The sequence below is a fragment of the Streptosporangium heterodermiicola genome (assembly GCF_051390675.1).
In the GTDB taxonomy this organism is placed as follows: domain Bacteria; phylum Actinomycetota; class Actinomycetes; order Streptosporangiales; family Streptosporangiaceae; genus Streptosporangium.
Genome location: NZ_JBPJSR010000025.1, coordinates 57,672 through 113,397, shown reverse-complemented (window position 1 = coordinate 113,397; position 55,726 = coordinate 57,672). Strand labels below are relative to the sequence as shown.

General features: G+C 71.5%; 54 protein-coding genes. 20 read left to right on the top strand and 34 right to left on the bottom strand.

What is annotated here, in order from left to right:
* Positions 1-908 precede the first annotated feature (908 nt).
* From ACSC1Q_RS36595 to ACSC1Q_RS36575, 5 genes are all read right to left on the bottom strand, one after another.
* Positions 909-1,967 carry a tyrosine-type recombinase/integrase gene (locus tag ACSC1Q_RS36595; RefSeq protein ID WP_436763304.1) on the bottom strand — a complete coding sequence of 353 codons (1,059 nt, stop codon included), beginning with the start codon at positions 1,965-1,967 and terminating at the stop codon, positions 909-911.
* A gap of 100 nt (positions 1,968-2,067) precedes the next feature.
* Entirely contained in the window at positions 2,068-2,241 is a 174-nt protein-coding gene (locus ACSC1Q_RS36590; protein ID WP_436763303.1) for a DUF4158 domain-containing protein, read from the bottom strand.
* A gap of 123 nt (positions 2,242-2,364) precedes the next feature.
* Entirely contained in the window at positions 2,365-2,718 is a 354-nt protein-coding gene (locus ACSC1Q_RS36585; RefSeq protein WP_436763302.1) for a hypothetical protein, read from the bottom strand.
* Between the two features lie 631 nt (positions 2,719-3,349).
* Positions 3,350-3,520 (bottom strand): hypothetical protein, encoded by a 171-nt coding sequence (locus tag ACSC1Q_RS36580; protein WP_436763301.1) that lies wholly within the window; start codon positions 3,518-3,520, stop codon positions 3,350-3,352.
* A 30-nt stretch (positions 3,521-3,550) separates the two neighbouring features.
* Positions 3,551-3,952, bottom strand: coding sequence for a plasmid mobilization protein (locus ACSC1Q_RS36575; RefSeq protein ID WP_436763300.1), 402 nt, complete (start codon positions 3,950-3,952; stop codon positions 3,551-3,553).
* Between the two features lie 361 nt (positions 3,953-4,313).
* Here ACSC1Q_RS36575 and ACSC1Q_RS36570 point away from each other — a divergent pair, with 361 nt between their 5' ends.
* Positions 4,314-4,568, top strand: a complete 255-nt coding sequence (locus ACSC1Q_RS36570; protein WP_436763299.1) for a hypothetical protein — start codon at positions 4,314-4,316, stop codon at positions 4,566-4,568.
* Positions 4,569-4,661: 93 nt separating this feature from the next.
* Here the strand turns inward: ACSC1Q_RS36570 and ACSC1Q_RS36565 are convergent, their stop codons facing one another.
* Entirely contained in the window at positions 4,662-5,450 is a 789-nt protein-coding gene (locus tag ACSC1Q_RS36565) for an SDR family NAD(P)-dependent oxidoreductase (protein WP_436763298.1), read from the bottom strand.
* Between the two features lie 52 nt (positions 5,451-5,502).
* Positions 5,503-6,168, bottom strand: a complete 666-nt coding sequence (locus tag ACSC1Q_RS36560; RefSeq protein WP_436763297.1) for an FMN-dependent NADH-azoreductase — start codon at positions 6,166-6,168, stop codon at positions 5,503-5,505.
* 96 nt (positions 6,169-6,264) lie between these two features.
* Here ACSC1Q_RS36560 and ACSC1Q_RS36555 point away from each other — a divergent pair, with 96 nt between their 5' ends.
* Positions 6,265-6,783 (top strand): MarR family winged helix-turn-helix transcriptional regulator, encoded by a 519-nt coding sequence (locus ACSC1Q_RS36555; protein ID WP_436763296.1) that lies wholly within the window; start codon positions 6,265-6,267, stop codon positions 6,781-6,783.
* A gap of 141 nt (positions 6,784-6,924) precedes the next feature.
* Here ACSC1Q_RS36555 and ACSC1Q_RS36550 read toward each other — a convergent pair whose 3' ends face one another.
* From ACSC1Q_RS36550 to ACSC1Q_RS36530, 5 genes are all read right to left on the bottom strand, one after another.
* The gene (locus ACSC1Q_RS36550) at positions 6,925-7,125 is read right to left on the bottom strand and encodes a hypothetical protein (RefSeq protein WP_436763295.1); all 201 of its coding nucleotides are present in this window, start codon (positions 7,123-7,125) and stop codon (positions 6,925-6,927) included.
* 617 nt (positions 7,126-7,742) lie between these two features.
* A complete protein-coding gene (locus tag ACSC1Q_RS36545; RefSeq protein ID WP_436763294.1) occupies positions 7,743-8,639 on the bottom strand; it encodes a hypothetical protein in 897 nt (298 codons plus the stop codon).
* Positions 8,640-8,941: 302 nt separating this feature from the next.
* Positions 8,942-9,340, bottom strand: coding sequence for a DUF4145 domain-containing protein (locus tag ACSC1Q_RS36540; RefSeq protein ID WP_436763293.1), 399 nt, complete (start codon positions 9,338-9,340; stop codon positions 8,942-8,944).
* A 1,196-nt stretch (positions 9,341-10,536) separates the two neighbouring features.
* Positions 10,537-11,100, bottom strand: coding sequence for a GNAT family N-acetyltransferase (locus tag ACSC1Q_RS36535; RefSeq protein WP_436763292.1), 564 nt, complete (start codon positions 11,098-11,100; stop codon positions 10,537-10,539).
* Positions 11,101-11,173: 73 nt separating this feature from the next.
* Positions 11,174-12,133, bottom strand: coding sequence for a helix-turn-helix transcriptional regulator (locus tag ACSC1Q_RS36530; protein WP_436763291.1), 960 nt, complete (start codon positions 12,131-12,133; stop codon positions 11,174-11,176).
* A gap of 80 nt (positions 12,134-12,213) precedes the next feature.
* Here ACSC1Q_RS36530 and ACSC1Q_RS36525 point away from each other — a divergent pair, with 80 nt between their 5' ends.
* From ACSC1Q_RS36525 to ACSC1Q_RS36505, 5 genes are all read left to right on the top strand, one after another.
* Positions 12,214-12,957: an alpha/beta fold hydrolase gene (locus ACSC1Q_RS36525; RefSeq protein WP_436763290.1), complete on the top strand. Its 744-nt coding sequence runs from the start codon at positions 12,214-12,216 to the stop codon at positions 12,955-12,957.
* A gap of 99 nt (positions 12,958-13,056) precedes the next feature.
* Positions 13,057-14,013: an ABC transporter ATP-binding protein gene (locus tag ACSC1Q_RS36520; RefSeq protein ID WP_436763289.1), complete on the top strand. Its 957-nt coding sequence runs from the start codon at positions 13,057-13,059 to the stop codon at positions 14,011-14,013.
* The gene (locus tag ACSC1Q_RS36515) at positions 14,013-14,738 is read left to right on the top strand and encodes an ABC transporter permease (protein WP_436763288.1); all 726 of its coding nucleotides are present in this window, start codon (positions 14,013-14,015) and stop codon (positions 14,736-14,738) included. Before ACSC1Q_RS36520 ends, ACSC1Q_RS36515 begins: the two co-directional genes overlap by 1 nt.
* 61 nt (positions 14,739-14,799) lie before the next feature.
* Entirely contained in the window at positions 14,800-15,933 is a 1,134-nt protein-coding gene (locus ACSC1Q_RS36510; protein WP_436763287.1) for a sensor histidine kinase, read from the top strand.
* 8 nt (positions 15,934-15,941) lie between these two features.
* Positions 15,942-16,547 carry a response regulator gene (locus tag ACSC1Q_RS36505; protein WP_436763317.1) on the top strand — a complete coding sequence of 202 codons (606 nt, stop codon included), beginning with the start codon at positions 15,942-15,944 and terminating at the stop codon, positions 16,545-16,547.
* Positions 16,548-16,756: 209 nt separating this feature from the next.
* Here ACSC1Q_RS36505 and ACSC1Q_RS36500 read toward each other — a convergent pair whose 3' ends face one another.
* A complete protein-coding gene (locus ACSC1Q_RS36500; protein WP_436763286.1) occupies positions 16,757-17,623 on the bottom strand; it encodes a GDSL-type esterase/lipase family protein in 867 nt (288 codons plus the stop codon).
* Positions 17,624-17,802: 179 nt separating this feature from the next.
* On the opposite strand from ACSC1Q_RS36500, the gene ACSC1Q_RS36495 reads away from it, so the two are divergent.
* Both ACSC1Q_RS36495 and ACSC1Q_RS36490 read left to right on the top strand, forming a co-directional pair.
* Positions 17,803-19,032, top strand: coding sequence for an isochorismate synthase (locus ACSC1Q_RS36495; RefSeq protein WP_436763285.1), 1,230 nt, complete (start codon positions 17,803-17,805; stop codon positions 19,030-19,032).
* Positions 19,033-19,214: 182 nt separating this feature from the next.
* Entirely contained in the window at positions 19,215-19,769 is a 555-nt protein-coding gene (locus ACSC1Q_RS36490; RefSeq protein WP_436763284.1) for a GNAT family N-acetyltransferase, read from the top strand.
* A gap of 36 nt (positions 19,770-19,805) precedes the next feature.
* On the opposite strand, the gene ACSC1Q_RS36485 is transcribed toward ACSC1Q_RS36490, so the two are convergent.
* Together ACSC1Q_RS36485 and ACSC1Q_RS36480 are read right to left on the bottom strand one after the other, a co-directional pair.
* Positions 19,806-20,306, bottom strand: coding sequence for an NUDIX domain-containing protein (locus ACSC1Q_RS36485; RefSeq protein ID WP_436763283.1), 501 nt, complete (start codon positions 20,304-20,306; stop codon positions 19,806-19,808).
* 133 nt (positions 20,307-20,439) lie between these two features.
* Entirely contained in the window at positions 20,440-21,099 is a 660-nt protein-coding gene (locus ACSC1Q_RS36480; RefSeq protein ID WP_436763282.1) for a class I SAM-dependent methyltransferase, read from the bottom strand.
* 253 nt (positions 21,100-21,352) lie between these two features.
* Here ACSC1Q_RS36480 and ACSC1Q_RS36475 point away from each other — a divergent pair, with 253 nt between their 5' ends.
* Together ACSC1Q_RS36475 and ACSC1Q_RS36470 are read left to right on the top strand one after the other, a co-directional pair.
* Positions 21,353-22,123, top strand: coding sequence for a M15 family metallopeptidase (locus tag ACSC1Q_RS36475; RefSeq protein ID WP_436763281.1), 771 nt, complete (start codon positions 21,353-21,355; stop codon positions 22,121-22,123).
* A 317-nt stretch (positions 22,124-22,440) separates the two neighbouring features.
* The gene (locus tag ACSC1Q_RS36470; RefSeq protein ID WP_436763280.1) at positions 22,441-23,100 is read left to right on the top strand and encodes a L,D-transpeptidase family protein; all 660 of its coding nucleotides are present in this window, start codon (positions 22,441-22,443) and stop codon (positions 23,098-23,100) included.
* 48 nt (positions 23,101-23,148) lie between these two features.
* On the opposite strand, the gene ACSC1Q_RS36465 is transcribed toward ACSC1Q_RS36470, so the two are convergent.
* From ACSC1Q_RS36465 to ACSC1Q_RS36455, 3 genes are all read right to left on the bottom strand, one after another.
* The gene (locus ACSC1Q_RS36465; RefSeq protein ID WP_436763279.1) at positions 23,149-23,793 is read right to left on the bottom strand and encodes a response regulator transcription factor; all 645 of its coding nucleotides are present in this window, start codon (positions 23,791-23,793) and stop codon (positions 23,149-23,151) included.
* Positions 23,784-24,887: a sensor histidine kinase gene (locus ACSC1Q_RS36460; protein WP_436763278.1), complete on the bottom strand. Its 1,104-nt coding sequence runs from the start codon at positions 24,885-24,887 to the stop codon at positions 23,784-23,786. Before ACSC1Q_RS36460 ends, ACSC1Q_RS36465 begins: the two co-directional genes overlap by 10 nt.
* A gap of 178 nt (positions 24,888-25,065) precedes the next feature.
* Complete coding sequence (locus ACSC1Q_RS36455; protein ID WP_436763277.1) at positions 25,066-25,782, bottom strand: MerR family transcriptional regulator; 717 nt, start codon at positions 25,780-25,782, stop codon at positions 25,066-25,068.
* 63 nt (positions 25,783-25,845) lie between these two features.
* Here ACSC1Q_RS36455 and ACSC1Q_RS36450 point away from each other — a divergent pair, with 63 nt between their 5' ends.
* Positions 25,846-26,322 (top strand): DUF6194 family protein, encoded by a 477-nt coding sequence (locus tag ACSC1Q_RS36450; RefSeq protein ID WP_436763276.1) that lies wholly within the window; start codon positions 25,846-25,848, stop codon positions 26,320-26,322.
* A gap of 141 nt (positions 26,323-26,463) precedes the next feature.
* Here ACSC1Q_RS36450 and ACSC1Q_RS36445 read toward each other — a convergent pair whose 3' ends face one another.
* Positions 26,464-26,916 carry a MarR family winged helix-turn-helix transcriptional regulator gene (locus ACSC1Q_RS36445; RefSeq protein ID WP_436763275.1) on the bottom strand — a complete coding sequence of 151 codons (453 nt, stop codon included), beginning with the start codon at positions 26,914-26,916 and terminating at the stop codon, positions 26,464-26,466.
* A 62-nt stretch (positions 26,917-26,978) separates the two neighbouring features.
* Between ACSC1Q_RS36445 and ACSC1Q_RS36440 the strand changes: the two genes are divergently transcribed.
* Positions 26,979-27,266, top strand: a complete 288-nt coding sequence (locus ACSC1Q_RS36440) for an antibiotic biosynthesis monooxygenase family protein (protein ID WP_436763274.1) — start codon at positions 26,979-26,981, stop codon at positions 27,264-27,266.
* Positions 27,267-27,490: 224 nt separating this feature from the next.
* Here the strand turns inward: ACSC1Q_RS36440 and ACSC1Q_RS36435 are convergent, their stop codons facing one another.
* The 3 genes from ACSC1Q_RS36435 to ACSC1Q_RS36425 all read right to left on the bottom strand — a co-directional run bounded on the left by ACSC1Q_RS36435 (position 27,491) and on the right by ACSC1Q_RS36425 (position 31,223).
* Entirely contained in the window at positions 27,491-28,126 is a 636-nt protein-coding gene (locus ACSC1Q_RS36435) for a DedA family protein (RefSeq protein ID WP_350975059.1), read from the bottom strand.
* A 516-nt stretch (positions 28,127-28,642) separates the two neighbouring features.
* A complete protein-coding gene (locus tag ACSC1Q_RS36430; protein ID WP_436763273.1) occupies positions 28,643-29,272 on the bottom strand; it encodes a YigZ family protein in 630 nt (209 codons plus the stop codon).
* A 43-nt stretch (positions 29,273-29,315) separates the two neighbouring features.
* Entirely contained in the window at positions 29,316-31,223 is a 1,908-nt protein-coding gene (locus tag ACSC1Q_RS36425; RefSeq protein WP_436763272.1) for a sigma-70 family RNA polymerase sigma factor, read from the bottom strand.
* Positions 31,224-31,795: 572 nt separating this feature from the next.
* Between ACSC1Q_RS36425 and ACSC1Q_RS36420 the strand changes: the two genes are divergently transcribed.
* From ACSC1Q_RS36420 to ACSC1Q_RS36410, 3 genes are all read left to right on the top strand, one after another.
* Entirely contained in the window at positions 31,796-33,253 is a 1,458-nt protein-coding gene (locus tag ACSC1Q_RS36420) for a DUF1996 domain-containing protein (RefSeq protein ID WP_436763271.1), read from the top strand.
* A gap of 109 nt (positions 33,254-33,362) precedes the next feature.
* Positions 33,363-33,962, top strand: coding sequence for a DUF305 domain-containing protein (locus ACSC1Q_RS36415; protein ID WP_436763270.1), 600 nt, complete (start codon positions 33,363-33,365; stop codon positions 33,960-33,962).
* Positions 33,959-35,551: a ferredoxin reductase family protein gene (locus ACSC1Q_RS36410; RefSeq protein WP_436763269.1), complete on the top strand. Its 1,593-nt coding sequence runs from the start codon at positions 33,959-33,961 to the stop codon at positions 35,549-35,551. The genes ACSC1Q_RS36415 and ACSC1Q_RS36410 overlap by 4 nt, the downstream gene beginning before the upstream one ends.
* A gap of 56 nt (positions 35,552-35,607) precedes the next feature.
* On the opposite strand, the gene ACSC1Q_RS36405 is transcribed toward ACSC1Q_RS36410, so the two are convergent.
* The 3 genes from ACSC1Q_RS36405 to ACSC1Q_RS36395 form a co-directional block, all read right to left on the bottom strand.
* Positions 35,608-36,438: an ATP-binding cassette domain-containing protein gene (locus tag ACSC1Q_RS36405; RefSeq protein WP_436763316.1), complete on the bottom strand. Its 831-nt coding sequence runs from the start codon at positions 36,436-36,438 to the stop codon at positions 35,608-35,610.
* 86 nt (positions 36,439-36,524) lie between these two features.
* Positions 36,525-37,553, bottom strand: a complete 1,029-nt coding sequence (locus tag ACSC1Q_RS36400; RefSeq protein WP_436763268.1) for an ABC transporter permease — start codon at positions 37,551-37,553, stop codon at positions 36,525-36,527.
* Positions 37,550-38,545, bottom strand: coding sequence for a sugar ABC transporter substrate-binding protein (locus ACSC1Q_RS36395; protein WP_436763267.1), 996 nt, complete (start codon positions 38,543-38,545; stop codon positions 37,550-37,552). The genes ACSC1Q_RS36400 and ACSC1Q_RS36395 overlap by 4 nt, the downstream gene beginning before the upstream one ends.
* A 400-nt stretch (positions 38,546-38,945) precedes the next feature.
* Between ACSC1Q_RS36395 and ACSC1Q_RS36390 the strand changes: the two genes are divergently transcribed.
* Positions 38,946-39,128, top strand: coding sequence for a hypothetical protein (locus ACSC1Q_RS36390; RefSeq protein WP_436763266.1), 183 nt, complete (start codon positions 38,946-38,948; stop codon positions 39,126-39,128).
* Positions 39,129-39,217: 89 nt separating this feature from the next.
* Positions 39,218-40,204: a sulfotransferase family protein gene (locus ACSC1Q_RS36385; protein ID WP_436763265.1), complete on the top strand. Its 987-nt coding sequence runs from the start codon at positions 39,218-39,220 to the stop codon at positions 40,202-40,204.
* A 129-nt stretch (positions 40,205-40,333) separates the two neighbouring features.
* Here ACSC1Q_RS36385 and ACSC1Q_RS36380 read toward each other — a convergent pair whose 3' ends face one another.
* The 3 genes from ACSC1Q_RS36380 to ACSC1Q_RS36370 form a co-directional block, all read right to left on the bottom strand.
* A complete protein-coding gene (locus ACSC1Q_RS36380) occupies positions 40,334-41,224 on the bottom strand; it encodes a glycoside hydrolase family protein (RefSeq protein WP_436763264.1) in 891 nt (296 codons plus the stop codon).
* A gap of 418 nt (positions 41,225-41,642) precedes the next feature.
* On the bottom strand, positions 41,643-42,965 hold the full coding sequence (locus ACSC1Q_RS36375; RefSeq protein ID WP_436763263.1) for a lanthionine synthetase LanC family protein: 1,323 nt from the start codon (positions 42,963-42,965) through the stop codon (positions 41,643-41,645).
* Between the two features lie 225 nt (positions 42,966-43,190).
* Positions 43,191-43,994, bottom strand: coding sequence for an inositol monophosphatase family protein (locus ACSC1Q_RS36370; RefSeq protein WP_436763262.1), 804 nt, complete (start codon positions 43,992-43,994; stop codon positions 43,191-43,193).
* A gap of 268 nt (positions 43,995-44,262) precedes the next feature.
* Between ACSC1Q_RS36370 and ACSC1Q_RS36365 the strand changes: the two genes are divergently transcribed.
* Both ACSC1Q_RS36365 and ACSC1Q_RS36360 read left to right on the top strand, forming a co-directional pair.
* The gene (locus ACSC1Q_RS36365) at positions 44,263-45,003 is read left to right on the top strand and encodes a GntR family transcriptional regulator (RefSeq protein ID WP_436763261.1); all 741 of its coding nucleotides are present in this window, start codon (positions 44,263-44,265) and stop codon (positions 45,001-45,003) included.
* Between the two features lie 361 nt (positions 45,004-45,364).
* Positions 45,365-47,674 (top strand): helix-turn-helix transcriptional regulator, encoded by a 2,310-nt coding sequence (locus ACSC1Q_RS36360; RefSeq protein ID WP_436763260.1) that lies wholly within the window; start codon positions 45,365-45,367, stop codon positions 47,672-47,674.
* A gap of 30 nt (positions 47,675-47,704) precedes the next feature.
* On the opposite strand, the gene clpB is transcribed toward ACSC1Q_RS36360, so the two are convergent.
* From clpB to ACSC1Q_RS36330, 6 genes are all read right to left on the bottom strand, one after another.
* Positions 47,705-50,305: an ATP-dependent chaperone ClpB gene (clpB, locus tag ACSC1Q_RS36355; protein WP_436763259.1), complete on the bottom strand. Its 2,601-nt coding sequence runs from the start codon at positions 50,303-50,305 to the stop codon at positions 47,705-47,707.
* On the bottom strand, positions 50,302-50,721 hold the full coding sequence (locus ACSC1Q_RS36350) for a chaperone modulator CbpM (protein WP_436763258.1): 420 nt from the start codon (positions 50,719-50,721) through the stop codon (positions 50,302-50,304). Before ACSC1Q_RS36350 ends, clpB begins: the two co-directional genes overlap by 4 nt.
* Positions 50,718-51,674, bottom strand: coding sequence for a DnaJ C-terminal domain-containing protein (locus tag ACSC1Q_RS36345; RefSeq protein WP_436763257.1), 957 nt, complete (start codon positions 51,672-51,674; stop codon positions 50,718-50,720). Before ACSC1Q_RS36345 ends, ACSC1Q_RS36350 begins: the two co-directional genes overlap by 4 nt.
* Complete coding sequence (locus tag ACSC1Q_RS36340) at positions 51,674-52,570, bottom strand: nucleotide exchange factor GrpE (protein WP_436763256.1); 897 nt, start codon at positions 52,568-52,570, stop codon at positions 51,674-51,676. Before ACSC1Q_RS36340 ends, ACSC1Q_RS36345 begins: the two co-directional genes overlap by 1 nt.
* Positions 52,563-54,479 (bottom strand): molecular chaperone DnaK, encoded by a 1,917-nt coding sequence (gene dnaK / locus ACSC1Q_RS36335; protein ID WP_436763255.1) that lies wholly within the window; start codon positions 54,477-54,479, stop codon positions 52,563-52,565. The genes ACSC1Q_RS36340 and dnaK overlap by 8 nt, the downstream gene beginning before the upstream one ends.
* A gap of 567 nt (positions 54,480-55,046) precedes the next feature.
* Complete coding sequence (locus ACSC1Q_RS36330; protein ID WP_436763254.1) at positions 55,047-55,529, bottom strand: YflT domain-containing protein; 483 nt, start codon at positions 55,527-55,529, stop codon at positions 55,047-55,049.
* Positions 55,530-55,726: the final 197 nt, after the last annotated feature.

The window sequence follows — 55,726 nt, the reverse complement described above, 5'->3', positions numbered from 1 at the left end:
TGATGCGGCCGAACCGGAGGCTGCTGCGGGGCCGAGGCCGGCTGGAGCTGTGCTTGAGTCCCGAAAGCCTGCTCAACCGCCACTCGTCGCAGGGGTACTCCGCTTCCCAGCCGGAGCCGTCCCTCAGCGCCTCGACGACCTCGCGGGCGTAGAAGAGGAAGGAGTCGGCTCGCCCGCGCAGGCCGCCGCGCGGTCGTCGTCCGGGCGTCGTGACGGCACTGGATCGCGTGCTGGATCTCGAGTTTCAGCTGCGGCGGGAGGACACGGAGGTCGGTGAACATCTTGCCGTAGCGTTCGCATCCGGCGATGAACTCTTCCAGGTCGGGGAACCCGACGTTCCTCCACCTGGTCATGTGGCCCTTGCAGAACGGGTTCTCGGTCCTCTCGGTCCATAGGGTGCAGAACGACAGGCGGCACTCCTGGCGGCTTCCCGTCTCCAGCGGCAGCGCCGTCGCTGCCCAGACGACAGGGTCCGGATGGCGCGCTCGGCGCCACTTGTCCCGGTGTCGGCAGCACAGTCCGTGGCCTGCGGTGCCGTGGCGGCAGCCCGGAACAGTGCAGGAGTCGAGTTCTCTCCGTCCGACCTGCGGAGGCCCGGCCTCGGCCTCAGCCTTGAACTGCGCCAGGTCGGGCCGGTCGGCCTTCTTCCAGCGCAGGTAGTGGCCGTTGCAGAGACCGTGGTGACGGGTCGGCCGGTCGCAGCCGCTGATCTCGCAGGGCTTCACTCCGAGCACAGGATCGTCGGGGGCTGGGATCAGCACGTCCGCCCGGAACTCAGGCCGGACCGAGGCCGGCAGTTTCTCCAGTAGCCCGGACCGCCCCGAGGTCACCGGCTTCTCGGCGGCGGTCATAGCCGGACCTCCCGTCCGGTGAACCAGCCTGCGGCCTCCAGAGTCTCGCGGGCGTCCTCAACCGTGAGGTGGTCGTATGTGTCTCGTCGTGGTGATCGAGGCGTGGCCGAGGCATTCCTTCACCGTCTCCATCCCCGCGCCCCGGCGCAGCAGCCAGGTCGCGTAGGTGTGGCGCCACTGGTGGGGCTCGAAGTCGATCCCGGTCTTCTCCCGCAGCCGCAGCACCAGGTCGTAGACGGCCGGGTAGGTCCAAGGCCGCCCGAGCGGCCCGGCCCAGAGGTTGACGAAGACGTAGTCGGAGTCCAGCGCGCCGTACTCGCGGTTCAGGTAGTCCGCGTAGAGCCTCATCAACTCGGCACTGGCCGGGATGGTCCGCGAGACGCCTGCCTTGGCCCGGGCCCGGTTGTCGTTGGGCCGCGGGCAGACGGTGACGCTCCGCTCGGCGATCCCCACGTCCTCGTGCCGCGGGCCGAGCGCTTCGCCGATCCTGACCCCGCAGGCGAGCAGGAGCGCGAAAAGCAGCCGGTCACGCAGGTGGATGCAGGCGTCCAGGATCGTCTGGACCTCGACCGCGGAGAGCACCTTCGGCCGTGGTTTGGACGACTTCAGCTTGATCGTGCGGCGTCGCTGCAGGCCGCTCTTGGTGACGTGGTGCAGGAACGGCTTGTAGGACGCCGACGACCCGCCGCCGCGACGTCCGGCCGGCCGCATCGTGATCAGCAGGCCTGCCAGCTTCACCCCGTGCCGGGCACGGAACTCGCAGAATGACGTGAGCGCGGCGAGTTTGCGGTTCACGCTCGCCGCTGAACAGTGGTGCTCGACAGTGGGCAGCACGGCGACCTTCCCGTCTCGTGCCTCCGGCGGAAGCCGCAACCGGGCGTCAGAACCGGCCACGTCCTCGATCGTGACATCCCGCCAGTCGAGCCCGCGGCCGCCGAGGAAGGTGAGCCAGTCCTTCAGATCATGGGCGTAGGCCTTGAGCGTGTTCGGCGACTTCTCGATAGACGCCAGATAGGCCAGGAACCGCTCCACCGGCTCCACCGGGACGAAGTCGTCCCCCAGCAAAGTCCACGACTCCGCCTCCGTGCCCGGCATGAGCACCCGCTGTACCCGCATCGCACTCCCCGCTCTCCGTGATGGACGGCAGGAGATAACCGCATCCACCACGATGATCGGGCAGCACTTCACCCAGGTCGTCTACGTCACGGACACCAGCTCAACGGCTCCAGATAACGAAGCCCAGGCGATGTGCGTCCGTACGACGCAGGGCGATCAGGTCACGGTCGTCATCGTCGAGAAAGAAGAACCGCTCCAGTTCCGGGCGGGTGGGCACCTCGGTGAACGTCCCGTACGCCTCGGCCTGCTCATCAGTTAAAAATTCCACCGGCATGCGGCGGACGGTAGCCATGCCCCGACAGCGATCGAGGATCTTCCTCCGAACCCCGCACCAGGCCGATCACGTGTGCTAGACGACCGTGATCGTTCTCACCGGGATTTCCTGTACCTCAACTACTCACACCCGGAGCACGCCGCCCGGATGCACCCGCCCACCGAAGAGGACCGGCGACGCGAGCGCGCCCGCGTCGTCGAGGTCGCCCGGAGGTTCTGCCCGGCTCTTCCGAGAGGTGAGTTTCGGGCTCACCATGAATCCGGTTCTTGCCTGTTCGCTCGGATAGCTGACCTTGACCAGGTGAAGCCGAGGGTGTCCAGTAGATAGCAGACGCGTGCCGGAAGGGATGGCGTGATGGAAAATTCCAAGCCCAGTGCGCAGGAAGTCGTCGAACGCTTTCAGCAGGCCAACCCGGTTCCGAATCTTGGCCAGGTTAGGTATGTGGCCTGGCTCGACTGGCGAGTAGGGGATCTCCACTTCGAGCCATTATCCCTAGAGGGCGTCCCTGAGGCGGAGGCCCGAAAAATCGATATCGATCTCGCGTTTCGGATCGGGCGCGCTCTGGGCAGTGCCGGATTCGTCCCCTCGTCGGGTGCCGACAGCGACCCTCCAGACGTAATGAAGGTACTCACCTCGGGAGGTCGGCTTCCTCTTCAACGAAATCCGGCTCCGGTCTCCCCACCTTCCGAAGGCTCGTCTCCACTCTTCGCCGCCGATGGCGGGACCGATGGCGGGATAGGCTGGTTGGTCTGCGTCTGTGATCAATATGGTTGCGGGTGTTACTGCTCTGCGACACCTGGCTGATGGTCAGACCGCGTCTTGGTTTCGACGAGCGCTCGGCCTTCCGGGACGAGCTCGGTGTAGCGCTGCTGGGCAACCCGACCAATAGGGTGTTTGTCCGGAATTGGGAGTCGTACGCGATTCCGTCACGTGACGCTTTCTCGTACGGCCAGCGCGCTTCCGCCACGCACTCGTCCGGCAGCGCCTTGAGCAGAACACGGCCCCGCGTTTCCGATCTACGCCGGGGAGCCACTCCGCCCCGCACTTGGGACGTGTCACCCGCCGGCCCGGAGAGTCGTCCCCTGACGCCGCCGCTCGATCGCGCGTCTCACGTACCCAGCGCCAAAGCGTGCCCCAGCTCCAGGACCTGCTCCCAGTGGTACGGGCCGTCCAGGCGGGCGCCGTCGACGAACTCCAAGACGTGATCGGCGGCGATCACCCGCTGGTCGCGGTGCTCGTTGGCCCGGCCCGAACAGGTAGCGCACCAGGCCGCCGGCATCGCGGCCGTGCTGAACGGCGATCTTGTCGATCACCGCTCGCTCCCGCCCCGCTCCTCGTCCTGGGCTTCGTCGGATCGCTCGGTGGTCAGCTGGGCCAGGGCGGTGATCCGCTGGCTGGCCCGGCGCACCACGCGCATCGTCGCCACCGCGTCCGCGGCCGCCGGGGCCAAGCCGCTGTTGGCCTTGGCCGCCGGCTGGTTGACGTTGCCGCCGATCGCGCTCAGCATCCGCCGCGCGGCCGCCACTTCCCGGGCCAGCGCCCGGCGCTCGGCCACCGCCGTCAACCGCTCCCCGCCGGACAAGGAGGGCAGCATCGTCTCGGCGAGCAGGTTCGGCACGCTCATCCCGGCGGCCGCGGCCGCCTGCTCCACCAGGAGCCGCTCGGCGTCGGTGAAGCGCACCGCGTTGCGGTTCGGCCGCCCACCGACCACCCGCCGACGACGGCCACCCGCTCCGCCTCAGGGACGAGGCGCGGAAGGCGAGGCTTCCTCGACGTCGACCACTGACCTTCCCTTCCCAGCGAAGCGACCCCGCCCCTGGGCGGGGACAGATCACCTACGACGGTAGGCGGGGGATCAACGCGGGCGAAAGCCCTAAACGGACCAGCGGCGAACAGCCACCTGATCTCTATCTTGCTAGACCAGTAAACGTCCCGCACTCAATACGCCAGGCTTCAGCCCGGCTGTCCCGTCCGGGCGATCTCTTCCAGTTCCGGACCTAGGTTTCCGGGACTGTGTCACGTTCGGATTAATCCTTCCATTTGGTGAGTCGTGCTCCAGAAGGATGATCAGCGTGGAGACGCTGAGAGCGGTAGAGGGTGGAGCGGCCCGGCTGGTCGATGGCTTCGAGTTCGCGTACGTGACAGCGAACGGAGTGGAAGTCCGGCAGGAGCTCACGGAGGCGTGGGCGACGCCGTTGGAGACGGGGCAGCCGGTCCACCGGCTCCGTCCCCACAAAGGGCAGAAGCATCTGCCCGGTGCTTGGTGGTCGGCGACGGACGGGCGACTGGTGGGGTTCGAGTACGGCCGCTGGCTCCGCGAGGGTTGAGGTGTGCCCAGATAGTCGGTCCGTGGTGAATTAGCACCGCTCCCCGCCCGCCAGGGGTGGGGAGCGCATCGATGTGGTTGCGGGGTGGGTCCGCTATCCGCCGATGTGCGGTGTTCGGGCGGCGGCGGAGCCGTCCCGGATCACCTCGCCGGTGAGGTTGCCGTTGGCTCCCGAGCCCAGGAAGACGATGAGGTTGGCCACGTCGTCGGAGGTGGACAGTCTGTGCGTTGGGGTGGCGGCGGCGAGGGCGTCGGTGACGAACGCGGGGATGTCGGGGCGGCTGTCGGTGAGGGTGAAGCCGGGTGCCACGACGTTGACGAGGATCCCATCGCGGCCGCCGTTCCAGGCCAGGCTGCGGGCGAGGCCGTACAGGCCCGATTTGGCGGTACCGTACGGGCCCGGACCGGGCAGGCCCTCCTCCGCGACGCTTGAGGAGATCAGCACGATGCGGCCCCAGCTCCTGGCGCGCATGCTGGGCAGGACGGCGCGGACCGTGGCCGCTGTTCCGATCAGGTTGGCGCTGATCATGGCGTCCCATTCCTGCAGGGGCACGTCCTCGAATCGGACGCTGGGGTCGGGCGGGCCGTCGCCGCCCCAGCGCACGGCATTGGCGATGAGGACGTCGATGCCGCCCCAGCGCTCGACGACGGTCGCGACGGCATGGTCGATGGTGGTCAGGTCCTCGAGGTCGAGCCGGACGGTGTGCGCCTGCCCGCCGGCGGCCTCGACGTCGGCGGCCACTTTCTCGGCGCTGTCGGGGTGGTCGCGGTAGGTGATCGCCACGCGGGCGCCTTCGCGGCCGTAGGCGCGGGCGGTCGCGGCGCCGATGCCGGTCGACGCGCCGGTGATCAGGACTACGCGGCCGCTGAGATCGGTGTTCATGGTGTGGGTTGTCCTTCGGTCTTCGCTTCGCCGATGGTTCGGGGAGCCGTGGTCAGGACGGCGTCTCGGCGCGCACCCGGGTTGCCAGGGCGTGCACCGCGTCGAGCGCCGCGGTATGGGAGATCTCGTGCTGGTCGCGGAACTGCGCGAGGAAGGGCATGACCGTGGCGTGGGTGAGTTCGGCATGGACGAAGGTGACGTCGTCGAGTCCGAGCACGGAGAAGTAGGCGCGCAGGTAGGGCTCGTGGAAGTCGAAGTGCTCACGGGGGGTGCCGGGTCCGTAGGCGCCGCCGCGCGCGCTCAGCACCACGGCTGACTTCCCCTTGAGCGGCAGCCAGGGCAGGGTGACGCGGTCGATCCACGCCTTGAACGCGGCGGGCACCGTGAAGTTGTACATCGGCACGCCCAGAAGCAGGACGTCGGCCGCGAGGAGCTGCTTCACCAGCGGGCGGGTGGCCGCCCAGCTCCTGGCCAGCTCGGGAGCGCCGGCGGCTACCTGGTCCATGGTTTCGATGTCGCGCACCCCGCTCACCGATGACTGGGTGGCGAGGCGGACCCGGTTTTCGTCGACGGGCGGCACCGGATCGGCCACTAGGTCGCGGTAGGTGTAGACGCCGTCCGGGTGGGTGGCCCGCCAGTCGGCCACGAAGGTCTCGCCGAGCCTGCGGGAGAACGACTCGCTGCGGCCGCTGGCGTCCAGATGCAGAAGATGCGTCACAAGATTTCCTCACATTCGAAATGGTCTGGAATCGAAATCAATATAGACCAAGATAGTTATAAATCAAGAACATATTGGCTTGATATCATGCTGTCCATGGCTCACGTCCCCACATCCGAAGGCCCGCCCGGGAGCGGGCTGCACCAGGACCTGCACTGGCTGTTCGCGCGACTGAAGCAAGGCCTGGCCACCGCCGAGACCGCCGCGGTGCGCGAGCACGGCATGACCCTGTGGGGCTACACGGTGCTGGTGGCCGTCGTCGAGGCCCCCGCCCGCACCCAGCTCGCCCTCGCCCAGGCCGTATCGGTCGACAAGAGCAAGCTGGTCCTCATCCTCGACGAGCTGGAAGACGCCGGCCTGGTGCGCCGCCGCCCCGACCCCGCCGACCGCAGAGCCCGCATCATCGAGGCCACCCCCGAAGGCGACCACGCCCTCAAAGCCGCCCGCGCCGACATCGAGACGATCGAGAACCAGCTCTTGGCCGACCTCGCCCCCTCGGCCCGGACCACACTGCAGAGCGCGCTACAACATCTCGCCGGCGGGCCCATCACGAAAGTCGAGGAGGACGGTCACCCGAAACCACCTGTGCACCCGAGCCGGTCTGACCGCTCCTGAGGTCACGGCACCTTGTTAACCGTGTTGAGAGTCGATCGACCGATTCTCAACACCCTGGCCGGAGTCCTCTTCACCGGGGGCGGCACCGGCAGGGGCCAATGATCGAGTGATCTGTGTTCCTGCCTGATCGCCCGAGAGAAGTCACTGTTCGTGGTCGCCGGGGGCGTAGCGGCTCCATGGGCTTCCGGCCGCGGTGGCGAGTCGGGTGGCGGTGTCTCCGTCGTAGCCGAACATGCGGGCGACCACCGGGGCGGGGGCCTGCAGGACGAGCCGGCGGATCGCGGCCGAGCGTCCCGGTCCGGCGAGGATGCCGAGCTTGCTCAGGCGTGACTGGATCGTCATGGGGTCCAGCGGTTGCCCGCCGCGGCGGCCGGAGAACAGCCGGCGGCTGTCCCGGCTGGTCGCCGTGGTGGTGTTCGGCCGGGCCTGGCTACCTCTCCATGGCCCCGACCATCGATACCTACCTGCCCAGGCCCGGCCCCTACGCCCATCAACGCGCCCGTCTCACCGAAATCGAGAAGTAAGTCCGAACAAACCAAGATCGGCCCGTTCGGCCCCACTTTTCAACTCCCAGCTCACCACCATGACCGGCGGAAACCTCCACACGGACCGGACACCGGCTGTCCGGCGCGGGTCATCTCTTCAGGTTCAGGACTTACTCTTCAAGGGATCTTGCAACGTTCGGGTTAAGTCTTCAGTGCGGCGCGTACGGCAGGAGCTCACGGTGTTGCGCTCGGAGATTCTGTCAGTGGGAACGCGGGCTTAGTGTCAGTGGGACGCCCTCGCTGGGGGTGGTCATCGTGGATGTCGCCGGGCGGACGGCTGGCCGCGCCCACCAGCACCTTGTCGCGGATGATCGACACCACGATCCTTCACTACCGCTTCTGACAGGCCATCGCACGATTCCCGAGCTCCGGCCGACCAACCTGTCCAGACGATCAGCCTGTGGGCCTCGGGCGTTACTTGAGGCGGCGGCGGACGGCCCAGGCGACCAGCACGATCGCGGCCCACCACAGGGGCCTGCCCATGGGCTCCGGCGGAGGCGCGGGAGCCCTCGCGCCGAGCCGCGGAACGGCGTAGACGAGCCTGATCAGCACGGGGGTCGACGCCGGCATCGCGAGGAGGACGACCGTGATGGCCAGCCAGGCGGGAGTGGGGTTCCAGTAGACGTCGGCATACGCCAGGAGCATCCCGAGCGCGATGGCTATCACGAACGCGTAGCGGACGGCGCCGAACGTGCCCTTCGACAGCTGGCGCGCGAGATCTGTCGCCGCGACCGCGCGCCGCATTCGTATACGGATCAGCACGATGACCGCCAGGATCACCACGAGGTAGACATACACCGAGGCGATCAGCCAAGCCGGTGGATGGGTGCCGAAGGAGACGTAGAGGTAGTCCAGGGAGGTGGTGGACAGCAGCACGGTCGCCAGCGCCGCCACACCGTGCAGGACGGCGCGGGCCAGCCGCTCCAGGCCAATCGTGTCGTCCCAGACGTCGCCGTCGGTGTCCTGTTCCAGGTGCGCGGCGAGCAGCCAAACGATGCCGCTGGTAAGAGCCACAGCCCCCACTCCCAGCAAGCCGCTGGCGATCATCATTTCGGACCAGACGCGATAGCAGGCTCCGCCCCTGGGAGTTTCGCCGGCGATTACCGCGAACAGGTAGCTGTTGAGCGCCAGCGCTGCGAACGCGGCGACAAAGAGGCTGATGGCCGGGATCCTGCGCCGCTTGGGCCACGACTGGCTGAGCATCACCACGATGCTGGTGAACACGAAGCCGGCCAGAACTCCCGCCAGTTGGGAGAGCTCAGGAGCAAGTGCGATCGGGTTCCAGCCAGACTCCGGGCAAAGGTCGTTCACGACCGCCAGTGTGAAGGAACACACCACCCCCTGCCGGGGAATTGTGCGTCCTGGACATCTCAGACATCATGTCCCCTCCACGGGCTGAACCGTCTGAGCTGTTGCTGACAATAATTCCGCGCGAACCACTGACAGTTTCCCCGCACTCAACGACCCCGCTTCCGGCTCGCCCCCCGAAGGCCTCTCGGCTGGCGCGCGGCCGACTGTCCAGTCCGCCGGCCGAGCGCCAGCGAGGGAGCGGACTTGACCGGCGGCAAGCGTCAGCCACACTCCAGGCCAGGGGCGAGGCTGGTTACTTCTGATCAGGAACTCACAGGACTCTCGCCGTTCTTGTGCGCCTCCCGGCACTGCTTGCGAGCTTCACGCATCGCGGCCTTCTTCGCCGGTTCGATGTAGGGGGTCTGCGTCATCTCCACGATCAGCTCGGCGACGTTGGCGACTTCCTCCGGGGAGTAGGGCAACCCGTCGTGCACGCTGTCGTTGCCCAGCATGCGCGCCTCGTGAAGATCAACGATCAGGTCCTCATCAAGCTGCCCCCGCAGCCCCTCGATCTTGTCGTACAGCTTGTACTTGGTGGCGCCGTGTCCAGCAACTGACGTCCAGGTGTGTGGATACTCGGCATCTTTGATAAATAGGTACCGGCCAGGCGCATCAACGATCAAAACACCGACGCAAGTGTGATTACATACGGCAAAGTTCATTAGGCAACCATCCCAAGACACTGGCAGGGCGTATCGATCTCACGCATAGCGCGATCCTGGCCCCTTCGTCGATTGTGATCACAAATAAAAGATAAATTCACGACAGCATGGATATCGGCATGTTTACCTTCTGCGTGTCGTCATGGTGGGGCGGGGACGAGTCCGGTGCCGATAAGGCAGCCGTCGAGGATGTCGTGGCGGTATTGGAGTCGGCGTAGGCCTTGGCGGATTGCGGTGATCAGGTCGTGAAGGTCGGTGAGGGCGCGGTTGGCCTGGGTGGTGCGTCGCAGACCGACCAGATGCCTTCCACGGGGTTGAGGCCGGGGGCGTAGGGGGGAGTTGGTAGACGGTGAGCCAGTCCTGCTCGGCGATGTGGCTGCGCATCCCTACGGTCAGGTGGGTGTCGAGGTTGTCCCAGACCAGCACGATCGGACCGGCCCTGGAGCGCTGCAACCGCTGGCCCGACTTCGGGCAGGACATCTCCGAGACATATGGCGCTCACCAGCAGGCACACGAGATCGCGCTACGCCTGCTGGAGGGGTTCGAGCCTTCCCGGGGTCGCGATCCGCGCCGCACGATCATCCGGCGGAGCGAGCACGTGGCTCAGATGACCATCCATATCGATGAGTACTTCGGCCATCGCCAGTGGTTCGTCTTCGATGACGTCTGGGCCGCCGCTCACCCCCGACCTGGCCGTTTCGCTGCTGCATCACGGTTCTCACTGGGATCCTCGTTGCCATCGCGATCACGGGATCGGGGAATGCACTCCGCGGGGACGGCAGTGTCGACCTGCAAGCTCACCAGGTGCAGGGGCGTAACCACCCGATGCGGTATTCACTCACAGTCCGAGACAGACCAAGATCCGGAGCATATACGGCGCGAGCTCTTACTAGGCCACCATTCGCTTTCTGGTCCCGGTCGTCCATGTCCCCAAACAGGTTGCGCCCCTCGGCTGGACAGAGCATCGGACTTCTAGTCCGATCCTCCGGGGCACGCCGCGCCGCCGTACCCGGCCCTCTGCCGCCCGCCGGCCGGGCCATACCCGCCCTGCGCGCCTACCTACCCATCGAACGCACCGATTCCAGCGACACGCCGCCGCATGGACGAGCCGGCCGTCCTCGCGGAAGCTCTCGCATTCGCCCTGCAGATACCTGCGGCATTCCGCCGACCGTGCCGTTTCACCAGGTCGCGGCCGCTCACGGAACGAGATCGCGGCGCCACCTGTACAGAGTGATGGCGTGGCCCATGCGTTCGAAGGTGACCGGCTCGTCGTCGGCCAGGTGGAAGCCGGTGGCCCGCGCTACCGCGACGCTTGCCGCGTTCGCCGGATCGATCCGCAGAACCAGGCCGCGCATCCTGAGCGAGGTGCGGGCGTAGCCGGCCATCAGCCCGACGGCACGAGCCGCCAGCCGCTCTCCCCGGTGCCGGGCACCGATCGCGTAGGCGAGTTCGGCCACACCGGGCTCGTCGGCTACACGGAAGAGTAGCACCTCCCCCTGCGCCTCACCGCCGTCCTTGGTGATCGCGAGTTGCATGCCGCGATCGGCGGCACGCGCTCTGCGCGACTGGGACAGGTACTCCTGAGCGGCGTCGAAGTCGAACGGCGAACGTAGCGGAGTCCAGCGAGCGACCTGCGGTTCGTCGAAAAGAGCAACCATGACGGGAAGGTCCTCATCGGTCCATTCGCGTAAGTGAATCCCGGAGTCCAACAGTCTGACATCGGGAGGAAACCGGCCTTCGGTGCCATCTAGCGCCGTCATGAGGTTGATTCTGCTTGGAGAAGCATCTTGTGATCAAGGTCTTGGGGACCTTCCCGGCCGGTGAGGGCGGAGGTCAGGGCGGGGAGGTGTCGGCGGAGGTGAGAAGGCGGGCGGCGAGGGCCCTGACCTCGTCGCGCAGCTCGGCGGGGGCGATGACGGTGAACGGCCAGCCGAGCCCGGCGAGCATCTGGGCCATCCCGTCCAGCCGCTCGGCCCTGGTGACCAGCAGCACCCCGCCGGGGGTCTCGGCCAGCGTCGCCGTGGAGGCCGGGATCCGCGCGGCGGCCTCCTCCAGGGTGGTCTCCAGCAGCACCCTGACCTCGTGCCGGTACGGCACCGCCGACAGCGACCCGACCACGTGGGCCACCGGGTCGAAGCCGCCGGGCACCCGGAAGCCCCGCCCGGTGGGCACGGCGCCCGCCACCCGGTCCACCCGGAACGTCCTGATCTCCCCGCTGCCGTGGTCGAGCCCGGCGACGTACCAGCGGCCGGAGTGGAAGACGATGCCGTACGGGTCCAGGTCGCGCTCGGAGGCGTCGCCGCGCCAGGAGCGGTAGGTCAGCCGGACGGTGACCCGGCGCCGGGCGGCGTCGGCGAGGGCGAGCAGCGGTCCCGCCTTCGGGGTGCTCGCCCTCGGCGCCGCGCTCCCGGTGTGGCCCAGCGTCTCCGACACCGCGTCGACGCGCTCGCGCAGCGGGCGCGGGAGCACCCGCTGGATCTTGGCCAGCGCGCTCTCGGTCGCGGCCTCCCCCACCGCCAGCCCGGTCCGCCGCCCGGCCAGCAGTCCCAGTACCACGGCGGTGGCCTCGTCGTCGGTGAGCATGAGCGGCGGGAGCTTGTAGCCGGGCAGCAGCCGGTAGCCGCCGTGTCGTCCCCGTTCGGCCTGGACCGGCACCCCGAGCTCCGACAGCCTCACCGCGTAGCGGCGGACCGTGCGCTCGTCCACCTCCAGCCTGGTGGCGAGTTCGGGGCCGGTCAGGCCGGGGGCGGCCTGCAGCAACTCCAGCAGCGCGAGCACCCGGGCGGCGGTCATCGGGATTCCCTTCAAAATCAGGACCGATACTGTCCGGATTCGATTCTAGGGTGAGACCAGGCGAACAGAGGAGAGAAACGATGAGCACATATGTCCTGGTCCCCGGTTTCTGGCTCGGCGGTTGGGCGTGGGAGAAGGTCACCGGACCGCTGCGCGAGGCCGGGCACGACGTCCACCCGGTCACGCTCACCGGCCTCGGCGACCGGGTCCACCTGGCGGGTCCCGAGGTCGACCTGGAGACCCACATCCAGGACATCGTCAACACCGTCGTCTTCGCGGACCTGACCGAGGTGATCCTCGTCGCCCACAGCGGGGCGGGCGCCCCGGTCACCGGAGCGGCCGACCGGATTCCCGAGCGCGTCGCCCGGGTCGTCTACGTCGAGAGCGGGCCGCCGGCCGACGGCATGACCCAGCTGGACCTCACCGAGCCCGACTGGCGGGCGTTCATCGAGGAGCGGGTCGCCGAGCGGGGCGGGGCGAGCTACCCGCTCCCCTCCTGGGAGGAGCACGAGCGGGCCGGGGCCAGCCTGGAGGGACTGGGCGAGGCCGAGCGCGAGTGGCTCGTCTCCCGCGCGACCCCGCAGCCGTACGGGACGCTGACCCAGCCCCTGGTGCTCAAGGGCGGCGCGTCCGCGCTGCCCAAGACGCTCGTCACGTGCTCGTTCCCGCTGGAGCAGGTGCACGCCATGATCGCCTCCGGGCACCCGTTCTTCGCGGAGCTCGCGGGGCCCGAGTGGAGCTTCGCCGCGGTGCCGACCGGGCACTGGCCGATGTTCTCCAGGCCGGAGGAGACCGCCGCCGCGCTGGCCGCGCTGGCGGGCTGAGGCGGCCGGGGCACCACGAGGGCGGCAGGACATTTGTCACGGGTGGTTCCGGATCGATGGATCTGCCTCGGGTGACGCGCTCTCCGTAGCGTCGTCCGCATGAAGAATGACGCGAACGACGCGGTGTCCCTCAGGGACGTGACCAAGCGTTTCGGGGCGGTGCGCGCCGTGGACGGCCTCAGCCTCGACATCCCCGCCGGGCAGACCGTCGCCCTGCTCGGCCCCAACGGCGCGGGGAAGTCGACCACGATCGGGCTGCTGCTCGGGCTGCTCGCCCCCGGCTCCGGGACGGTGCGCGTCTTCGGAGACTCCCCCGAGAACGCGGTCCGGAGCGGGCGGCTGGCGGCGATGCCCCAGGAGGGCGGCCTCGTTCCCCGGACCACGGTCCGCGAGCTGGTCGGTTTCGTCTCCGGGACCTACCGGTCACCGCTCCCGCTGGACGAGGTGATGGCGACCGCCGGTCTGGAAGGGCTGGCCGACCGGCGGATGGAACGGCTGTCGGGCGGCCAGGCGCAACGGGTCCGCTTCGCGCTGGCACTGGCCGGGGACCCCGACCTGATCCTGCTGGACGAGCCGACCGCGGCGCTGGACGTGCGGGCTCGGCGGGAGTTCTGGGAGAGCATGCGCGCCTTCGCCGCGCGCGGCAAGACGATCCTGTTCTCCACCCACTACCTGGAGGAGGCCGACGAGTACGCCGACCGGGTGGTGGTGATCGACCGGGGCCGGATCGCGGCCGACGGCACCAGCAGGGAGATCAAGCGCCTGGTCGCGCTGTCCACGGTCAGCGTCACCGCCACCGGAGACGTCACCGGGGACGCCACCAGGGTCGCCACCGGGGACACCGCCTCGCTGGAACGCCTGCCCGGGGTCGTCTCGGCCGAGATCCGGGGCGGCCGGGCCCACCTGCGTACCCGCGACGCCGACGCCACCGTCGTGGCGCTGGCGGCGGCGGGAGCCGTACGGGACCTTGAGGTCGTCCCCGCCGCGCTTGAGGACGCCTTCATCGCGCTGACAGAGCTGGCAGAGCCGGCGGCGCCGGCGGAGGTGGAGGCGTGATGCTCGGCTACATCCGCCTGGAGGTCACCAGGACCCTCCGCGACCCGGCGTACGTGATCATGGGTTTCGCGATGCCCGTGACGATGTACCTCCTCTTCACCAACCTCGGCGTGACGGGCGACGACCGCGTCATGGCCGCCCTCTACGTGATGGTCAACATGGCCGCCTTCGGCGCGATCGGCTCGGCCTTCAACAACGGCAGCGGCATCGCCGAGGACAGGTCGGCCGGCTGGCTGCGGCAGCTGCGGATCACCCCGCTGGCCCCGGTACGGGTGGTCACGGGCAAGGCGGCCACCGGCATGCTCGTGGTACTTCCGGTGATCATCGGTGTGTCCCTGGCGGCGGCGCTGCTCAACGGGGTACGGATGGAGGCCTGGCAGTGGGCCTCGATCGTGCTCCTGCTCTGGGCGGGCTCGCTGCCCTTCACGCTGCTCGGCCTGGCCTTCGGCTACCTGTTCAGCGGCCAGACCGCCTCCGTGCTCAACATCGCGGCCAACATGTCGATGGCCGTCATCGGAGGACTGTGGCTGCCCACGGAGGCCTTCCCCTCCTGGCTGCGGGCCGTCGCGGAGTGGACGCCGAGCTTCGGCTACGCCGACCTGTCGCGGAAGGTCGCCTTCGGGGAGACGCCCGGTGTGGGTACGGCGCTGACGCTGACCGGCTGGCTGGTCGCCTTCGGGATCCTGGCGGTGTACGGCTACCGCCGGTCCGGGCGCGTGAGGTGAGCCGCGTGATAGGAGTGGCCGGGTGAGCGGGAAGCCGGAAGGGCCGCGGGAGACGCGACAGGTGAGGCGGGCGGAACCCGGGGTGCCGGAGACGGCCGACCCACAAGGACCGGAGACGGCCGACCCACGAAGACCGGGGAGGGTCAGGCGGGCGGGAGGGCCGGGGGAGCTCGCCTTCTACCCGTGGCTGCTGATCGTCTACCCCCCGATCAGCGACCTCGCGGCGGGGCACGTGCGGCCGGCGCTGCCCGCCGCGCTGGGCGTCGTCACCTTCGCCGCCCTGTACGTGCTGTGCATCCGGCTGTCCTTCCGAGACCGGCGGCGCGCGGCGACCGTGGCGCTGGCCGGGCTGCTGCTGGTGGCCTTCCTGCTGCTGGCGGGGTTCGCGCACAACTGGTTCTACCTCGCGCCGCTGATGACCATCGCCTGCGGGGTCGTGCTGCGCGGCAGGTCCGTCTACCTCCTCCTCACGGCGCTGACGCTCGCGCTGGTCGTGGTGATGTGGCGCGCGGGGGCGAGCTGGTCGAGCATCTCCCTGGCCACCTGGGGCACGGCCACCGGCGGCCTGGTGGTCAGCATCGTCCTGAAGCTGTTCTCCTTGATCGACGAGCTCCAGGAGACCCGCGAGGAGCTGGCCCGCGTCGCGGTGGCCGAGGAGCGGCTGCGCTTCTCCCGCGACCTGCACGACCTGCTCGGGCACACCCTGTCGGTGATGGTGGTCAAGGCGGAGGCCGTGCGGCGGCTCGCCCCCCGCGACGGCGAGGCGGCGGCGCGGCAGGCCGCCGACATCGAGGCCGTCGGCAGGGAGGCGCTGACCGAGGTACGGGCCGCGGTCACCGGCTACCGTGGCCGGGGGCTCGCCGCCGAGCTGGCCTCGGCGCGCACGGCCCTGGCCGACGCGGACATCGCCGCCACCGTCACCGTCACCGACGACCGGCCGGCGCCGGAGGCCGACGCCCTGCTGGGCTGGGCCGTACGGGAGGGGGTGACCAACGTGGTCCGCCACAGCGCCGCCCGCACCTGTGTGATCACCCTGGAGGGAACCATGCTGGAGATCCGCGACGACGGCCGGGGGCGCGGCGGGAGGCCCCCGGGCAACGGCCTGCGCGGCCTGACCGAGCGGGTCGTCGCGCTCGGCGGGACACTGGAGACCCGCGACCGCGACGGCTTCCTGCTGAGGGTGACGCTTCCGTGACCGCTCCCGTGATCAGGGTGCTGCTGGCGGAGGACCAGGGCATGATGCGCAGCGCGCTCGCCCTGCTCCTCGACCTGGAGGACGACATCGAGGTCGTCGCCACGGTCACCCGGGGCGACGAGGTCGTGCCCGTCGCGCTCACCGCGCGCCCCGACGTCGCCCTGCTGGACATCGAGATGCCGGGGAGCAGCGGCCTGGAGGCCGCGGCCGGGCTGCGGGACGGGCTGCCGGGCTGCCGGGTGCTGATCCTGACCACGTTCGGCAGGCCCGGCTACCTGCGGCGGGCGATGGAGGCGGGCGCCGCGGGGTTCCTGGTCAAGGACGGCCCCGTGGAGGAGCTCGCCATGGCGATCCGCCGGGTCCTGGCGGGCGAGAAGGTGATCGACCCCGCGCTGGCCGCCGCCGCGCTGAGCACCGGCGCCAGCCCGCTCACCGACCGCGAGCGGGACGTGCTGGCCGCGGGTGCCGACGGCGCGACGATCTCCGACATCTCCCGGCGGCTGCACCTGTCGGAGAGCACGGTACGCAACTACCTGTCCGCCGCGATCGGCAAGACCGGCACCCGCAACCGCATCGAGGCCGCCCGCACCGCCCGCCACAACGGCTGGCTCTGAGCCCGGCCGCGGTCCCCCGGCTCCCCCGGAGCGGCCCCCGCGAGGAGGGACCGGCCACGGTGCCGGGGCCGAGGGACGAGGGACGAAACCGGCCCCGTGGTCCCCGGAACCCGCCACGGCGGTGGCGAGGTCAGAGGACCGGCCCGAGGCCGGTGACGACCGCGACCGGCTGCCCGGTCACGGCGGCGGCGAAGTTACGGGTGGCGGGGTTAGAGAACCGGCGCGGGGGCCGGGACGGGGTCCGTGGCGTCCTCGGTGAGCCAGTCGCGCATCATCGCGTAGGTCTTCTCCGCGATCAGCTTCTGACCGGCGGCGTTGGGGTGGAAGAAGTCCCACGCGCTGAGGTGGCCGACCGTGAACCGCTGCCTGAACACCTCGCCGCCGTCGAACCGGCAGGCGGGGCCGTACGCCGCGCAGACCCTGGCGAGCGCGGCGTTGTAGCCGGCAACCCGGGCGCGCACGCGGTCGCGGCGCGCCCGGTCGGCCGCCGAGGTCGAGGTGGGCCGCGCCAGCATGGTGGGGCAGATCCGGCCAACCGCCCAGAACCCGCGCGCCACCGGGTTGCCCTTGCCGATCTGCCACAGCCGCTTGATGTCGGGGACGCTCGCCACGAACACCCGGCCGCCGGGCCGCCCGGCCCGGAACAGCGCCAGGGCCTCGGCCACCCGCCTCTCGTAGACGGCCACCGGGGTCATCAGCCGCTCCTCGGACACGCAGGCGTCCTGGGCGCCGATCAGCACCGTCACGTAGTCGGCCCGCCGGCCGATCGCCCGGGTCACCTGCCCGGCGAGGTCGGCGCTGGTGGAGCCGGGGACGGCGAGGTTCACGTTGTGCCCGGTGATCGCCGTGTCCAGGGCGCGCAACCTCACGTACTGGCTCCGGACGCTCTGGTGGTCACCGGTTGACCAGGAGCGCGAGGCGCAGGTGAGGTACCAGCCGCAGGCGTTGAACCCCGCGCTGATGGAGTCGCCGAGCGCGGCCATGACCACCGGCCGCCAGGGTTGCTCCGTCCGGGCGGCTCCGGCCGGGGCCGTCCAGGCGGTCGCGAGGGCGGCCAGCCCTGTGAGTGCTGTCACAGTCGTGCGAAGCATGACACCTCCGCTGAGAGATCGCGTCTGCTTCGGATGTATCACCGCAGGCCAGGACAGTACGGCCCATTGACCGAGTACCTTGGTTTTCTTGACACCGCGTGGCGGGTGTGCTGACGGGAGAACCACCGTCGAACACGTTCAGTTTCCCGCATAGAGTGGCGGGGGTGAGTGTAGCGCTCGGATCGACCCGTCCTCTCTCGGTGACGACCACCCCCGTCGACGACCCCGGCGACCTGTTCGCGCGCCTGCCGGAGACCGCCCCCTACGCCTGGGTCAGGCACGGGGAGGGCCTGGTCGCCTGGGGCGAGGCCATCCGCCTGACCGTGCCGCCCGGCCCTCGGCGTTTCGACTGGGCCCGCGACCGGCTGTCCGACCTCTTCGGCGAGGCGCGCGTCGACGACGACGTGGCGGCCCCCGGCTCGGGACCCGTCGCCTTCGGCTCGTTCACCTTCGACCCGGAGGCCTCCGGCTCGGTCCTCGTCGTCCCCCGGACCATCCTCGCCCGCCGCGACGGCCGCGCCTGGCTGACCACCGTCGGCGAACGGCGGCTCGACGCGGTCACCCCGCTCCGCGCCCCGGGCAGGATCCGGTACGGCGACGGCAGCCTGACCGCGCCCGGGTGGGAGCACGCCGTGGCGAGGGCCGTCCGGCGGATCAGGTCGGGTCACCTGGAGAAGACCGTGCTGGCCCGCGACCTGACCGCCGTCGCGGAGCGGCCGATCGACGTGCGGCTGCTGCTGGCCCGCCTGGCCGACCGCTACCCGGAGTGCTACACCTTCTCCTGCGCCGGGCTGGTCGGCGCCACCCCCGAGCTGCTGGTCCGGCGCACCGGTGAGACCATCGAGTCCCTGGTCCTGGCCGGCACGATCCCGCGGGGCGCCGACCAGGCCGACGACGTGGCGCGCGGCACGGCCCTGTTCACCTCGGAGAAGAACCGCCACGAGCACGCCTGCGCGGTCGCGTCGGTCCGCGAGGCGCTCGACCCGCTCTGCGCCGAGCTGAAGATCCCCGAGGAGCCGGAGCTCCTGGTGCTCTCCAACGTCCAGCACCTGGCCAGCCCGGTGAGCGGGCGGCTGTCGGACGGGGCCTCGGTCCTGGACGTGGTGGCGGCCATGCACCCGACCGCCGCCGTCGGCGGCACCCCGACCGGGGCGGCGCTCGGCGTCATCCGGGAGCTGGAGGGCATGGACCGGGCCGGGTACGCCGGGCCGGTCGGCTGGATCGACGCCCGGGGTGACGGAGAGTGGGGCATCGCGCTGCGCTGCGCCCAGATCGAGGGCTCCAGGGCCCGCCTGTTCGCCGGTTGCGGGATCATGGGCGACTCCGACCCGGCCTCCGAGCTCGCGGAGGCCCAGGCCAAGCTCCGCGTGATGCAGTACGCCCTGGAGGGTTGACCCTCCGTACGGACACGCCCGCGACCAGGCACTTCCCGGCCGGCCTGGTCGCCGGCCAGCGAATGGGCGTACCCTCACAAGGGCAATACATCGGACATTTCCGGCAAGAAAACGATATTTCTCTCTAGATCGGCGTCCTCTCGTCGCCGCACGGCCGGCCAACTCGTCAGGGAGAGGAAAACATGGCACTACTGACCACCACTCGCCTCACGGTGCGTGACTGGAGTCCCGACGACGCCGCCGAGGCCCTCGGTATCTACGGCGTCCCGGAGGTCACCCGGTGGCTGTCGCCCGCGATGACGCAGCTCGACGGCGAGCAGGCGATGCGCGCCACGCTGGAGTCCTGGACCCGCAGCCGCAGCACTTTGACGCCCCCGCTGGGCCGCTGGGCGATCGTCCGCAACTCCGACCAGCGGGTCGTCGGCGGCCTCTCCCTGAGATACCTGCCGCCCGACGAGGAGGACATCGAGATCGGCTGGCAGCTCGCCCCCGACGCCTGGGGGAACGGCTACGCCACCGAGGCCGGCCGCGCCCTGGCCGGGTGGGCGTTCTCCATCGGCGCCCACGAGCTCGTCGCGGTCGTCCGGGTGAACAACAACCGCGGCGCGGGAACGGCCAAGCGCATCGGCATGCAGTGGGTCGGGGAGACGGACAAGTACTACGAGACGCGTCTCAACGTCTATCGTCTCTGGCCCAGCGACCTCTCCCCCGCCGACAAGGACCCCCTCCGCCCCTGAGGCGCCGTTTCCACCCGTCCCCCCGTCGGGCAGGCTTCACGACACCGCGTCATCGTCCAGGAGCGGTGCGGGCAGATATTCGGTACGTCCGGTCCGGCGCGCCCGGAGAGCGGCCGTGAGCCGAGGCGCGGCGGCGCGGTCCACCATCGTGAGGCCGTCCTCGACCGAGACGAACCTGTACTCGTCGAGCTCGTCACGCTGCAGCCTGATCCGATCCTCGCTCAGGACTCCGCAGTCGAACATGAAGTACATGAGCGGTCGGGGCCGATCGTCCCGTGCCGGAACCCAGTCGACGAGCAGCAAGGACCCCACCTTGAGGTTCGCTCCCAGCTCTTCCCGGATCTCGCGGGCGCACCCTTCGTGGGGAAACTCACCGGCGTCGAGCGCCCCACCGGGAAAGAGCCAGAACGGCCGGTAATGGGGTTTGACCAGAAGGATCTGACCCGCCGCGTTGGTGATCCATCCTCCCGTCGCGGCGTACGCCGTCGACAACGAGGCGTACCAGATCTCCGGCGAAACCCACCCCCGACCGGCCATGCCCCGACCCTAACCTCCCGATTCCAAAATCCGGAACAACGGTGATCGGATCGCCTGTGTCTCATCATGACGAGGCGAAATGGCTGTCCGTCCTCCGTGCGCGTGAGGTGAACCGTGGTCGCCGGGCGAACCGCTACACGAAGGCGACGACGGCGTATCGCTCGTCCTGAACGGACCTTCCCCACAGAGCGGGGTCGAGGAGTGGCTCGACGTGCGACGTCTCGACCAGCGGGCGCAGCACCCGTACGAGCCGCTCGGCCTCGACCCCGCCCATCCACGGCATCGCCTCCGACCCAACCGCGTAGGGCTGCTCCTCGCCCGGCTCGGCACTCGCCCAGCGCCCCTCGACGAGCACCAGCCGCCCTCCGGGACGCAGCAGGCCGATCCATCGGCGCAACGCCTCCCGCGGATCGGGCAGGGTCCACAGCAGGTGACGGGAGAGGATCACGTCGAAGGACGTCCCCGCCCGCGCGGGCGGGTCGCTCGCGTCGCCCACCATCGTCACGGCGTCGAAACCGGCCTCCGTGAGCTTGCGCCGAGCCCGCTCGACCATGAGCGGCGCCAGGTCCACCCCGACCGGCCGGTGCCCCTGTTCGGCGAGCACCAGGGACAACGAGCCGGTGCCGCACCCCAGGTCCAGGACATCGGCGGGTGGATCGGGCATCCACCCCCGCAGGCGCTCCGCCCACGCGGCCCCGACCCCCGGATCACGCAGGCCGTGGTCGGCCTCTTCATCGAAGGAAGCGGCGAAGGCATCCCAGAAGGCCACGATCGAAGCACTGTTCTCCGGCATCAGCCGATCATGGCCCATGGCACCGACAAAACGCCTGCCACGCCGAAGCACTCCTCCGTTTCCTCTCCTTCGACGGCGACCACGTTTCCGGCGTCCCCCGCCTCGGCAACCTGTGAACCCGCACCGAAGAGCCCGCCCGTGGATCGTTTTCCGTCCCTTGCGGTTCGTGGGCGCCGACCATGCGGGGTTCCGACCCCTCGGCAAGGCGGGGTACCGATGAGAGCAGGCGAATGGAGAGTTCTAGTCTGGGGAGATGGCATTCATTCCAGGCCACACGTCGGCCGCGGCGGCACTCGCCCTGCTCAGCGTGACCGGCATCGCCGCGGTGACGGTCGCGGCGTCCCCGCCGGTGACCCCCGCTCCGGGCACACCACAGGAGTCTCCGCCGGCGACTCCTGCCCCGGGCGCACCACAGGCGTCCCCGGCGGCGACTCCTGCCCCGGGCGCACCACAGGCGTTCAGCGCCACGGTGACATCGGTGACCCCGGGCCAGCTCCGCTATTCCTGGCGTCGGGGATGCCCGGTAGGACCCGGCGACCTCAGGATGATCAGCATGACCTACTGGGGTTTCGACGGCAGGCCCCACACCGGAAAGATGGTGATCAACAAATCGGCGGCCGGCCAGGTCGTCCCGGTCTTCAGGAAGCTGTACGGGCAGCGCTTTCCCATTCGGCGGATGCAGCCGGTGGAGGTCTACAGGGGCAGCGACGACGCCTCCATGGCGGCGGACAACACCTCGGCCTTCAACTGCCGGCGCGTCGGGACCAGCGGCACCTGGTCGCAACACGCCTACGGCCTGGCAATAGATATCAACACCCGGGAGAACCCCTACATCCATCCTTACCCGGGCGGCACCGTCGACCCCCCGAACGCGAAGGGCTACGTCCGGCGGCCCCTGGACCGGCCAGGAGTCATCAACCCCGGTGACGACGTGGTTCGCGCGTTCAAGAAGATCGGCTGGGTCTGGGGCGGATCATGGTCGACCTCGAAGGACTACCAGCACTTCTCCCAGAACGGACAGTGACGCCTTCGCGCCGAGATCTCCCGGTGCCGTGCCACGGCGGGAGCCACCGGCGGCCGTCTCGACGGCCTGGGAGCGCCGGCCGGTGAGCCCTGGACGGATACGGGCCGGGGCCGACGTCACCGCGCGAACGTGGCCGAGGTCACCGCGCGAACGTGGCCGAGAACGTCCGACGCGAGCCACGCGTTCAACATGAGCAAGGCTCTGACCTGGCCCTCAGCCACCCGAGGCCATACCGAGCACGCCTCTCACCTGGTTAACCTGCACGTATGGACAACGTTGACCGGAGAGCGCCCACGGGCCCGAGAACGGCCTCCCGCGTGAGCGCCGCTCTGTTCGCACTCGTCATGGCCTTCGGCGGGTTTTTCGGTGCCGGTGCCGCCTCCGCCTCCACGGCCGCCGCTCTGCCACCCCCGTCGCCGGGACGGCAGCTCGTCACCGTGACGGCCGACGCCTACCGGAGGAGCACCGCCACCCTGGTCGCCTACACCGCGGAGAACGGCCGCTGGGTGAGGACGTACGGGCCGTGGACGGCGAACGTCGGCGAGAGCGGCATCGCCCCGCCGGGCCAGAAGCGGGAGGGCGACGGGCGCACCCCGTCCGGCACGTACGGGTTCGACTTCATGTTCGGGGCCAAGCCCGATCCCGGGGTGAGGTTCCCGTACCGGCAGGCGCTCTCCCACGACAAGTGGAACGACGATTCCGCCAGTCCCCTCTACAACACATGGGTGGACGCCCGCCACGCCGATCCGGGGGTCACCCCCGAGGACATGCTGAACCCCCCGGCCTACGACTACGGCGCCGTGATCGCCTACAACACCGGGAAGCGCACACCCCACCTGGGTAGCGCGATCTTCCTTCACGTCAGCACCGGCGGGCCCACCAGTGGCTGCGTCAGCCTGCCGGTCGACAAGCTGCTGAAGGTGCTGCGCTGGATGGATCCGAAGCATTCCCCGCAGATGGACATCAGGGTCGCCTGACCGAGGAGCGACAAGGAGCGACGGCCTGCCGGAGGGCGGACCCCAAGCTCAGGAGCCGAGATAGCGCAGCACCGCCAGGACGCGGCGGCTGTAGCCGGTGACGTGCAGCAGGCCGAGCTTGTCGAAGATGGCGTTGACGTGTTTCTCGACGGCGCTCTGGGAGACGTGCAGCCGTTCGGCGGTGGAGGCGTTGGTCAGGCCCTGCGCCATGTGGTCGAGCACCTCGCGCTCGCGGGAGGTGAGGCGGCTCAGCGGGTCGGCGTGGGTGGTCCTGGCCAGCAGCTGGCGTACCACCTCCGGGTCGAAGGCCGCTCCCCCGGCGCCGACGCGGTCGAGCGCGTCGAGGAAGTCGGCGACCTGGGCCACCCGGTCCTTGAGCAGGTAGCCCACCCCGTCCACGTCACCGATCATCAGCTCGGTGGCGTAGCGCTTCTCGACGTACTGCGACAGGACCAGCACCCGCGTCCCCGGGTGGCGGCGCCGGATCTCCAGCACCGCCCGCAGTCCCTCGTCGGTGTGGGTCGGCGGCATCCGCACGTCGGCGACCACGACGTCGGGCCGGTGCTCGGCGACCGCGGCGACGAGCGCCTCGCCGTCGCCGACCGCGGCCGGGACCTCGTGGCCCTCCTCGACCAGAAGCCGGACCAGCCCCTCGCGCAGCAGGGTCGAGTCCTCGGCCAGGATCACCCGCACGGCAGCTCCGCGGTGATCGTGGTGGGCCCGCCGGGCGGGCTGTCGACGCCGAGGCGGCCGTCCAGCGCGGCCACCCTCCTGGCCAGGCCGGACAGCCCGCCGCCCGCCGCGCTCGCCCCGCCCACGCCGTCGTCCCGTACTCGCACGACGACCATTGTGTCGCGTTCGCGGACCTCGACGGTGATCGTGGTGGCGCGGGCGTGCTTGGCCGCGTTGGTCACGGCCTCGCTGACCACGAAGTACGACGCCGTCTCCACCGCCATCGGCGGCCGTACGGACAGCTCGCAGACGACCTTGACCGGGACGCCGGAGCGCTCGGCCACCCCGGCCAGCGCGTTGGCGAGCCCGAGGGAGTCCAGTCCCGACGGGTAGACCCGCCAGGCCACCTCGCGGAGCTCGGCCAGTGCCTGCTGCGCCTCCTCGTGGGCCTGTTCGAGCAGTTCGGGCCGTCCCCTGCGTGCCCGTCCGACGAGCATGGACAGCGCCACCAGCCGTTGCTGCAGCCCGTCGTGCAGGTCCCGTTCGATCCTGCGCCGCTCGGAGTCGACGGCCGCCAGCACGCCCGCGCGGCTCTCGGCCAGCTCGGCGATGCGGCGCCGCAGCGCCTCGGTGGGGTCGGGGCCGAGCATGCGCACGGCCAGCCGACGCTCCAGCGCGTGCACCCCCACCAGGCCCGACAGGTGCAGGAACAGCAGGAAGAGGCCCGCCAGGAGAATGTACGCGAACAGTGGCGGGCTCGGTGTCATGCCGTCGAACGGCAGGCCCCTCACCCAGGACCAGGCGAGGAGGACGGCCGTCCCGGCGCCGATGGCGAGCAGGGCGACCACCAGGCCGCCGAGCACGCCCACCGGCACCCTGGCCGCCAGGTAGCGCAGCTCGGGCCCGTCCGGGCGATCCGTGTCGAGGCGGAGGGCGGCGGGATCGAGACGCAGGCGGCGGGCTTCGAGCACGGCCAGCCGCCGGGCCGCCCCCCGCGCGGCCGGGCGACCGGCGAACGGCAGCGTGAGCAGCAGGAAGACGAGGCCGAGCGGGGCGGTGACCGCCCCGAGGACCACCGCGCCCAGCAGCCGCAGCCCCTCAGCGACGGGACGCATGCCGCCCCTCGTACCGCTCGGCCGGTCCCGCGCCCGGTACCCCGAGGTTTTCCGTCAGTCCAGCCAGTCCATCCGACATGTCCCAGAGGCTACAAACGATCGGGGCGTGACCGGAATGAGGTGCGTGGCCGTTTCCGGGCTGTGGAAAACCACACCCCTCAGAAAGCGGGTACGGGGCTCAGCCCACCGGCGGGAGCAGGGCGCCGAGTGCGGCGGTACCGTCGAGGAGGGCTCTCGATCGGGCGTCGACGCTCGCGTCCCGGGCGGCCAGCGTGGTCATCACCTCGTCCCAGCGGCGGGTGCGTCGCAGCTCGGGCATGAGGGCCCGGAGTGAGGCGACGCGATGGCCGGCCATACGCAGCTGGTGGACGATCCGCGCGTCCCGGACGTCGTCGGGGAAGTAGCGTCGCGGCCCTCCCGGGGAGGCCCGCCGGGGCACGACGAGACCTTCCGCGTCCCAGTGCCGCAACGCCGAGGGGCGCACGCCCAGCGCGACGGCGAGCTCGGAGACGCTCATGACGTCCGAGGGGCGTACGTCGCCGATCGACTCCCCGGAGATCGTCGCGGCGGCCTCCCTGGCCAGCCTGAGTTCCCGCCGCTCCGTGTCGAGCCCGGCGTGGGCCGTGTCGAGCAGGGCGAGCAGGTCCGAGGCGGGGTACGCGTGCGCCGCGCGCATGATCCGCCTGGCCTCGACCGGCCCCACGCCGGCGGCGAGAGCCCGATAGGCCAGCGCGGAACGCAGATGCGTCTCGTCGTAGACCCGGTATCCCGTGCCGGTACGCGCCACCGGAGGCAGCACGCCGTCGCGTTCGAGGTTGCGCACCTGCTGGACGGAGCACCCGGCACGCCGTGCGACGTCGGCCGTCCGCATGACGTCCGACTTGCGACTTCTCACCCGTCCACCTGGGCGTTTCCGGGGCGAAGTCTCCACAGGGACATGAATGAAACGCTACAACACATGAGTATCGACGAGATCATCGAATTCCTCGCCGGCCTCGACGGGGTTCTCACCCTCAGGCCGGCACCCGGTGACGGTTCACCCGAGATCAGCTGGGGCGACGCGTTCTTCTACTACGCCCCGGACGGCGAGGTGCCGAAGGCGACCCAGCCCTTCGCGACGATCGTGACGAAGGACTACCCGGAGGACGAGCTGTCACGGCTGGACCGCCCCGGCGCCTTCCGCCTGAACCTCTTCGCCGGGAAGGAGGCCTTCGCCGACTGGACGGGACGGCAGCCGCGCGACGCGGCCACGGGCGAGACCGACCCGAGCGTGGCCGACTCCGTGATGGCGCACCCCGTCTACGGCCCGCTGGGCTGGCTCGCCGTGGTGAACCCGGGGCCGCGGACGGAACCGGCGGTCCGGGAGCTGCTTCGCACGGCCCACGACCTGGCCCGCTCACGCCACCGGCGACGCGCCGGATCGACCTCACCCTGATCCGAGACTCTGATCCGAGAACCTGATCCGAGAACCTGATCCGAGGCTCTGATCCGAGAACCCGCTTTGAGGCTCTGCTTCGAGAACCTGATCTGAGAACCTGCTTCAAGGGCGGCCGGAACCCCGGGGGGCCGGCGACGGTCATCGCGTCCCGGTCTGGCGCTCGGCGACCAGCTGGAAGACGCGCTTGAACTCCGCGTACGCCTCCTCGCCGACCGCCCGCGCGTGCCCGGCCTCCATCTCCACCAGGACGGCGTCCGACCTCACCATGTGATCGCGGCCCAGCTCGGTGGGCACGACGAGCTTGGCCCTGCGGTCGGCGGGGTCCGGCCGCCGTTCCACGTACCCGAGGGCCACCAGTTCGTCCACCAGGTTGCCGATCACCTGCTTGTGCTGGCCCGACCGCGCGGCCAGGTCGGAGGCCCGGCTGCCCTCCACGTCCAGGTAGGCGAGCACGGCCCCGTGCCGTGGCCTGACCCGCGCGTGCCCCATCTCCGACAGCCGGGAGAACAGCTCCTTCTGCAGGCTGAACAGCGTCCGGCCGGACAGGATCCCCAGGTCGGGCCGCTCCCGCTTGCGCTCGCTCCTCGACACCGCGCACCTCCCATTTAGTCACCGATTTTGACTGTCACTAATCCTGACCATATTGTCGCGGTGTGACGACGACAGTGGAAATCACCAGGTTCCGCGTCTCCCCCGAGCACGCGACGGACCTCCTGGCCGCCCGGGACGGGATGATCGCGGACTTCCGGGCCGACCGGGACGGATTCCTGGACGCCAAGCTGGTCCGGCTCTCCGGCGGCGAGTGGCTGGACATCGTGGAGTGGCGCTCTCCCGCCGACTTCGCGGCCTCACGCGCCAAGGGCGGCAACCTGCCGGGAATCCAGGCCTTCTTCGCCCTGATCGACGAGCTCGTTTCCATGGAGGAGGGGACCTCGCGATGACCGTCCCGATCACCGGCGCCGACGGCACCGTCTCCCGAAGAGGTCCCGTGCTCGCCATGGGGCACGGCGGGCGCGCCACGGCCTGACAGGCGTGCCACGGAGACTCGCGGGCGCGTCAGGAGCGGGAAAGGGCCCGCCGTGAGGGGACGGGACCGGCCGGGGTCGAAGGGGACCCCGGGCGCGAGCCCCGCCGTCCTCCGGCGGGCCCTTCGGCGCGTACGCGGCTAGGCGTGGTGCTTGCCCTTGCGCCGGTCGGACAGCCTGACCACGATGAAGACCACCACGGCGAGGATCACGACGGCCAGCACCGCCTTCGACACGACCCCCATGTACCGCTCGACCAGGTCCCACTGCTCACCGAGCAGGAACCCCGCCATCACGAAGGCCGTGTTCCAGATGAGGCTGCCCAGGGTGGTGAGGAGGGTGAAGATCATGATCGGCATGCGCTCGACGCCCGCGGGGATCGAGATGAGGCTGCGGAAGATGGGGATCATCCGGCCGAAGAAGACGGTCTTCCTGCCGTGCCTGGCGAACCAGGCCTCGGTCCTCTCGATGTCGGAGACGCTGACCAGCGGCAGCTTGGAGGCGATGAACACCACGCGCTCCCGGCCCAGCAGGGCCCCGACCCCGTACAGCGCCAGCGCGCCGATCACCGATCCCAGGGTCGTCCAGAGCACGGCGTCGAACAGCCCCATGTTCCCCTTGCTCGCGGTGAACCCGGCCAGCGGCAGGATCACCTCGCTGGGCAGGGGCGGGAACAGGTTCTCGAGTGCGATCGCCAGCCCCGCCCCGGGCGCACCCAGGGTTTCCATAAGGTTGATCGCCCATCCGGCGATCCCGTCGACATTCGGTGAACTCATAGGGACAAGGCTACGGAGAGCTGCGTACGGTGTGGATGCGGAACGCTCTCCGCCTCGTCTGGTGTGCGCCGCAGAGCTCGGCTGCGGAAAACCCCAGCCGCCCGCGGCCCGGCCGTGACGGCCGGCTGTTTCCCGGGATTACCGCACGTCAGCAGGGCATCGCGCGGCCAGGGCGGGGATTGCGGCAGTGCGCGCCTACCCCCTTACGGCCCGGGAACGGGCGGCCGTGACCGCCGATCGGCGCCGCCGCTCCGCGACGAGTGTGACCCATCCCACATTTATCGCCCCCGGGGCCGAGGCGTGTCCGGGGCCTTCGCGGGGAAAGGTCCCCGGTTTCCATCGGAGCCCGGCTCGGGTCGGGCACAGACCCGGGCAGTCAGGCGCGATCCCGCGCGAGCCCGGCTCGGGTCAGGTGCCCCCGGCACGAGCCAGGCGTCCCCGGCCGCGGCGGTCGCTCCGGGCTTCGAGGTCGCCGGCTCGTGCCCCCGGCACGAGCCGGGCATCCCCGAGGCGAGGTCAGGCGCCCCTGAGGTGGATCGCCTCGCCCGGTTCGACTCCGGCCTGGCCCGCGGTCAGCGTGGCGACCCAGCCGGGGAAGCCGGGCAGGTCCCGCTCGCGCACCGCGACGCGGAAGCCGACCTCCTCGCCGTAGACGACCTCCCTGACCTCGTACGGCGAGGCGCGCAGGTCGTTCTCCAGCCGCCCGGCCCTGACGTGGTCCACGGTCACGGTCATCGTCCTGGCGGGCACCATCTCGACCAGTGGCGTGAGGTCCAGCGTCTTGCCGACCGACGAGCCGTACGCGCGGACCAGGCCCCCGGCGCCGAGCTTCACCCCGCCGAAGTAGCGGGTGACCACCGCCACCGCGTCGGCGACGCCCCGGCGCAGCAGGGTCTCCAGCATCGGGGTCCCGGCGGTGCCGCCGGGCTCGCCGTCGTCGTCGGCCCGCTGGACCAGGCGGTCGCCGCCGATCACGTACGCCGAGCAGTTGTGCGTGGCGTCGCCGTACAGCCGCCTGCGGGTGGCGACGAACTCCCTCGCCGCCTCCTCCGAGGAGGCCGGGCCGACCGCGCACAGGAACCGGGAGCGCTTGATCTCGATCTCGTGTTCCGTGGTGTCCTGCGGAGTCAGGTACGGGTCGGCCACCCGGCAAGGCTATCCACCCTCCGGCCGCCCCAGAACGACGCGGTCAGCGGGCCGCCTGGAAGGCGCGGCCCGCGCGGGTGACGGTCCCGTCGTGGCGGAACAGGCCGCTGTTGGGCTCGGTGTTCGAGGAGGGCAGGCCGAACCAGGCGTAGCGCCGCACGTACGGCAGGGAGGCCAGCATCCTGGTGGAGGCGGTGACGAACGCGGCCTGCTGGGCGTCGCTGGCGTAGCGGGTGCCGTTCGAGAAGTCGATCAGGGCGTACTCGGTGAGCCAGATCGGCTTGCGGTAGCGCTTGTACACGTCCTGGACGTACGACCTGAGCTGGTTCACCGCGGGCTGGGTGCGGAAGTCGGCCCCGTACCAGTGCAGCGCGATGAAGTCGACGCGGTAGTCCCGTTCCTCGGCGCCGGTCATGAAGCGGTCCAGCCAGCCGCCCGGGGTGGCGGCGCCGAACGCGACGGAGGGGCTGCTGAGCACGCGTCCCGCGGACATGAGTTTCGGCCAGTGCGACAGCGCCTCCTCCACGCTCATGTTGGCCTGCTGGGGCAGGTCGGGCTCGTTGAAGGCGAGCAGGTAAGGCCCGGCGCTCTTGGCCTGGGCGAGGTTCTCCGGGGTGACGCTGCCCGAACCCCAGATCATCGGGACGAACCCGTCGGCCCTGGGGCCGGTGACGCCCTCGCGGCGCGTGGACCAGGTGTAGTACCAGCTCGCGCCGGACTTCGCGAAGGCCGTGCTGAGGCCGGGCATCTTCCACACGCCCACGCCCTTCCTGGGGGAGCTCGCGACGGCGGCGGGCGGCGTCCGGGTCGGCGTGGGGGTGGAGGTGGCCTTCTTGCGGCTGGGAGTGGGGGACGGGGAGGGCTCGGGCGTGGCGCTCGCCGACTGGGGCGACGGCAGGGGCGGGGGTGAGGGCGGCGGCGAGGCCGTCCGCGTGGGCACGGCGAGCGGCGGGGCGGGCTCGGGCGCGGGGGCCGTGAGCTGCCCGAGGATCAGGACGCCCGTGACGACGACGGCCGCCGCGCCGCCGATCGCGATCGGGGCCGGGGGCAGCGAGGCGAGCAGGCCGGGCCGCGTCGTCTCCAGGGCGTGCGCGCCGTGGGACGCCCCCCAGGTGGTGGCGTGCGCCACCGCCTCGACGGCGGGCGGGACGGCGTTGAGGTGGTGCAGGGCGAAGCCGATGGGCAGGGGCAGCAGCGGCAGCCCGCTGAGCAGCCGGTCGATGGGCAGCAGGCCCGCCGTACGTCCCTGGCAGACGGCGCAGTCGCGGATGTGCCGGGCGAAGCGCTTGCGCCACAGCGGGCTGGGGACGCCGTTCCAGTTCGCGGTGAGGGCGCGCAGCTCGGCGCAGCCGGAGTCGGCGCGCAGCGCCCGCACGATGGTGCGCCCCGTCTGGACCTGCTCCTTCATCCGCTGGACGCGTACGGCGGCGTGGCGCCCCGACAGGCCGAGTGCTCCGGCGAGGTCGGCGCGGCCGAGCTCGCCGGTCTCCTCCAGCCACCACAGGGCGAGGAGCGCCTGGTCGTCGCCGTCCAGCCAGCGGGTGGCCTCGGCGACCTCGCGGCGCTGGTCGGTGAGCCCGAGCCGCAGGATGGTCACGGCGGCGAAGTCGGAGGCGGGGTCGGGCACCTCCTCGGCGGTGTCGAGGTCGGCCCTGCGGTGCTGGGTGGTCCTGCGGTCCTGCTCGTGGTCGCGCACCTGGCGGACGGCGATGGCCACCAGCCAGGACCGGTACGCCTGCGGGTCCCGCAGGTCGGGCAGGGCGCGGACGACCCGCAGGAACGTCTCCTGGACCACGTCGTCGACGTCGGTGTGGCCGTTCAGCGCTCGCCCGACGATGTTGTAGACGAGCGGGAGGGAGTCGGCCACCAGGGCGTCCAGCGCCTGCTGGTCTCCGTCGCGTGCGGCGGCCACCATCGCCGTGTCGGGTCCGCCCCTACCGGTTCCGAGCATCGCACTCCGCTTCCTGTCGTCGTCCACGGTTCGTCGTCCCCGCGCCACGCCGGGCCCGGGCAGGGACGATTCTCTCCATAACTCCTCATGGCGGAAGACCGACGAGCCCCCTCTATGGAGACCGTCAGCAGGTCAGGTGGACAACGAAAATTTTCTCCGCCCTTTTTCTGAGTTTTTGTTGTCGCCCGTCCCTCCGCCGGTCTCCTGTACAGGAGCAGCACACGCCCGGCGCCGGGCGTGACGGCGAAGGAGGCTCGCGACGATGGCACCGGGAAGGCGCGCGGTGACGCTGTCACAGGACTATATGTCCTGTTCAGCACGATTCCACTGTGCACGGCGACGATGTTCGCGCCCCCGTTCCCGCATCTCGTCCGAGCGGTACGGCCTCGCCCTCTCCCCCTCCACCACCGGCGGCGGCCTCCGGACGCCTCCCCCGGCGGGGCGGTCACGGCTCCCCGGCGCCTCCCCCACCGGGCGCCGCCCACCGGCGCGCCGGGCCACGAGCCGGTCCGGCCGGGACGCCGCCGGGCATCACGTCCATCACCTCTCGACCCCCTAAGGACCTCATCCACATGAGTGAGACTGTTCCGAGCACCACGGCCCCGGGTCGCGGACCGGGCAGGCGAGCCCGCTACCTCGCGCTCGCCGGTGCCCTCGCGACCATCCTGGGCGCCTCCCTGGTGAACGGCGTCCTCCCCGCCAGCGCGGCCGACGCCCCGCTGTCGCAGAGTGGCAGGGCCACCGCCTCCTCGTCCGAGAGGGGCGACCTGCCCGCCTCGGCGGCGATCGACGGCGACGAGGACACCCGCTGGTCGAGCGCCTTCAGCGACCCCCAGTGGCTCCAGGTCGACCTGGGCGCGTCCAAGGCGATCGACAAGATCGTGCTGAACTGGGAGAACGCCTACGCCACGGCCTTCACCATCCAGACCTCCGCCGGTGGCGGCGAGTGGAAGACGATCCACACCACGACCGCGGGCAAGGGCGGGGTGCAAACCCTGGACGTCTCGGCCACCGGCCGCTACGTCCGGCTCAACGCCACCAAGCGCTCCTCTCAGTACGGGGTCTCGCTGTGGGAGTTCGAGGTCTACGGGACCGGCTCGGGCACCACCCCCAAGCCGAGCGCCACCCCGACCGGCACGACCACCCCCAAGCCCAGCACGACCCCGAAGCCGAGCACGACCCCCAAGCCCAGCACCACCCCGAAGCCCAGCGCGACGCCGACCGCGCCTTCCGGCGGCGACCTGCCCAAGGGCCCGGTCCCTCCCGGCGCGGTACGGGTGGCGGAGTTCCTCGCCGAGTGCCCCTACACCCACCGGCTGCCCGACGACCCGATCGTGATGCCGGGCCTCGCCGGCGGGTCGCACATGCACAGCTTCTTCGGCAACACCACCACGAACGCCGACTCCGACATCAAGAGCCTGCTGAAGGGCGGGACCACCTGCAGCCCGAAGGCCGACCTCTCCTCGTACTGGGTGCCGACCCTCTACAGCGACGACAAGCCCGTCGAGCCGACCGGCACCACGTTCTACTACCTGGGTGAGGGCATCAAGGACGAGCTGATGGCCCAGACCCGGGCGCTGCCGCTGGGCCTGCGGATCGTGGCCGGCAACGCCAAGGCGACCGGCCCGAGCGACCCCACCAGCAGCTCGCGCTGGTCGTGCCTGCATGCCGGCGAGGTGGGCTCCTCCAAGAACTTCGTCAACTGCCCGGCCGGCAAGATGATGGAGTCCTACCTGGACTTCCCGCACTGCTGGAACGGCAAGGACCTGGACTCGCCCGACCACAAGAGCCACATGTCCTACCCGGTGAACGGCGCCTGCCCGGCCTCGCACCCGGTGATCGTGCCCAAGCTGCGCCAGGTGCTGCGCTACCCGGTCAGCGGTGACCCGGCCAAGTTCCGGCTCTCGTCGGGGCCCGGCTACACCATGCACGCCGACTTCTTCAACGCATGGCCCGAGGCCGAGATGGAGCGCCGCGTGCGCGACTGCATCCGTCCGGTCGTCAAGTGCGGTGCCGACGGCACCCCCTGAGACGGCAGGTGACCGTCTTCGGACGGAAGCGTACCGTCTGACCTGAACGGGGCGAGGCCCGGCATACCGGGCCTCGCCTCACCAAGGGAACGGCGAGCGAAGGAGCGGCATGAAGGCGTCCACGATCGGTGCGTTGGTACTCGTCGTGCTCACCGTCCTGCTGGTCTCGCGATGTGTCGCGGCCGAGCCCCAGACCCATTCGGCCGCGAACCATCCACCGTCGCGAAGCGGCCCCGCCGCGCTCCCCACACCGACCGGAAGCGCGCCGGGCTCCTTCAACGGCACCGACATCGCGTGGCTGCAGCTGATGATCCCGATGACCGAGCAGGCGGTGCGCCTGCTGGAACTGGCCCCGGGCAAGACCTCCGACCCGAAGCTCAGGCGGTTCGCCGAGGAGCACGTCGACGATCGCCGTACGACGCTCCGGGAACTGCGCGACCTGCTGCGGAGGTCCGGAGTGCCGGAGAGCAACGAGCACGAGGGGCATGACATACCGGGCATGGTGATTCCCGACGACTTCGCGGCCCTGAAGCGGGCCGACGGCGCCGCGTTCGACCGGCTCTTCACCAAGGACGCGCGCGAATACCTCACGCAGTCCGTCCTGGTCGCGAAGAGTGAGCAGAAGTCGGGCGCCGACCAGGAGACCAAGGCGTTCGCCGCCGCCATGGAGAAAACCCACGGCGGCCAGCTCACCCGGCTGGAGCCGTGAGAGGCGCCGCCCCCGGCTCCGGCACGCATCCGCGTTCCGGCGCGTACCCGCCCCCCGGCACGCATCGGCATCCCGGCACGGACACGCGCTCCGGCACGCACCCCCATCCCGACGCGCCCCCTCACCCTCACCCCGACACGCGTCCTCACCCCGAAACGCGTCCGCATCCGCATCCGCATCCGGACACGGGTGCACGCTCCGGTGCGGACACACGTTCCGGCACGCGTGCACGCTCCGGTGCGCGCACGCGGCGCAGGGTCCATGCCCGCCCGCCCGTCCGCCGGGCGCGGCCGCCCCTGGTCCTCGCCCTGATCTTCGCCGGAGCCGTCGCGGCGACCGCGACGTGCTGGCCGGACCTGACCTCGATCTCCGGGGTCACCGGGGCACTGGCCTGGGCGGGCAGGCTCACCGGCCTGCTCGCGGGGTACGCCTGCGCCGTCCTGCTGGGGTTGATGGCCCGCGTCCCCGCGCTGGACCGCGGGGTCGGGACCGACCGGCTGGCCCGCTGGCACGCGACGGGCGGCCGTCACACCATCGTCCTGTCGGTGGCCCACATGCTGTTCGCCGTCGCGGCCCACGTGGCCCGGTCCGGCACCGGCGTGCCGGACGCGGTCGCGGGGCTGCTCCTGGACGGCCCGGCCATGCTGGAGGCGGCGGTCGCCCTCCTGCTGCTGATCGGCGTCGCGGTCGTCTCGGTACGCGAGGTGCGGCGCCGGATGCGGTATGAGACCTGGCACTATCTGCACTTCGTCACCTACGTGGCCGTCTTCCTCGGGTTCGGCCACCAGCTCACCGGGCCGGACTTCACCGGCAGCGCCGTCATGAGCGTGTTCTGGTACGCGCTGTACGTGTCCGTCGTCGCCCTGCTGGTCTGGCACCGCTTCCTCATCCCCGTCCACCGCGCCCTGCGCCACGGGCTCCGGGTCGCCGAGGTCCGCCGGGAGTCGTCCTCGGTGGTGTCGGTCTATCTGACCGGCGAGCACCTGGACGAGCTGGGCGCGGAACCCGGCCAGTTCTTCCGGTGGCGGTTCCTCGCCCCCGGCATGTGGTGGACGGCCAACCCCTACTCGCTGTCGGCACCCGCCAGCTCCCGCTTCCTGCGGATCACCGTCAAGGGTGTCGGCGACCACAGCCGGGCGCTGGCCGGGCTGCGGCCAGGCACCCGTGTGTGGGCCGAGGGTCCCTACGGCGCCCTCACCGCCGCGCGGCGCCGCAGGCCGCAGGTGCTGCTGGTGGGCGGGGGCGTGGGCATCAGCCCGCTGCGCGCGCTCTTCGAGACGCTGCCCGGCGAGGTGACCCTCGTCTACATGGCGCGCCGCGACGAGGAGCTGATCCTCCGCCACGAGCTGGACGCCATCGCCGCCGTGCGCGGCGCCACGGTCCACTACACCGTGGACGAGCTGACCGGATCGTCCGGCAAGCGGAACGTGCCGCTGACCGGCCGCGCCCTGCGGACCCTGATCCCCGGGCTGGCCGTCCACGACGTCTATCTGTGCGGCCCCGCCGGGATGACGGTCGCGGCGCGGCAGGCCCTGCGCCGCGCGGGGGTCCCCGGCCGCCGCATCCACGTGGAGTCCTTCGACTTCTAGGCTTCTCGCCAGGTTCGCCGTGACTCGCGGGCGTGTTTCGATGAGTTCGCCCCGGCTCACGGGGGTGGCGGTGTCCCCGGCCCGGCCGGAGGGCCGCCCCGGCTCAGCTCGTGGGCGAGCCGCTCCAGCTCGGCGCCCCCCGCCATCAGGGAGGTGAGCTCCTCGGGGGTGATGTCCGCCTTGGCGTACTCGCCGAGGCTCGTCCCCCGGTTCAGCAGCAGGAAGCGGTCGCCGATCGGGTGGGCGTGGTGCGGGTTGTGGGTGATGAGGACGACGCCCAGGCCCCGGTCGCGTGCCTGGGCGACGTAGCGCAGGACGACTCCGGCCTGCTTGACGCCCAGGGCGGAGGTGGGCTCGTCCAGGATGAGGACGCGGGCGCCGAAGTGGACCGCGCGGGCGATGGCCACGGACTGGCGCTCGCCGCCGGACAGGGTGCCGACGGGCTGGTCGACGTCGCGGATGTCGATGCCCATGGAGCGCAGTTCCTCGCGGACCGTCCGCTTCGCCCTCGCCACGTCGAAGCGGCGCAGCGGCCCCCGGCCGAGGACGGGCTCGGAACCGAGGAAGAAGTTCCGCCAGACCGACATCAGCGGGATCATCGCCAGGTCCTGGTAGACGGTCGCGATGCCCTTGTCGAGCGCGTCACGGGGGCTGGCGAAGGCCGCGGGGGCGCCATCCACCAGGTACGAGCCGGAGTCGGGGGCGTGCATGCCCGACAGGATCTCGATCAGCGTGGACTTTCCCGCGCCGTTGTCACCGAGGACGCAGCACACCTCCCCGGCGCGCACCCGCATGGAGACGTCCCGCAGCGCGATCACGCCGCCGAACGTCTTTCCCACGTCGCGGACCTCCAGCAGCGGCGGGACGCCCGTTCCGCCCTCCGTCACCGCCTCCTCTCCCGGTACGGCCCGGCCTCCCTCCACGACCTCGCGGCCCGTCGCGGTCCCGCCTCCCGATGCGGCCTCGTCTCCCGTCACCGCTTCACCTCCTCCGCGTACCGGCGGACGAACCGGTTGGCGAGCGTGGCCAGCAGCAGCATGGCGCCGAGGAAGAACGTGAACCAGTCGGCGTCCCAGCCCGCGAAGACGATGCCCTTGTCGGCCATGCCGAAGATCACCGCGCCGACGGCCGCGCCGATCGCGGAGCCGTGGCCGCCGGTCAGCAGGCAGCCCCCGATGACCGCCGCGATGATGTAGACGAACTCCTGGCCGACGCCGGAGCCCGCCTGCACCGAGGTGAAGCGCAGCGCCATGATCGAGCCGACCAGCCAGGCGGCCGCGGCGGTGGTCACGAAGAGCGCGATCTTCGTCCGTTCCGCGGGGACCCCGACCGCGCGGGCGGCCCGCTCGTCACCGCCCACCGCGAAGATCCAGTTCCCGGCCCTGGTCCTGGTGAGCACCCAGGTGGCCAGGGCGGTGACGGCGAGCCACCACAGGATCGCCACCCGGAAGTCGGTCCCGCCGACCGGGATCGTCCCGGCGAGCACCGCCCGTACCTCCTCGTACCCCTCGGCCCTGCGCAGGCCGCCGACCTGCACGGTCCCGGTGAGGGCCTTGGTGACGCCCAGGTTGACGCCCTGGAGCATCAGGAAGGTGGCGAGGGTGACGATGAAGCTGGGCAGCCCGGTGCGTACCACGACCAGCCCGTTGAGGAGGCCGACGAGCAGCGCCACGGCCAGGGCGGCGAGCATCGCCGCCCACACCGGCAGGTCGTAGCGGGTGGCGAGGATCACCGTGACCAGGCCGACCGTGCCGGTGAGCACGCCCGCCGACAGGTCGAACTCGCCGCCGATCATCAGCAGCGCGATCGCCACCGCCATGATCCCGAGGGTGGAGGCCGGGTCCAGCCAGTTGGCCACGCCCTCGACCGAGCGGAAGACCTCCGACTGCCCCGCGAAGAACGCGAAGACCACGAGGGCGCCGACGACGGCGCCGAGTTCCGGCCTGATCAGCAGCCTGCGGGCGACCCCGGTCCCGGCCAGCCGCTCGTCGGCCACCGTCACCGGGTGCCGCTCTCGGCCAGCCGGGCCACCTTCGCGGCGTTGTCCTTGGTGACGAAGCCGGGGCCGGTGTTGACCGGGAGCCCCCCGCCGACGGTGTTGAGGTTCTCCCTGTGGAGGGTGAGGAACGTGATCGGCAGCCAGCCCTGCAGGTACTGCTGCTGGTCGACCGCGAACAGGATCTCGCCGTCCTCGATGGCGGCGACCACGTCGGCCGACAGGTCGAAGGTGCCGAGTCTCGCCTTCGAGCCGCCGTCGGCGATGGCGTCGCGGGCGGCGACGGCCACCGCGGGGTTCAGGGTGAGGACGCCGTTGAGGGAGGTGTCCGACTGGAGTCTCGCCTTGATCTTGGAGGTGGCGTCGGCGAGGTTGCTCACGTCCACCTGGAGCCGCTCGACGGTGCCGCCCAGTCCCTGGGTCGCGCCGTTGCAGCGCTGGTCGAGCCCGACGTTCCCGGCCTCGTGGATCACGCAGAGCAGCTTGGTGACCCCCTCGGCCCTGAGCTTCTCCCCCGCGCCCCGGCCCGCGACGTCCTCCGACTGGCCGACGTGGGTGACCGCGCCGAACTCGCGGGAGACGTCGCCGCCGGAGTTGATGGTGATCACCGGGATCCCGGCGGTCACGGCCTTGCCGATCGACTCCTTCAGGGCGTCCGGGTTGGCCATGGAGACCACCAGGCCGTCGACCTTCTGGCTGACGGCCTGGTCGATGAGCTGGGACTGCCTGGCGGGGTCACCGTCGCCCTGGTAGGTCACGGTGACGCCGTACCGTTTCCCGGCCGCCTCGGCGCCGTTCTTGACCACGTCCCAGAACGCGTCCCCGGCGCTCGCGTGGGTGACGACGGCGAAGGTGCCGCCACCGGCCGCCGGGGCGGGGCCGCTCGCCGCGGGGGCGGGCCCTCCCGAGGGCTGCCCTCCGGCCTGTCCCGCCGAACAGCCGGTCAGCGCGGAAAGGCCCAGCACGGCCGCCGCGACCAGCCCTGTCGTCCACTTCATCGGTACCTCCGCGCGTCGCCTCGCCGGATCTCCCTCGTCCCTGGTTTGTAACCACTCATTACCTACATGTCAATAATTTGTCGTGACATTAGGACTTATGAAATCGCGGCGACGGCGCGCGTCCGGCCGGGTCCGCCTACATAACCATGGCACCGGGCCCGCCTTCGTACCATGGCATTCGCACCCGCCGTCGCCGGGACTTTCGCCGCTCGTCGGCGCGGCGTGACGAGTACGACCGCGCCGCTCACCACCGGCACGACAGAGCACGGCAGAGCAGGACCGGAGCACGGGGCCGCGCTGCGCGGCACGTCACGGCACCGCGCGAGGGCCACCCACCGGCGATGCGGCCGGGAGTCCGCCCGGACCTGGTCACGGGGGAACGAGGACGAGGATCCGCGGGGTGACCTCGAATCTGGAATACGGCACGAGTATCCTGTTTATTCGCAACGCGACAAAACTCCTCCTCAGCAATGAAATAGAGGAAAAGAACTCAGCGTTCACTGAACGGGACAACACCCTTCACGTCCACGACCTGGAGATAGGCGCCGACGACCGAATCCCCGCGACCGGAAAGCCCTTTTGATCACGGCGATCGCGCGGCCGAGCGCTTGCCTTCGCCGGAGAAGGGGCTATATTTACCAATAATCATAGTAGGGATTAAGGGTAATAACTATGCCCCTGCCGAATTTCCTCACGATCGGTGCCCCCAAGTCCGGGACCACCGCCCTGCACGCCGCCCTGGCCCGGCACCCGGGACTTTTCATGTCCCCGGTGAAGGAGCCGAAATTCTTCCTCAGCGACGGCCCTCCGCCGACCAGGGGAGGACCGGGCGACGCGCAGACCTACCGCGAGCACGTCTGGAGACGCGAGGACTACGAGGCCCTGTTCGGCGCGGCACCGCCGGGAACGCTCACCGGCGAGTCCACCCCGTTCTATCTCTACGACCTGGCGGCGCAGCGGCGCATCAAGGCGGCCATCCCCGACGCCAGGCTCATCGTGGTGCTGCGCGACCCGGTGGAGCGCGCCCACTCCAACTGGACGCACCTGTGGTCGGCCGGGCTGGAGCCGATCGGCGACGTGGTGCGGGCCTGCGCCGAGGAGGAGCGGCGGATCAAGGCGGGCTGGGCCCCGTTCTGGCACTACCGCGGCCTCGGCAAGTACGGCGAGCAGCTCGAACACCTGTTCACCCTGTTCCCGCGCGAGCAGGTGCTCGTCTACCGCTACCGCGACCTGGTCGACCGCCCCGCCGACACCCTCGACCGGATCTTCCGTTTCCTCGGGGTGGAGACCGGCGTGGTCACCGAGGTCCCCCGGGAGAACGTGACCGCCCACCCGGAGCCGACCCGAGGGCACCGGATGCTGTCGCGGGCGCTGCGCGTGGGATCGTCCGTGGGGCGGTTCCTGCCGTCGCGGGTGAGCGTGGCGCTGACCGACCCGCTGGAGCGCAGGCTGCAGGAACAGGCCCGCTCCCGCCAGCCGCTCACCTGGGACCAGCGGGAGAAGCTCATCCCCTACTTCACCGAGGACGTGGCGCTGCTGCAGAAGGTGACCAGGGAGGACTTCAGCGACTGGCTCCGCCCGCGCGAGCGCTCCGGCGGCCTGGTGGGCACCCGCCCCAACGGCCAGCGCCAGGCGCGCAACGGCCGCCCCCAGGCATAGCGCCCGGCGGGACGGCCGTACGACTCCGGGGCGCGAACCGGCCGGTCCAGGTCGTGGACCGGCCGGTTCGGGGCACGGCGGTGGCCGTGCCGCGATCAGCGCGGTTCGGTGATCAGCGCGGTTCGGTGATCACCGCGGTTCGGTACGGAGCTCGTGCGCCCCGTCCGCGCGGGTGTACTCGTAGTAGAGCCGCCGCCCGCCGCCCGGCAGGTCCACGATGTCCAGGTAGCGCAGGCCGCCGCCCGCGTACGGCGAGACCGCGGCGGGCTCGGTGCCGAGCGGGGTCAGCTCCGCCGGGTCGGCGCCGACCGCTACACCGGTCTTCTCCTCGTAGTTCTCCGCCGCGGTGGCCCTGCCGTCGTAGAAGGCCACCACCCTGTCGCCGAGGAAGCGGACCGCCGCCACCCGCGCGCCCCGGGCGTCCCAGAGGCCGGGACGGCCGCTGAGCGCGGTGCCCTGCCAGGTCCACTCGATGCCGTCGGCGCTGGTGGCGTAGTCGGTCACCATCTGGTCGGCCTCGTGGGCCAGGTCCAGCGGGTGGCAGGAGGCCCACAGGTGCCACACGCCGTCGCGCAGCACGATCACCGGGTCCTTCACGCCGGTCTTCGGGTCGCCGGGCAGCACGACCTGCCGCTGCGAGGCCCGGAAACCGGACGGGTCGTCGGCCTCCAGCACCTCGACCCGCCAGTGCTTGGTGTCGTAGGTGGCGCAGCTCAGGTAGAGCCTCCAGCGCCCCTCCGGCGTGCGGATCAGGGTGGGCCGCTCCAGCGACTCGGTGTCCATCTCCTCCCTGCCGATCGTGAGCAGGGTCTCGAACCGCTCGCCGTCGGTGGAGCGGGCGATGGCGACGGCGTAGCCTCGGCCCTCGCCGACGGGGCGGCGCAGCCGGTAGGCGAGGTAGATCAGGCCGTCGCTCGCCACGGCGCTCGGGGCACCGGCCCAGTGGCCGGCACCCGGCTGCGCCGGTTCGATGGCGACGGTGGAACGGTCGGGGTCGGGAAGGAAATCCTCGATTGTCACGACACCGAGATTAGGCAAGCCTTGGGTAGCACTCACGGAGAATCACCAATCGTCATCACGAGCTTTGTCACCCCTTGACGGCCAAAGGGCACATCATCCTCATCCTTGGTTCCTCCGGCGCGAGAGGCACCGGTGGCCGCCGCCCTTCCACGGCCGGATCGGCACGACCGGGCGTACCGGGGGTCGACACGGTCCGGGGTGCCGGGGCGGCGCCGGGAGACGTGTCCGTGGCGCCGGGCCCGATGGAGGCCTCGATGCCCGACCGTACAGGGTGCGGGGACGTGCGCGGGCGCGACGGGGTGTCCCGGCCCCCGCGCCCCCTGAGCGCGGCGGCGGCCCTCGCGTCGCGCCCGTCACTCCCGTCGGCGATGACCGGCCGGCTCACCGGCGTCGTGCCGTCCACGATCGTCCGGGACCGTCAGGACTGGCGGAGCGTCGCGCTCGGCAGCGGGATGGCGGGGAACGGGTTGTCCGGGGGCAGGACGAGCCGCCTGGCCTCCTGCGGGCGGGCGGTGGCGTCCAGGTGCAGGAGGGCGGCCCCGATGCCCGCCGCGCCGACCATGTAGCCGGTGTCGGCGGTGACCTCCCAGGGGCGCAGCCGCCGGTAGGCCTGGTACCAGCGGGTGCCCCGGCCGTCGTGGCCGGTGGCCCGGCCGGTCAGGCTCTCCCCCAGCGTGCGGGCGAACTCCAGGTGCCGGCGGTGGCCGGTCGCCGCCCAGAGCCCGACGAACAGCTCCACCAGGCCGGCGGTGCCGCAGCACTGGCAGGCCGAGTTCCACGATCCGCCGCTCTGGTTGGCGGGGGCGCCGCTGCGGACGATCCCCCTGGCCAGCCGCTCGGCCCAGTCGAGGTCCCCGGCGTCGCCCGACACCCGGTGCAGCTCGTAGAACATCCGGGCGACCCCGGCGGAGCCTGAGCAGAAGCCCAGGTAGTGAAGGTCGCGGCCCTGCGGGATGTGGTGCGGCACCAGCGCGCACCGCTCGGTCACGGCGCTGACCGCGCGGACGAAGTCGGCCCCCCTGCGGGAGGCCCCGAGGAAGTGGCTCTCGCCGGTCACGCCGTACAGGCGGGCGAGCAGGAAGGCGGTCCCGGCGGTCCCGGACAGGAAGCCAGGGGTGACCGCGTCCAGCGGCAGGTCCGCGCAGGCGCCCTCGCCGAAGCGGTGGCCCGGGACGACGAGCGTGGCGATGCGGGCGCCGGCCTCGACGGCGACCTCCTGGTAGGCGGGCACCCCCAGGATGCCCGCGGCGTGCAGCAGGCCGAGGATGATCCCGCCGTCGCCCCGCTGCGCGGGGTCGCCGGTCCAGCCCAGGCCGCCGTCGATGGGGCGGGCGCTGCGCACGATGCGGTCGGCGACGGCGCCGGCCTCGACCTCGAAGGCCCCCTCGCCGGTGGCCCACCCGGCCTCGGCCAGGGCGAACATCACTCCGGCCAGGCCGTGGTGGAGGGAGAGGTCGGCCTGCTCCCGCCAGGTGGCGGTGAGGTAGCGGGCCCCGGCCCTGGCGTCGTCGAGATAGCCGTCGTCACCGGTGGCGGCGGCGAGCTCCAGGAAGAACAGGATGATCCCGGCCGCCCCCGAGTACAGCGACAGGGGGTGGTCGGGCATCGCGGCCCGCCCCCGGGGATCGGGGTTGGCCCGCCAGTGACGCCCCCGCTCGTCGTCCACCGCCGCCGAACGGATCCAGCGCGCGGCCCCGATCGCGGCGGCCAGCGGGCTCTCGGCCTCCGGCTCCAGGCTCATGGCGGCTCCTTCGTACGGCGAGACAATCATTTTACCTGTATTTCCTACAGGATCAATAGGTAATGCGGTGACCGACACGCGGGACCTGCCCGTGCGAGAGTCTTCCATGCGAAGCCATGCGAACCAAGACGAACCCGTACGGCCCGACGCGACCCCGCTCGCGCCCCGCCTGTGCCCCGTCCGCGCCCCCCTGCGCCCCGCCCGGCTCACCGGCTCGACCGGCGCTCAGGCCGGGCGGCCGTGGAGGAGCAGGTCGCTCATGACCGACCCCGCCAGGTCGAAGCCCCCGACGTGGGCGAGGTAGCCGCCGGGCTCGAAGACCGACCCGTCCAGCGGGATGAAGACGCCTCCCGCCCGGCGGATCAGCAGCGACCCCGCCGCCATGTCCCACGGACTGACCCTACTGCCGTAGGCGACGTCCGCCCACCCTCCCGCGACGTGCGCCAGCTTGAGCGCGGTGCTGCCGGGACGGCGCGTGGAGGCGAACGCCTCCACCATCCTGCCGAACCGCCGCAGCGCCTCCTCCCCGACCTCGGCCAGCTCCCAGGGGGTGGGATAGCTGGTCAGCAGCACCCCCTCCCGGTCGCGCGCGGCGCCGGAGCTGCGCAGCCGCACGCCGTTGCACCAGGCCCCGCCCAGGTCGGCCCGGAACTCGTCGTCGCGCACCGGGTCGTACACCACCCCGGCGACCACCTCGTCCCCGACCGCGGCGGCGATCGACACGCAGAAGAACGGCAGCCCGGCGGCGAAGTTCGCGGTCCCGTCGATCGGGTCGACGTACCAGCGGATCTCCCCGGAGCCCCTGCTGCCGCCCTCCTCGCCGACGATCGTGCTCCCCGGGACATGCCTCTCGATGACCTCCCGGATCGTCTCCTCCGCGGCGCGGTCGTGCTCGGTCACCGGATCGTGGAAGTCGCTCTTGGTCTCGACCACGGGACGCGACCTGAACGCCCCGCGGAGCCGGTCGCCCACCGCGCGGGCGGCCTCGACCGCGATCATGGAGAGATCTGTCGCGCTGCTCTGGTCCATGCTTCCTCCAGTGCTTTCTCGCGGTCGATGACGCGGGCGGCGGGCGGACCGTGACGCGAACGGCGGCGCGGACCGGCCGCGCCGGGTGGCGGGGACCCCGGAACGTTCCGGCGCGCCGGAGCCACCCCACCCGCCCGCCTCCCATCCTGTACGAGGACCCCGGCCCCGTACGCGCCGGCCGGGCACCGCCGCGGGCCCTGGCCGGTTTTTGTCAAGACATTCCGATGCCCGCTAGCCTGACGGCTCGGCGTGTCAACCGGGAGGGCGAATGACGGCGCGGCTCGCCATCGATCTCGACCGGTCCAGCCCGGTCCCGCTCTACTTCCAGGTGGCCGAGCAGATCTCCGAGGCCATCCGCCGCGGCGACCTGCCCCCCGGATCGCGGCTCGACAACGAGATCCTGCTCGCCGACCGGCTGGGCCTGTCGCGGCCGACCGTCCGCCAGGCGATCCAGTATCTGGTCGACAAGGGCCTGCTGGTGCGCAAGCGAGGCGTCGGCACCCAGGTGGTGCACGGCCAGGTCAGGCGCTCCGTCGAGCTGACCAGCCTCTACGACGACCTGCGCGGGGCCGGTCAGGAGCCGGCCACCAGGGTGCTGGTCCTGGGTCCGGCCCCGGTGGAGGAGGAGGTCGCCACGGTCCTCGGCGTCGCGCCCGGCACCGAGATGCTCCGCGTGGAGCGGATCCGCTACGCCGCCGGGGAGCCTCTCGCCCTGCTGCACAACTGGCTGCCCTCCGATCTCGCCGCGCTGACCACCGAGGGTCTCCAGGAGCGCGGGCTGTACGAGATGCTCCGCGCGGCGGGGGTGCGGATGCGCGTGGCGAACCAGCGCATGGGGGCTCGGGCGGCCACGGCGGCCGAGGCGAGGCTGCTCGGCGAGCGGCGCGGGGCGCCGCTGCTCACGATGGTCCGCACCACCTACGACGACCAGGGCAGAGCCGTCGAGTACGGCTCCCACGTCTACCGCGCCTCGCACTACTCCCTGGAGATCACGCTCATCGAGCGCTGACCGGGCGAGAAGGCCACGCCCGCCGAACCCCTGCCCGGCGGGAAGGCCATGCCTGCCGAGCGCTGCCCCGGCCAATCCCGGCCAATCCCGGCCAGCCCCGGCCGGACAAGGGGACCGCACTCGTCGAACGCCGGCCGGACGAGGAGATCACGCCGGTCGGGCGCTCGGCGGGCGCGGCCGGACCCGCGAAGGGACCTGAGGTCAAAGCGGCCGGGCCGGCGAAGGGACCTGAGGTCAAATCTGTACCAAACCACCGGCGCGCGACGATGCCCGACGCGTGATGATTCGTCCCCTGGGGATGTCATACGCGTAACCACTGCTCAGGAAGCCCGCCGTATGACCCCAGATCCGAGACAAGACTATGCGCGGCCGGAAAGATGAGTGGGCGGCGATCCTCGCCCTGCTGGGAGGCGTCACGTCCGCGACCGGGAACGTCGTGCTCGTCGAGGGCGAACCGGGGACGGGGAAGTCGCTGCTGCTCGCCGAGGCCGCGAGCGTCGCGGCCGCGCGTGGGACGGCGGTGGCGAGCGGGCGGGCCGACGAGCTGGGGCGGCTGACCCCGCTGGGACCGCTGCTGGCCGCGCTCGGCGAGTCGCCGGCGGCCCCGGTGCCCACGACCAGGAACGCCTTCCCCGACGGGCCGGGACTGCTGCTGTGGCTGGCCGAGCAGGTCAGGACCTCGCTGGAGCGGAGGCTGGCCTCCGGGCCGCTGCTGGTGGTGCTGGACGATCTCCAGTGGGCCGATCCCGCCACGGTCATGGCCCTGCGGACGATGCCCTCGCGGCTGGCCTCGTACCCCGTGGCGTGGCTGCTGGCCTGCCGCGACACCCCGGCGCGCGGTGAGGCGGGACGGCTGTTCGACCTGCTGGAGCAGGAGGGGGCCGCCCGGATCGTCCTGGGCCCGCTCGACGACGAGGCGGTGGCCGAGGTCTCCGCCGACATCCTGGGCGCGGTCCCCGGGGAGGGGCTCGCGGCGCTGGCCACCCAGGCGGGCGGCAACCCGCTCCTGCTCGCCGAGCTTCTCACCGGGCTGCGCGAGGAGGACGCCGTCCTGGTCGAGGACGGCGTCGCCCGGCTCGCCGGGACCACGCCCGCCGGGGCGGCGCCTCCGGGGCTGCCCCCGCGCCTGCACGCCGCCGTCCGGCGGCGGCTGGACGAGCTCGGCACCAGGACCCGGTACCTGCTGGAGGCCGTCGCGGTGCTCGGACGCTCGTTCACCCCGTCGTACGCGGCCGAGATGCTCGGCGAGACCCCGGCCGCGCTGCTTCCCCCGCTGGAGGAGGCGCTGGCCGCCGGGGTGCTCGTGGCCACCCGCGACGAGCTGACGTTCCGGCACGAGCTGGTGTGGCGGTCGATCGTCGACGAGGTGCCGTCACCGGTGCGGCGGGCGCTGCGGGAGCAGGTCGACCGTGCCGCCGGGGCCCACCGGCCCCTCTCGCCCCGTGGCGGCGACGGCGGGACGGGCAGGCTCGTGGACCTGGCCCTGCTCGCGTGGGACGAGGGCGGGCTCTCACGAGGGCTGGACCTGGCGCGCGAGGCCGTGGAGCGACCGGCCCGCGGCCGGCACCGGCAGCCGAGGGCGGTGCTGGCCGCGATGCTGATCGACCTCTGGCTGCTCGACGAGGCGGAACTGGCGACGGAGAGCGCCGCCGAGGAGGCCGACGCCGAGGGCGAGCGCGGGTGGGCCGCCGAGATCCCCGTCCTGCGCGCCCGGCTGGACCTGGCCGCGGGCCGGCTCGGCGGCGCGATCGAGCACGGGGAGGCCGGACTGACCGCCGCCGGGACCCTGGACGCCCCGCTCCTGGCCTCCTCGGCCCTGTCGGTGCTCGGTACCGCGTCGCTGCGGTCGGGTGACCTGCCGGGGGCCATCAGGTACATGGAGAGGGACCTGGTCAGGTCGGCGCCCGGCACACCGCCCCGTACCAGGCTGCGGTCGGAGCTGACGGCCGGGCGGATCAGCGAGGCGCGCGACGGCGCGGCGGGCGGCATGGGCTCGCTCGGCGGGATCTACGACGCGCTGCCCCGGCACATCGGGGCGCTGACCGGCGAGCCCACCGCGGCGGCGTGGCTGGTACGGGTGGCGATGGCGGCCGACGACCGGCGCAGGGCCGACGCCGTGGTCGGCGCGGCCGAGGACATCGCCTGGCGCAACCCCGCCCTGCCCGGCCCGTCGGCGTCCGCCCACCACGCGCGAGGTCTGCGGGAGGGCGACGCCGAGGCGCTGCGCCGCGCGGTGGCCGGGCACACCGACCCCTGGGCCAGGGCATCGGCCGCGGAGGATCTCGGCGTGCTGCTCGGCGCGGGCGACGGCTGCCGCGACCTGGCCGTGGAGAGCCTGAAGACCGCGCTGGCCTGCTACGGGGCCGTGGAGGCCACCCGGGACGCGGCGCGGGTACGGGGCAGGTTGCGGCTGCTGGGCGAGCGGTGCCGCCACTGGGCCAGGACCGACCATCCCGTGTCGGGGTGGGCCAGCCTGACCGGTACCGAGCAGGCCGTCTGCGACCTGGTCTCCCAGGGGCTGACGAACCGGAACGCCGCCGAGCAGATGTTCATCAGCGAGCACACCGTCGCCTTCCACCTGCGGCAGGTCTTCCGCAAGCTGGGCATCCACTCGCGGGTCGAGCTGGCCAGGCTGGCGGCGGAGGAGAACGGCCACCGGTGCCCCCGCTGAGGCACGAGGCACGAGGCACGGCCCGACGGCTCACCCGTAGGTGACGGCGAGCTCGTCACCGGCGAGGTCCACCCTGACCACGGCCCCCTCGTCCGCCTCTCCCGACAGGAGCGCGCGGCCGATGCGCGTCTCGACCTCCCTGGCGATGAACCGGCGCAGCGGGCGCGCGCCGTACACGGGGTCGTAGCCCCGCTCGGCGATGTGCCGCAGCGCCGCCTCGGTGACCTCCAGCCGGATGCCCCGCTGTTCGAGGCGGGTCCGCAGCTCGACGAACATCAGGCCGACGATGCGCTCGATCTCCTCGGGGGTGAGCGGCTTGAAGATCACGATGTCGTCGACGCGGTTGAGGAACTCGGGACGGAAGTGCGAGCGCAGCTCGGCCATGACCCGCTGCCGCGCCTCGGGCTCGATCTCCCCGGCCGGCGTGACGCCGTCGAGGAGGTAGACGGAGCCGAGGTTGGACGTCATGATCAGGACGGTGTTGCGGAAGTCGACGGTCCTGCCCTGCGCGTCGGTGAGCCGCCCGTCGTCGAGCACCTGCAGCAGCGTGTTGAAGACGTCGGCGTGCGCCTTCTCCACCTCGTCGAAGAGCACCACCGAGTACGGCTTGCGCCGCACGGCCTCGGTCAGCTGGCCGCCCTCCTCGTACCCGACGTAGCCGGGGGGCGCGCCGACGAGGCGGCTCACCGTGTGCCGCTCCTGGTACTCGCTCATGTCGACGCGGATCATGTTGTCCTCGGTGTCGAAGAGCGCCTCCGCGAGCGCCCTGGCCAGCTCCGTCTTGCCGACGCCCGTGGGCCCCATGAAGATGAACGACCCGATCGGGCGGCGCGGGTCCTTGATGCCGGAGCGGGCCCGGATGACGGCGTCCGCCACCAGCCGCACCGCCTCGTCCTGGCCGATCACCCGCTCGTGCAGGATCTGGTCGAGCCGCAGGAGCTTCTCCCGCTCGCCCTCGCGCAGCCGGCTCACCGGGATGCCCGTCCACCGGGAGACGATCATCGAGATCTCCTCGTCGGTGACGACCTCGCGCAGCAGGCGCGACGTCCCCTGCTTGGCGGACAGCCGCTCCTCCTCGGACTCCAGCCGCCGCAGCAGCTCGGGCAGCCTGCCGTGCCGCAGCTCCGCGGCGCGGTTGAGGTCGTAGTCGCGCTCGGCCCGCTCGGCCTCCGCGCGTACCTGCTCCATCTCCGCGCGCAGGGCCTGGACGGCGCGCAGGGCGTGCCGCTCGGCCTCCCACTGCGCCCGCATCGCGTCGGCCTCGGCGTGCAGGTCGGCGAGCTCCCTGCGCAGTTCCTCCACCCTGGTACCGCTCGCGAAGTCCTCCTCCTTGGCGAGCGCGGCCTCCTCGATCTCCAGGCGCATCACCCTGCGGGTGAGCTCGTCGAGCTCGGCGGGCATCGAGTCGATCTCCGTACGGAGCATCGCGCACGCCTCGTCCACCAGGTCGATGGCCTTGTCCGGCAGGAAGCGGTCGGAGATGTAGCGGTGGCTCAGCACGACGGCCGCCACCAGCGCGCTGTCCTGGATCTTCACCCCGTGGAAGATCTCCAGGCGTTCGCGCAGGCCGCGCAGGATGGACACGGCGTCCTCGACCGACGGCTCGTCGACCATCACCGGCTGGAACCTGCGCTCCAGGGCGGCGTCCTTCTCGACGTGCTTGCGGTACTCGACGAGCGTCGTCGCCCCGATCATGTGCAGCTCGCCCCGGGCCAGCATGGGCTTGAGCATGTTGCCCGCGTCCATCGCGCCCTCGGCGGCTCCGGCGCCCACCACGGTGTGCATCTCGTCGACGAAGAGCAGGATCCGCCCCTCGGCGGCCTTGACCTCGTTGAGCACCGCCTTGAGCCGCTCCTCGAACTCGCCCCGGTACTTGGCCCCGGCCACCAGCGAGCCCATGTCGAGGCTGAAGACCGTCTTGCCCTTGAGCCCCTCCGGCACGTCCCCGTGGCTGATCCGCAGCGCGAGTCCCTCCACGATGGCGGTCTTGCCCACGCCGGGATCGCCGACGAGGACCGGATTGTTCTTGGTCTTGCGGGACAGGATCTGGACGACGCGGCGGATCTCGGCGTCGCGCCCGACGACCGGGTCGAGCTTGCCCGACACGGCGTCCGCCACCAGGTCGCGCCCGTACTTCTCCAGCGCCTCGTACGCCACCTCGGGCATCGCGGACGTCACCCGCTGGTTGCCGCGGATCGCGGTGAGCGCCTTGAGGAAGCCGTCCCTGGTCAGCCCCTGCTCGTGCAGCAGCCGCCCGGCGGAGGCCGAGCTGCCCTCCTCGATCAGGGCGATGAGCAGGTGCTCCACCGACACGTACTCGTCCTTCAGCCGGTCGGCCTCCCGCTTGGCCGTCTCCAGCAGGCGCGAGAGCCGCTGCGTCACGTAGACCTGGCCGGGCGAGGCGCCGGGACCGCTCACCCGGGGGCGGCGGCCCAGCTCTCCCTCCAGCTCGGTCCTGAGCCGGTCGGTGTCGACGTTCGCGTACGAGAGCAGGCGGGGTGTCAGCCCCTCGGGCTGGTCGAGCAGCCCGAGCAGCAGGTGCTCGCCGTCCACCTCGCTGTGCCCGAACCGCAGGGCCTTGGTCTGCGCGTCGTGCAGCGCCTCCTGCGACTTCTGCGTCAGCCGGTTCATGTCCACGACGGGCCTCCGGTGGTTCGGGTACGGCCGCGCTGGGCGGCCTCCAGGTCGGCGATGCGGTCCAGCAGGTCCAGTACGAGGCCGATCGCCGCGTAGTTGATCGAGAATCCGGCCCGCAGCCGCCGGATCCGCGCCATGACGAGCAGCTGGGAGGGCGGGAGCCACAGGTGCCCGGCGGCGTCGGTCCAGGCGTCGAGCACGCCCAGCACGACGAGGCGCCGCACCAGCTCGGGGTGGGTTCCCGTCGCCCCGGCGAACGTCTCCAGGTCCAGGCGCTCGGGCCTGGCCAGCTGGTAGGTCCTGCCCGTCTCCCGCGAGGCCTCCCGCCGGGCCTCTCCCGTGTCCGCCCGCGCGTGGGATGGGCGCGGGCCCGGGTGGGGCGTCCCGCGCTCGGGGAACGAGTGGGTCATCGCCGCCTCCTCGGGTCGAACGCGGAGACCGCGGCGAGCCGCTCGAACAGCTCCCGCTCCTCCTCCACCAACCGGTCCGGGACCATGATCCGCACCTCGGCGTACAGGTCACCGGGCTTGTCGCCACGGCTGGGCATCCCCCGGCCGCGCAGCCGCAGCCGCCTGCCGCTGGACGTCCCCGGCGGCACCTTGACCTTGGCCTCGCCCGCGGGGGTGTCGACCACGACGGAGGCGCCGAGCGCCGCCTCCCACGGGGTGACCGGGAGCAGGACGTGGAGGTCCCGTCCCTCGATCCGGTAGCGGGGATGCGGGGCGATCCTGACGATCAGGTAGAGGTCGCCCGAGGGCGCCCCGTCGCCGCCCCTGCCGCCCTGCCCCGCCAGCCTGACGCGCTGCCCGTCGGTGACGCCGGGCGGGATGTCGACCCGCAGCCCGCGCGAACCGACGGTGATGGAGCGAGGCCCGCCCCGGTACGCCTCCTCGACGGTCAGGACGATCTCCGCCTCCTGGTCGGCCCCGGGAATCGGCCCCCAGCTCGCGCCGGACCGGCCCCTCCTGCCGGAGAACAGCCCCTCGAAGAGGTCGTCGAGGTCGACACCCTCCTGGAAGCCGCCGAAACCCCCTCCCCCGTCCGTACCCCCGCCCCGGGCACCGGTCCCGCCCTGGCCCGCGCCCGCCCTGCGGTTCCCGGAACGTGCCCACGTCTCCGGGTCCACGTCGTCGGGCACCTGGCGGAACTCCGGCCCGAACGCGTCGTAGCGGCGCCGGGTCTCGGGGTCGGACAGCACGCTGTAGGCCTCGGAGACCTCCTTGAAGCGGTCCTCGGCGGACGGGTCCTTGTTGACGTCGGGGTGGTTGGCCCGCGCCAGCTTGCGGTAGGCGCGCTGGACGTCCTCCTGGCTCGCCCCCCGCCGCACGCCGAGGATCTCGTAGAAGTCCCGGTCGGGGGGCATCATGCCCCCTTGGCCACCACGACCAGCGCGGGCCGCAGCTGCTGTTCGCCGTCCCCGTAGCCGGGGCGCAGCACCTGCAGGACCGTGCCGTCGGGAACGCCCTCCCGCGCGAGCACGCCCACCGCCTCGTGCCTGGCCGGGTCGAACACGGCCCCGGTGTCGTCGCGGCGCGCGTAGCCGAGGCGGGACAGCACCTCCTGCGCCTGGTCGCGGATCGCCCGCATCCCGTCGACGATGGAGCCGGGATCGGTCTCCGCGTGCTCCAGCGCGCGGTCCAGGTTGTCCAGTACGGGCAGCCACTCCCCGGCCGCCCGCGCCCGCTCGTCCGACCGGGTCCGCTCGGCGTCCCTGCTGACGCGCTTGCGCAGGTTGTCGAGGTCGGCGAGGGCGCGCCGCCAGCGGTCCTGGAGGTCGGTCACCAGGGCCTGCAGCTCCAGGACACGGCCCTGAAGGCCGTCCGTGGCATCCGAGGCGCCCTGGGCACTTCGGGCGCCCTCCTGCCCGATCTGCCCGTTCTGCCCTTCCTGGATGCCCTGGACGTCCTGGACGCCTTGGGCGCCTTGGGCGCCTTGGACGCCCTGGGCACCCTGGGCGTCCGCCCCCCGGCCACGCGTCTCCTGGTCACGCGTCTCTCCGTCGCGCCGGGTCTCTGCGCCCCGGGAACCCTGAGACCTCCGAGGTCCGTGCCGGTCGGAGGACCGCTCGGAGGACCGCTCGGGGGGCTGGTCATGGGCCCGCGCCTCCCGGTCGGCATCCCGCTCCGGGCCGCCCTCCCGGTCGTGCTCCCGGTCGTACGGCCCCCGGTCCCGAGGCTCCCGGCCGGGCGGGTCGTACCCGCCGCGTGGTTCCCCGGCACGGCGTGGGACGGGCCGGCCACGCCCGGGTGTCTCACTCATCGGTCGTGAACTCCGCGTCGATGACGTCGTCGTCCCGGCCGCCCGGGGAACCGGACGCCCCCGCGGCTCCCGGACCACCCGTGCCTCCTGGACCGCCCGCGGCCCCCGGGGTGCCGGAACCGGCCGCGCCGAGGCTGTGGTAGATCTGCTGGAGCTCGGCGGTGAGCGAGCGGACCCGGTCGAGCGGGGCCTCCTGCTTGATCGCGTCACGGGCGTCGTGCGCCAGCATGTCGGCCCGCGCCCTCTCGTGGACGGGCACCGCGTCGCCCAGCTCCGACAGGCGGTGCTCCACCTGGTAGGCGGCGCTGTCGAGCTCGTTGCGCGCGTCCACCACCTGCCGCATCCGCTGGTCCTCCTCGCGGTGCCGCTCGGAGTCGGCGACCATCCGCTCGACCTCGCTCATGTCCAGGTTCGAGCTCTCGCTGATCGTGATGCGCTGCTCGGCGCCGGTGTCCTTGTCCTTGGCCGAGACGTTCAGGATCCCGTTGGCGTCGACGTCGAAGGTCACGTCGACCTGCGGCACGCCACGGGGCGCCGGACGGATGTTCTCCAGCCGGAACCGGCCCAGGGGGCGGTTGTCGGCGGCGCGCTCGCGCTCGCCCTGCAGCACGACGACGTCCACGGCGCTCTGGTTGTCCTCGGCCGTGCTGAACGTCTCGGAACGGCGGGCCGGGATGGTGGTGTTCCGCTCGATGACCTTCGTCATCACCCCGCCGAGCGTCTCGATGCCGAGGGAGAGCGGGGTCACGTCGAGCAGTACGACGTCCTTCAGCTCGCCCTTGATGACAGCGGCCTGGACGGCGGCGCCCAGCGCCACGACCTCGTCCGGGTTGACCGTCATGTTCGGTTCCTTGCCGCCCGTCATGCGGCGTACCAGGTTCTGCACGGCGGGCATCCTGGTCGAGCCGCCCACCAGGATCACCTCGTCGATGTCGTCGGCGGTGAGCTTGGCGTCGGCCATGGCCTGCCGGACAGGCCCCTGGCACCGTTCGAGCAGGTCGGCGGTGATCTCCTCGAAGGTCGAGCGCCTGAGCGTGGTGTTCAGGTGCTTGGGGCCCGAGGCGTCCGCGGTGATGAAGGGCAGGCTGATCTGCGTCTGGGTGACCGCCGACAGCTCGACCTTGGCCTTCTCCGCGGCCTCGAACAGCCGCTGCAGGGCCTGCGGGTCCTGGCGCAGGTCGATGCCGTTGTCTCGCTGGAACTCGTCGGCGAGGTGGTCGACGACGCGCCGGTCGAAGTCGTCGCCGCCCAGGTGGGAGTCGCCCGCGGTCGCCCGTACCTCCACGACGCCGTCCCCGATGGCGAGGACGCTGACGTCGAAGGTGCCGCCGCCCAGGTCGAAGACGAGCACGGTCTCGCTCTCCTGGCGGTCGAGGCCGTAGGCGAGGGCCGCCGCGGTCGGCTCGTTGATGATCCGCAGGACCTCCAGACCGGCGATCTTCCCGGCGTCCTTGGTGGCCTGGCGCTGGGAGTCGTTGAAGTACGCGGGCACGGTGATGACCGCCTCGGTGACCTTCTCCCCCAGGAACTTCGAGGCGTCGTCCACCAGCTTGCGCAGGACGGCCGCGGCGATCTCCTCGGGCGCGTACAGCTTCTCGTTGATCTTGAAGCGGACGGCCCCGTCGGGGCCGGGGACGACGTCGAACGACACGGCGGTCAGCTCGCTGGCGACCTCGTCGTGGCGGCGGCCGATGAAGCGCTTGGCCGAGTAGATCGTCCCCTTGGGGTTGAGGATCGCCTGGCGGCGGGCCAGTTGCCCGACCAGGCGCTCACCGTTGTCGGTGAACGCCACGACCGAGGGCGTCGTCCGCGCTCCCTCGGCGTTGGGGATCACCGTGGGCTTGTCGCCCTCCATCGTGGCGATCACCGAGTTGGTGGTACCCAGGTCGATTCCGACTGCTTTAGGCATGTTGCCCTCCTATGCGCTGTGGCACCGGCGCTCGCGGGACGGCACCGCCGCCCCGCCCGCGCATCCCGGCGTCCCCGGGTCCGGTGGTTACGCGCCTCGCCCGGACCCGACGAGTGCCGGGCCCGGTCGAAGATCGAGCTCAATGCGGACCAGACCGATGAGAACCGGACCGGGCGAAGACCGGGACCGATGAGAACCAGGCCCCGATGACGACCACGACCGGCACGAACCAGACCCCGGTGAATCCGGCCGCCCGGCCACGCAGCCCCTCAACCACCCAGCTCCTCTCAACCACCCAGCTCCTCGGCTCCTCGGCCGCTCGGCCGCTCGGTCGCTCGGTCGCTCGGTCGCTCGGTCGCTCGGTCGCTCGGCCAAGCGTCCTGGTGTCTCGGCGACCCGGTGTCCCGGCGACCCGCTTCCGGGCGATCAGGCGATCGAACGACCAGGTGACCGGCCGCCCGGACGCGGGACGGCGGCGCGGACGACGCGGCCCGCGCCCCACGCCCCGTCCGTGCTCCGGCCCGAGGGCCGCGGGCGAGGTGGCGAGATGGCGAGGGCGGCCGCCCGTCAGATCTGCTGATGCATCTGCTGGGACGAGCCCACGTCGAGCAGCCTGCGCGCCTCCGCGGCGTGCGGGGAAGCGACCAGCACCTCGTAGCGGTCGGCGACGATCGCGCTCGACGAGAGGAAGTCGCGCTTGCCCCCGGTGAGCGCGTGACCGACCAGCCCGAAGATCGCTCCGGCGATGGCACCCCAGATCAGACCCCAAAGGACCAGGACGAAGGGGAACCTCCCGGGAGTGAAGATCGCGAAGAACAGGCCGATCAGCAGTCCGAACCAGGCTCCGGTCGCCGCGCCCATCCCCGCGGCGCGAAGATAGGTCAGCCGCCCGAGCACCTGCTCGACGAGCCGGAGACCGACTCCGACGATCATCGCGTGCTCGACCGGGAACTTCTGGTCCGACAGCCGGTCCACGGCACGCTGGGCCTCGGCGTAGTTGCCGAAACCCGCCACCGTCTCGTGGCCGGTCAAACTGACGTCAGGTCGCATGGCACTTCCCTTCGACGGGCACCCGTGAGGTGAATCCGTACGCCATCCACCCTGACCCCGTGACGGCGTCCCCACATCCCCAGACCTGACAGTCATCGGCCGTTCCCTCATCACAGCGCCGGTATCCCGTACCGGCCAGCCGGGGATCGGGCGGCCGGTGGGTCGCGCCGTGTCCTCGACGAGCCCGCCAACGGCCT

Coding starts and splice junctions, on each gene's coding strand:
- ACSC1Q_RS36595 (WP_436763304.1), bottom strand. CDS start 1,967: ATGCGGGTACAGCGGGTGCTCATGCCGGGCACGGAGGCGGAGTCGTGG.
- ACSC1Q_RS36590 (WP_436763303.1), bottom strand. CDS start 2,241: ATGCCGGTGGAATTTTTAACTGATGAGCAGGCCGAGGCGTACGGGACG.
- ACSC1Q_RS36580 (WP_436763301.1), bottom strand. CDS start 3,520: ATGCCGGCGGCCTGGTGCGCTACCTGTTCGGGCCGGGCCAACGAGCAC.
- ACSC1Q_RS36565 (WP_436763298.1), bottom strand. CDS start 5,450: ATGAACACCGATCTCAGCGGCCGCGTAGTCCTGATCACCGGCGCGTCG.
- ACSC1Q_RS36555 (WP_436763296.1), top strand. CDS start 6,265: ATGGCTCACGTCCCCACATCCGAAGGCCCGCCCGGGAGCGGGCTGCAC.
- ACSC1Q_RS36550 (WP_436763295.1), bottom strand. CDS start 7,125: ATGACGATCCAGTCACGCCTGAGCAAGCTCGGCATCCTCGCCGGACCG.
- ACSC1Q_RS36540 (WP_436763293.1), bottom strand. CDS start 9,340: ATGAACTTTGCCGTATGTAATCACACTTGCGTCGGTGTTTTGATCGTT.
- ACSC1Q_RS36535 (WP_436763292.1), bottom strand. CDS start 11,100: ATGACGGCGCTAGATGGCACCGAAGGCCGGTTTCCTCCCGATGTCAGA.
- ACSC1Q_RS36530 (WP_436763291.1), bottom strand. CDS start 12,133: ATGACCGCCGCCCGGGTGCTCGCGCTGCTGGAGTTGCTGCAGGCCGCC.
- ACSC1Q_RS36525 (WP_436763290.1), top strand. CDS start 12,214: ATGAGCACATATGTCCTGGTCCCCGGTTTCTGGCTCGGCGGTTGGGCG.
- ACSC1Q_RS36520 (WP_436763289.1), top strand. CDS start 13,057: ATGAAGAATGACGCGAACGACGCGGTGTCCCTCAGGGACGTGACCAAG.
- ACSC1Q_RS36515 (WP_436763288.1), top strand. CDS start 14,013: ATGCTCGGCTACATCCGCCTGGAGGTCACCAGGACCCTCCGCGACCCG.
- ACSC1Q_RS36490 (WP_436763284.1), top strand. CDS start 19,215: ATGGCACTACTGACCACCACTCGCCTCACGGTGCGTGACTGGAGTCCC.
- ACSC1Q_RS36485 (WP_436763283.1), bottom strand. CDS start 20,306: ATGGCCGGTCGGGGGTGGGTTTCGCCGGAGATCTGGTACGCCTCGTTG.
- ACSC1Q_RS36480 (WP_436763282.1), bottom strand. CDS start 21,099: ATGCCGGAGAACAGTGCTTCGATCGTGGCCTTCTGGGATGCCTTCGCC.
- ACSC1Q_RS36475 (WP_436763281.1), top strand. CDS start 21,353: ATGGCATTCATTCCAGGCCACACGTCGGCCGCGGCGGCACTCGCCCTG.
- ACSC1Q_RS36460 (WP_436763278.1), bottom strand. CDS start 24,887: ATGCGTCCCGTCGCTGAGGGGCTGCGGCTGCTGGGCGCGGTGGTCCTC.
- ACSC1Q_RS36450 (WP_436763276.1), top strand. CDS start 25,846: ATGAGTATCGACGAGATCATCGAATTCCTCGCCGGCCTCGACGGGGTT.
- ACSC1Q_RS36435 (WP_350975059.1), bottom strand. CDS start 28,126: ATGAGTTCACCGAATGTCGACGGGATCGCCGGATGGGCGATCAACCTT.
- ACSC1Q_RS36425 (WP_436763272.1), bottom strand. CDS start 31,223: ATGCTCGGAACCGGTAGGGGCGGACCCGACACGGCGATGGTGGCCGCC.
- ACSC1Q_RS36420 (WP_436763271.1), top strand. CDS start 31,796: ATGAGTGAGACTGTTCCGAGCACCACGGCCCCGGGTCGCGGACCGGGC.
- ACSC1Q_RS36415 (WP_436763270.1), top strand. CDS start 33,363: ATGAAGGCGTCCACGATCGGTGCGTTGGTACTCGTCGTGCTCACCGTC.
- ACSC1Q_RS36395 (WP_436763267.1), bottom strand. CDS start 38,545: ATGAAGTGGACGACAGGGCTGGTCGCGGCGGCCGTGCTGGGCCTTTCC.
- ACSC1Q_RS36385 (WP_436763265.1), top strand. CDS start 39,218: ATGCCCCTGCCGAATTTCCTCACGATCGGTGCCCCCAAGTCCGGGACC.
- ACSC1Q_RS36375 (WP_436763263.1), bottom strand. CDS start 42,965: ATGAGCCTGGAGCCGGAGGCCGAGAGCCCGCTGGCCGCCGCGATCGGG.
- ACSC1Q_RS36370 (WP_436763262.1), bottom strand. CDS start 43,994: ATGGACCAGAGCAGCGCGACAGATCTCTCCATGATCGCGGTCGAGGCC.
- ACSC1Q_RS36365 (WP_436763261.1), top strand. CDS start 44,263: ATGACGGCGCGGCTCGCCATCGATCTCGACCGGTCCAGCCCGGTCCCG.
- ACSC1Q_RS36360 (WP_436763260.1), top strand. CDS start 45,365: ATGCGCGGCCGGAAAGATGAGTGGGCGGCGATCCTCGCCCTGCTGGGA.
- clpB (WP_436763259.1), bottom strand. CDS start 50,305: ATGAACCGGCTGACGCAGAAGTCGCAGGAGGCGCTGCACGACGCGCAG.
- ACSC1Q_RS36350 (WP_436763258.1), bottom strand. CDS start 50,721: ATGACCCACTCGTTCCCCGAGCGCGGGACGCCCCACCCGGGCCCGCGC.
- ACSC1Q_RS36345 (WP_436763257.1), bottom strand. CDS start 51,674: ATGCCCCCCGACCGGGACTTCTACGAGATCCTCGGCGTGCGGCGGGGG.
- ACSC1Q_RS36340 (WP_436763256.1), bottom strand. CDS start 52,570: ATGAGTGAGACACCCGGGCGTGGCCGGCCCGTCCCACGCCGTGCCGGG.
- dnaK (WP_436763255.1), bottom strand. CDS start 54,479: ATGCCTAAAGCAGTCGGAATCGACCTGGGTACCACCAACTCGGTGATC.
- ACSC1Q_RS36330 (WP_436763254.1), bottom strand. CDS start 55,529: ATGCGACCTGACGTCAGTTTGACCGGCCACGAGACGGTGGCGGGTTTC.